Origin of the sequence: Streptomyces sulfonofaciens, assembly GCF_014656295.1 — a bacterium.
GTDB lineage: Bacteria > Actinomycetota > Actinomycetes > Streptomycetales > Streptomycetaceae > Streptomyces > Streptomyces sulfonofaciens.
The window spans coordinates 1-41,942 of sequence record NZ_BNCD01000036.1 but is presented as its reverse complement, the minus strand read 5'-3'; the positions used below and the strand labels follow the sequence as shown (position 1 = coordinate 41,942).

Here is a 41,942-nt window from a genome sequence, read left to right as displayed (position 1 = left end):
GGCCCTGCGCCGACTCCTCGACGACATCCCCGCCGAGCACCCCCTCACCGCAGTCATCCACACCGCGGGCGTACTCGGCGACGGCACCGTGCTGACGCTCACCGCGGACCGCATCGACGCCGTGGCGCGCGCCAAGTCCGACGCCGCCTGGAACCTGCACAGGACCACCGCAGAACTCGGGCTGCCGCTCACGGCCTTCGTGCTCTTCTCGTCCGCCGCGGCCACCTTCGGCACCGCGGGCCAGGCCGGGTACGCGGCCGCCAACGCCTACCTGGACGCACTCGCCCACCTGCGGCGGGCCGAGGGGCTGCCGGGGGTCTCCGTGGCCTGGGGCCTGTGGGCGGGCGCGGACGGCATGGCGGGCACCCTGGAGGACACCGACCGGGCCAGGCTGGCCCGTGCCGGGCTCGCGCCGCTCGCCCCGGCCGAGGGCCTGGCAGCCTTCGACGCCGCCCTGGGGGCCGGCCGCGCCGCGGTGCTCGCGGCCCGGCTCGCCATGCCCCAGCTCCAGGCACAGGCCGCGGCGGGCACCCTGTCCGCGTTCCTGAGCGGCCTGGTGCGCACCCCGGCCGGACGGCCCCCCGCGGGCGGCCCCGCGGACCTGGCAGAGCTGCGCCGCAGGCTGGCAGGCCGGCCCGAGCACGAACAGCACAAGCTGCTGCTGGAGTTCGTCCGCGGCCAGGTCGCGGACGTCCTCGGGCACCGCTCCCCGGAGCGCATCGACGCCGACCGGGGCTTCCTCGACATGGGATTCGACTCGCTCACCTCGATCGAGCTGCGCAACAGGCTCACCGCCGCCACCGGCCTGCGCCTGCCGTCGACCCTCGTCTTCAACTACCCGGCGCCCGCCGCGCTCGCCGAGTTCCTCCAGACCAGACTCGACCCCCGGCAGGCGGCGGGGCCCGATCCGGTGTTCATGGCGATGGACGGCCTGGAGTCCGTCCTCGGGGCGGTCACGCCCGACATGCGCACCAGGATCGTGACCCGGATGCAGAACTTCCTGCTCAGGCTGGGCGAGAACCAGGAAGCGGCGGCGGACGGCGCGGGGGGGCCGGCGGTGGCGAAGGACATCGAGTCGGCGACCGACGACGAGGTCTTCGACTTCATCGACAAAGAGCTTGGCATTTCCTGAACTGAGGAGTCGACCATGTCAACCGAGCAGGCCATCGACGGGTACCCGGTGACCCGGCAGTGCCCCTTCCACCCGCCCGCCGAACTCACCGGCATCCGAGAGGAGTCGCCCGTCACCCGGATGACCTATCCGGACGGCACGATCGGCTGGCTCGTCACCGGGTACGCACTGGGCCGGGAGGTCTTCGGCAGCCCCGCCTTCAGCTCCCGGCACGACCTGCGGAGCTTCCCGGTGCCGATGCCGCTGCCGCCTGGCAAGGCCGTGCCCGGCATGTTCATCGGCATGGACCCGCCGGACCACACCCGCTACCGCAGGCCGCTGAGCAAGGCGTTCACGGTGCGCCGGGTGCGGGACCTGGAGCCGCGGATCGAGCGGGTGGTCGACGAGTGCCTGGACGCCATGGAGGCGAAGGGGGGACCGGTCGACCTCATGCAGGAGTTCGCCGTGCCGGTCCCGGTGCGGGTCATCTCCGAACTGCTGGGCGCGGCCCCGGACGTCGCGGAGGAGCTCAAGAAGCTGCGCGTCGACGTCCTGGACCCCGACGCCCCCAGGGAGCGGGCGGCGGCCGCGAGCAGGGCGACCAGCGAGTTGATGCTCGCGCTGGTGCGCAGCAAGCGCACCGCCCCCGGCGACGACCTGCTCAGCGCGCTCGTCGAGGACGGCGAGCTGACCGACGCGGAACTCGCCGGGATGATGATGCTGATGCTCATCGCCGGGCACGAGACCACGGCCCAACTGTTCGGCCTCAGCGCCTACCTGGTGCTGGAGCGCGAGCCGCTGCGCAAGGCCGTCGTGGACGGCCCGGTCACCGACGCGACGGCCAACGAGTTCCTGCGGTACCTGTCCGTCGCGCCGTTCATCGTGCGGGTCGCGCTCAAGGACACCGAGGTGGGCGGGGCGAGGATCGCCGCGGGCGAGTCGGTCACCATCTCCCTTACCGCCGCCAACCGCGACCCGGAGCGCTTCGCCGACCCGGACACGTTCGAGGTGGAGGGCCCCGACAGCACCAGCCTGGCCTTCGGCCACGGCCTGCACCAGTGCATCGGCCAGAACCTCGCCCGCACCGAGCTGCGCATCGGACTGCCGGCCCTGCTGCGCAGGTTCCCGGCCCTGCGCCTCGCGGCGCCCCGCGAGGAGATCAGAACCCGCGACGCCATGCACGTCTACGGCGTCCACAGGCTGCCGGTGACCTGGTGACCTGGTGACCTGCTGACCTGGTGAGACCTGGTGACCTGCGGGGCCTGTGAGCCGGTGACCGGGGTGCGGTGCCGCTGACCGCCGCCCGGCCGTGCGCCCCACGGCCGCGACGGCCGCCGGGGGCGCCAGGGTCCCCGCGGCCACCGCGCCGTCAGGTCCCCGCGCCCGCCCGCGAGCCCGCCTCCGCGGACGGCGGCCCACCGGCGGCCGCGTCACCGGCGGCCGCGGGGACCGGCACCCGCACGGTGAGCCTGAAGCCCCGTCCGCCGCGCGCGGCGGGACCGGTCGTGACGGTGCCGTGCGCCGCCGCCACCCGCTCGGCGAGCCCCGCGAGACCGTTGCCGTCACCGTCCCGCTCCAGGGGGCCGGGGCCACGGCCGTCGTCGACGACGTCCAGGCGCGCCGAGCGCGCGTCGCCCCGCACGGTGATCTCGCACCGGCTCGCCGACGCATGCCGTATCACGTTGGTGACCCCCTCGCGCACCGCCCAGCCGAAGAGCTGGTCGATCTCACCGGGCAGCGGGGCACCGGGCGGCCGCAGCACCGCGGCCACCTCGGCCGCGGCCAGCGCGGAGCGCGCGTCGTCCAACTCCTCGACGAGACTGCGCTGGCGGTAACCGGTGACCGCGTCCCTGACCTCCACCAGGGACTGCCGGGCGACCGACTCCACATCGGCGATCTCCCGGGCGGCGGCGGGCAGGTCGGCCTCGGCCAGCCGCCCGGCCAGCTCGCTCTTGACGACGATCAGGGACAGGCTGTGGCCCACCAGGTCGTGCAGGTCGCGGGCGATGCGCAGGCGCTCCTCCACCGCCGCGAGCCGTGCCACCTCGCCCTGCGCGTCGTGCAGCCTGCGCACCAGCACCCGGCTCCTGCGCAGCCCCAGCATCGTCATGCTGAGCCCGAAGACGGTCAGCGCGGTGCCCAGCGTCTCCTGGGTGACGTTGCCGCGCGCCATGCTCTGCACCGCGGCCAGCACCACGCTCGCGGCGATGCCCCGTGCGACGTGCTGCAACGGCAGGACGAACGCCAGGGTGACGGCGCAGTAGACCTGGAGGCAGGTCCACTCGACGTCGCGGCGCAGCAGCGGCATCAGCACCGTCAGGACCGTGATCACCACCGTGCACAGCCAGGTGGTCCTGGTGGGCGCGGCGCTGTCCGCACTGCTCATGGTGGTCGCGACCCACAGGAACGCGGTGCCGAACGCGGCGAGGGCGGCCAGCGACAGCACCCGCGGCACGCCGGTGTCGGAGCCGATGATGTCCGTCGCGGGCAGCAGCAGCCAGAGCAGGGCCACCCAGGGCAGCCAGCGCCGGGAACGCGGCACCGCGCCGCCCTCCCGGGCCGCCGCGTCACGGGCGGTGCCCTCGTGGGCCGGCGCGGGTGCGGGGGCGTCAGTCACGGCCTCACCGTAGTCCCCGAGGCCCGCCGGGCGCGTCCCACGCCGTCCCGGCGGCCGCGGGCGGCGGCCCGCACGGGGCCGCCGGGCGGCCCTGCTGCCGCCATGACCAGCTTTGATGGTGCGTTGTCCAAACTTTAGTGCGCCCTGGTGGACTCGTGCACGGCCGATCGTGGGCCACGGGCGGCGACCACGGGGCGACCCGGTCCTGCCGCCGGGCGCCCGGTCGAGGCGCCCGATGTCAGGAGGCAACGCGCCACCATGAGCTTCCCGGCGTCTGTGCCGACGCCGCGCCGACGTGCGGTCGGCGCCCCGGCGGGACGGGGGAGAGGACGTGCTGATGAGTGACCCCGGCCCGGTGGTCGTGCTGGGCGGCTCGGGCTTCATCGGACGGTACGTCTGCGCCGCGTTCGCCGCGTCGGGCCGGCGGGTGGTGGCCGTCTCCCGCAGTCCGGTGCCCGAGCAGCCGCACGTCCACTGGGTCCCGATGGACCTCGGTACGCAGACGGAGCGGCTGGCCGAGCTGCTGGCGGCGGAGCGCCCCGGGGTGCTCGTCAACGCCATGGGCGCGGTCTGGACGGCCAGCGAGCGCGTGATGCTCGACGTGAACGCCACGATGGCCGGCCAGATCGTCGGCATCGTCGCCGCGCTGGCGCACCGCCCGCGCCTCGTCCACCTCGGCACCGTCTACGAGTACGCGCCCACCCCCGTCGGCGGCGTCATCGACGCCAGCACGCCGCAGTACCCGCGCGGTGTGTACGGCTGGACGAAGCTCATCGGCAGCAGGGCCGTGCTGGCGGCGACCGCGGAGGGCCGGATCGACGGAGTGGTGCTCCGGCTGGCCACCGTCATCGGGCCAGGTGCGCCGCGCGACAGCCTGGTGGGCGGCGTGGCGGACCGGCTGGCGCTGATGCGTGCCGCCGGGGGCTCCGGAACGCTGACGTTCGGCGCCCTCGTCGGCGAGGTGGACTTCCTCGACGTGCGCGACGCGGCCGCGGCGGTGGTGGCCGCCGCGGACCGTCCGGTGACCGGTGAGGTCGTCAACATCGGGCGCGGCCGGGCGGTCGGGGTGCGCCGGCTGGTCGAGATGCTCATCGCCGTCAGCGGTCTGCCCGTGGTCGTCGAGGAGACGGACCGGCGCGGGGCGGCCCGCAGCCGCCACTCCGGCACCGACTGGCTCCAGGTGGACATCGTGGCGGCCGGGCAGCGGCTCGGCTGGCGCCCGCGGGTGAGCCTGCCCGAATCGCTGCGTGCCCTCTGGGAGGAGCGCACCGCCTCCGTGCCCGCACCCGCCTCCGCACCCGCCCCCGCGTCGGCCCCCAAACCCGCACAGGTCCCGCGGCCCGCCCCCGCGTCCGCGCACTCGCCGGGGCCGGTGCAGGGGCCCGCACCCGAGCCGGCACCGGGGCACCGGACCCCGCCCGCGCCCGCCGAACCGCACAGCACCCGCCCCCCGCGGTCACCGCGATGACCCCGCGGGGGGCCGCGGCCCGTGGCACCGCCACGGCCGACCCGGACCGCCGCACCCTCGCACCCGCCGCACCGCCCGCTCCCAGCCAGCCCTGGTCACAACGCCGTCACAACGCCGAACAGGACGAGATCATGCGAACAGTCGAAATCGTGAGTGGAGCCGACAAGGACACCATTCTCGACAGCGTCCGCACCTACCACCAGCAGTTCGAGCAGAAGCCCTTCATCCCCGGCAGCACGCCGATCCTCGTCTCCGGGGCGGTGCTGAACGAGGACGACCGGGTGGCGCTCGTCGAGGCCGCCCTCGACCTGCGGATCGCGGCGGGCACCTTCGCCAGGAGGTTCGAGTCCGCGTTCGGGAAGGCCGTCGGCGTCCGCAAGGTGCACCTGACGAACTCCGGCTCGTCGGCGAACCTGCTCGCGCTGACCGCGCTGACCTCGCCGCTCCTGGAGGACCGGCGGCTGCGGCCCGGCGACGAGGTCATCACGGTCGCCGCCGGCTTCCCCACCACCGTCAACCCGATCCTGCAGAACGGCCTGGTGCCGGTCTTCGTCGACATCGACCTGACCACCCACAACACCACCCTCGACCGGATCGAGGCGGCCATCGGCCCGAAGACCAGGGCCGTCATGATCGCGCACGCCCTCGGCAACCCCTATCCGATCGCCGAGGTCAGACAGCTCTGCGACGAGCACGAGCTGTTCCTCGTCGAGGACAACTGCGACGCGGTCGGCACCACGTACCAGGGCAGGAACACCGGCACCTTCGGCGACCTGGCCACCGTCAGCTTCTACCCGGCGCACCACATCACGATGGGCGAGGGCGGCTGTGTGATGACGGACAACGTGGTGCTCGCGAGGATCGTCGAGTCACTGCGCGACTGGGGCCGCGACTGCTGGTGCGAGCCGGGCGAGGACGACCGGTGCCACCTGCGCTTCCAGCAGAGCATGGGCACGCTGCCCCAAGGCTACGACCACAAGTACATCTTCTCGCACGTCGGCTACAACCTGAAGGCGACGGACAGCCAGGCCGCCCTGGGCCTGAGCCAGTTGAAGCGGCTGCCCGAGTTCACCGCCACGCGCAGGCACAACTGGCGGCGGCTGCGGGACGGCCTGGCGGGCACCGAGGGCCTGATGCTGCCGGAGCCGGCGCCCGGCTCCGACCCGAGCTGGTTCGGCTTCCCGATCACCGTCGGGCAGGACGCTCCGTTCAGCCGTCGCGACCTCGTCAACTTCCTCGAACTGCGAAGGATCGGCACCCGGCTGCTGTTCGCCGGGAACCTCACCCGGCACCCCGCCTATGCGGACCGCGAGTACCGCGTGGCCGGCGACCTCAAGAACAGTGACATCGTCACCGAGCGCACCTTCTGGGTCGGCGTGTATCCCGGAATAACCGACGAGATGACCGATTACGTCGTGTCTTCCATTCGTGAATTCGTCAAGGGGGCCGCGGGCTGAGGGCCCACCGGCACGGCGGGGTCGTGCGGGTGGGCCGTGCGGGTGGGTTCCGACACGGGCCGGGGACGGCGCTAAGGTGGTCATCCGCCTGTCCGTTCCCGGCCTTCCGCACGCCGCCGACCTGCTGGGACACGCTCTGCACAGGCGCTCGCCGCCGGCCGCGCGCCCCCGCGGGCGCCCTCTGACAAATGTCATAGCCGACCTATGACTCGCCGCACTAACGCTCCGTCGCGCACGGCTGGATAGTGGAGATCAGAAACACCGCGCCTGGATCGGTGTCCCGGCCGTCACCGCCGTGCTGAGAATACCCAGGAGCCCCAGGCCGGCAAGGACGGACAAGGCAGAAAAGCAGAGGGAAGAGATGAACAACGTCACCACCAGGTTCCTCATTGGTCTGATCGCCGGTGTCCTCCTCCTCGTCCTGGGGATCGTGCGCAGCAGCTTCCCCATGGAGGCCGTCGGCGGACTCCTCATCGTCGTGTGCGGCGCCCGGATGCTGATGCTGTCCCGGAAGTCGGGCTGATGGGCGGGGATGTCGAATTCGCTCGTCGGACGAAGGAGTACGACCGCATGACACCCGAGCGCCCCCAACCGCCGGGCACCCCCGGGCAGCAGACCGGCGGCCCCGAGCGGCCCAGCCTGAAGAAGCTGCTCATCAGTTGCCTCATCAACCTGATCGTCCCCATCGGCGGCTACTTCGTGGTCCGCCCGCAGGTGTCCGGCGACACCCTCGCCCTGGGCATCGTGCTGGCGATCCCGGTCCTGCGGACCCTGTGGGTGGCCATCGCCAAGCGCCGTATGGACCCCGTCGGCGTACTGGCCGTGGTCGGCTTCGGCGCGGCGGTGCTGCTCTCGCTCTTCATGGGAGGCGACTCCCTGCCCATCAAGTTCAACGAAGCCATGATCACCGGTGTACTCGGCCTGGCCTGCCTCGTCTCGGTGGCCTTCAAGAAGCCGCTGCACCTGATGCTGGTCAACGCCGGAGGCAAGCAGCAACAGCAGCAGATCCCGCCGGAGGCGGTGCGCACCTCGCTGATCATCACCACCCTGATCGGCATCACCTGCCTGGCGCACGCCGCGGTGCACGTGGTCTTCGCCCTCACCATGTCCACCGGAGACTTCCTGATCTGGTCGCGCACCGTCGGCTGGGCCGTCATCCTGCTGGGCGGCGGCGTGGTCTACTGGTACGTGCACGGCAAGCAGAAGTCCCCCGCGGCCTCCGAGCCCCGGGAAGCCGGTGGGGCAGGAGCCGCGACACACGGCGGCTGACCGCCCCGCCCGCCCGGCCCGCGCCCCCCGCGACCGTGCGCACCCGCCCCCGGTCCCGGAAGCGGTGGCCGGGACCCGCGCCGCCCCCCACGACCGTCTGGACTCGCCGACATGATTCGCGTACTGCTCGCCGAGGACCAGGCCATGCTGCGCGGCGCCCTCGCCACACTGCTCGGCCTTCAGGAGGACATCGAGATCGTGGGGGAGGCCGCCAACGGCGAAGAGGCCCTGGCCGTCGCGGTGAAGAACCGTCCGGACGTCGCCCTGCTCGACATCGAGATGCCCGGCAAGGACGGCATCGCCACCGCCGCAGAGCTGGCCGAGGTGCTCCCCGAGTGCCGGGTTGTCATCCTGACCACCTTCGGCCGGCCGCAGTACCTGCGCCGCGCGATGGAGGCAGGGGCCTCGGCCTTCCTGGTCAAGGACTCCCCGGCGCAGGAACTGGCGGCCGCCATCCGCAAGGTCCTGGCCGGCGAGCGGGTCGTCGACCCGGCTCTGGCCGCCGCCGCCCTGAGCGCGGGCCCCAGCCCGCTCTCGCCCCGCGAGCACGACGCCCTGATCGCCGCCTCGCACTGCTCCACCGTCGCCGACATCGCCGCCCGGCTGCACCTGACCGAAGGCACCGTGCGGAACTACCTCTCCGCCGCCATCCGCAAGACGGGGGCCCGCAACCGCATCGAAGCAGTCCAGATCGCGGAACGGCGCGGCTGGCTGTAACTCCCGTCAGGGGGCCGGTCCTTGAGCCGGCGCCCGCCCACCGCGGTCGGCCCCGCCACCGCCCCGGACCGCCCCCTACCTTCTCCTCCCCCGGTAGGGGGCGCACTCCCATCCCCCTGCATGCGGGGGCGGCGCCCCAACGCCGCCCCCGCCTTCGGTTTTCCCCACCCCCGTACCCTGCCGAGCCGGCCCGCGCGGACCACCCCTACCGGCAGCGTGAGCGGTCCCGGAGCGGCCCCCAGCAGCGGCACCGAGCCGCGGACGCACGCGAAGCCCCTGCTCCATAGGGGTTGAGGGGCCGGGAGTTAGGGGGCCTCCAGGGGTTTCCCCACACCATCGCGGCTTTTTACGATCCGCATGCCGCCCGGTTCACGACGGCGTTCGCCGCCGGCCGACGGCACTCGGGGGGTTGCCGCATGACGCGGAGGGGATTGCGGTTCCAGAACGAAGGGACGGCGATGATGTCGGCACGGAACAGGGAGGAAGACCGGTGGATACGCTGTTTTCATATCCGCCAGGAGAGCGATGTAAGGCTCTTCTGCTTTCCGCACGCGGGGGGATCGGCGAGCTACTACTTCCCGTACTCGAAGGAGCTGGCACCGGGGGTTGAACTGTCCGCGGTGCAGTACCCGGGCAGGCAGGACCGGCGGCTCGAACCGCTCGTCGACGACATCGCCGAGCTTGCCGACCGGGTCCACGAGGCGCTGCGGGGGACGCTCGCCGACGGGGACGGGCGCCCGTTCGCGTTCCTCGGGCACAGCATGGGGGCGGTCGTGGCGTTCGAGGTGGCGCAGCGGCTGAAGCAGCGGGACGGCACCGTGCCGGCGCACCTGTTCGCGTCGGGGCGCCGTGCGCCCTCGCGCCGCCGGGATCTCGCCGACGCCGTCCACAAGCGCGACGACGCCGGTGTCGTCAGGGAACTGCGCACGGTCGGCGCCACCGATCCGCGCTTCCTCGGCGATCCCGAACTGCTCGCGGCCATCCTGCCGGTGACGCGCAACGACTACCGCGCGATCGAGACCTACGCCTGGACGGCGGGTCCCGCGCTGGACTGCCCGATCACCGCACTCGTCGGCGACCGCGACCCGCAGACCACGACCGACGAGGCATCGGCCTGGGCCGAGCACACCACGGGGGAATTCGACCTGCGGGTCTTCCCGGGAGGCCACTTCTTCCTCGACGCGCACCGCGCCGAGGTGGCCGAGCTGATTTCAGGGGCCCTGACGGGGGAGCCCCGTACCTCTTCACTCAAGGGAAGCGCAGCGTGAGATACGAGATTCTGGGGCCCCTGCGGGTACGGGACGGCGACGAGTGCACCTCGATCTCCGCGCGGAAGATCGAGACGGTCCTCGCCGTGCTGCTGATCCGTTCCGACCAGGTGGTGGCGCCCGACCAGCTCATGACCGAGATATGGGCGGACTGCCCGCCGCGCCGGGCGAGCGCGGGACTGCACGTGTACATCTCACAGGTGCGCAAGTTCCTGGCCCGGCCCGGCCAGGACCGGAACCCGGTCGTCACCCAGCCGCCCGGCTACCTGCTGCGCAAGGGGCGCGACGAGATCGACTTCCACGAGTTCCTGCAGCTCATGAACCAGGGCCGCACCCATATGAAGGAGCGCCACTACGAGGCCGCCTCCCGCTGCCTGGAGCGGGCGCTCGGCCTCTGGTACGGCCCGGTCCTGGGCGACCTGCGGAACGGCCCGATCATCGACGGCTTCGTCACCTGGATGATGGAGTCGCGCATGGAGTGCCAGGAGATGCTGGGCGACGCCCACCTCCAGCTCGGTCGGCACCGTGAACTCGTCGGCCGCCTCTACCCGCTGACGGCGGAGAACCCGCTGCGCGAGTCGTTCTACCGGCAACTGATGCTGGCCCTGTACCGCTCGGAGCGGCAGGCCGACGCGCTGAAGGTGTACCAGTGCGCGCGCAGCATCCTCAACGACGAGCTGGGCCTCGAACCCTGCCGTGCACTGCGCGACCTGCACCAGGCCATCCTCGTCGACGACGACCAACTGGAGTTGCGCGCGTCCTAGTAGTGCTAGGTCAGGTCTTGTTGTCGGTGGCGTGTCCGGTTGAGGGGAGTGTCGTTAGCCGGGTGTGCCACCTGAGGAGTTGGACGAGGTCCGGTGCCGCCTGGAGGACTTCGCGGCGGACGTGTTCGAGTCGTTCGGGTGGGCGGATCAGTGTCGGTGGGGTGGGGGGTATCCGCGCCGTCTGCTGATGGACGGGCAGCGCTGGGCCGTGTCCAGTGAGTCGGCAGGATCCCCTTGCCTGCCTTCCAGGCCGGCGCTGTGAACAACGGGCTCGCTCACGAGGAAAGCGCCTTCATCAACTTTCGACGCCACGTCCCGGATCCGGGAGAGCACGGATTTCGGTGGGCTGACGTCGAACAGCCCCGCTTCTCTGCGGAGTCGGTGGCCCGATGGAGGGCTGGTTGCCGCACCGATCGGGCACGAGCGGTTCCGGGACTCGGTCCGATCGCGTTCGCGGGTGACCGCAGGCCGGACGAGGGACTCACTGGCGTATGTTCCTGCCCAAGAGCTGGGACCCCTCCGCGTCGCAGGCTGATTCCGTCAAGGTGGCCCGCCGGGAACGGTGCGGCATCCCGCCGGGCGTGGGCCATGTCGGAAAGTGGCAACCGGCCCTGAACATGATCCAGAAGAGTCGGTCCCGGGGTGTCGATGTCCCCCTGGCCGTCGCCGGGGGAGGCTACGGAGACACCCCAGCCTTCCGGCCGGGATTGCGAAAAGTTTCGAACGGGATGTAGAAATTCTTTCGACGAGAGTATTGACGATCCCTCTTCGGCACCTCAATCATCTCTGTCTGAGAAGCCGACCATAGTTCGAGGATTCGAACGACATCGGCCCGGGGCAATCGGTACTGCACGGCAGATCCACGCACCACAGCACCTGCGCCACTCCGTTTCGTTCCGGTGAGGTTCGCACCAGCGCATCCTGGCTCTTCGCACAAGGGGAGAGGTACGCGATGCCGCGTGGCGGTCCCCCGGCTGAGCCGCGATGGAGTACCCCCATGTCTGTGTCGAAACACGGCCGCCGCCGTACGCCGCCCGACGGCCGACCGGGTGCGGCTCGTGCCGGTTGAGACCGTCCCGGTCCCATGGCCGCGGTGTCCGCTGATTCCGTGCTGCCCGGGCTTCGGCCCACCCCGTCCGTCTGCCGAGTGGGAGCGGACGATGCAATCCCTTGCGCTTCGGTCCTTTCGTGATTCCTACCTTGGAGGCAAGTCATGGGCTCGTATGCCCTTCTCAGACCCACGACCCGGCGGAAGGCCCGCGGCCTGCTGCTGACGTCGTTCGTCGCCCTCGGTGCGGTCGCCGCACTGGTCACGCCGCCGAGAGCACAGGCCGCCGAGAGCACGCTCGGCGCCGCAGCGGCGCAGAGCGGCCGTTACTTCGGCACCGCCATCGCCTCGGGCAGGCTGAGCGACTCGGCGTACACGTCAATCGCGGCCCGCGAGTTCAACATGGTGACGGCCGAGAACGAGATGAAGATCGACGCCACCGAGCCCAACCGGGGTCAGTTCAACTTCTCCGCCGGTGACCGCGTCTACAACTGGGCGGTGCAGAACGGAAAGCAGGTGCGCGGCCACACACTGGCCTGGCACTCCCAGCAGCCCGGCTGGATGCAGAGCCTCAGCGGCAGCACGCTGCGCCAGGCGATGATCGACCACATCAACGGCGTCATGTCCCACTACAAGGGCAAGATCGCCCAGTGGGACGTCGTGAACGAGGCCTTCGCCGACGGCAGTTCGGGAGGCCGGCGCGACTCCAACCTGCAGCGCACCGGCAATGACTGGATCGAGGTCGCCTTCCGCACCGCGCGCTCCGCCGACCCGAACGCCAAGCTCTGCTACAACGACTACAACATCGAGAACTGGACCTGGGCCAAGACCCAGGGCGTGTACGCCATGGTCAAGGACTTCAAGCAGCGCGGCGTACCCATCGACTGCGTCGGCTTCCAGTCGCACTTCAACAGCGGCAGCCCCTACAACAGCAACTTCCGCACCACCCTGCAGAGCTTCGCCGACCTCGGCGTCGACGTGGCCATCACCGAACTCGACATCCAGGGTGCCTCGCCCACCACCTACGCCAACGTGACCAACGACTGCCTGGCCGTCTCGCGCTGCCTGGGCATCACCGTCTGGGGTGTGCGCGACAGCGACTCCTGGCGGTCACAGGACACGCCGCTGCTGTTCAACAACGACGGCAGCAAGAAGCCTGCCTACACCGCCGTCCTCGACGCGCTCAACGGCGGCTCCACCACCACGCCCCCCGGGGATTCCGGAGGGATCAGGGGCGCCGGTTCAGGCCGCTGCCTGGACGTGCCGAACTCCAGTACCACCGACGGCACCCAGGTCCAACTGTGGGACTGCAACGGCGGCACCAACCAGCAGTGGGAGCAGACCTCCGACGGCGAACTCAGGGTCTACGGCAACAAGTGCCTGGACGCCGCCGGAACGGGCAACGGCACCAAAGTCCAGATCTACGGCTGCTGGGGCGGCGACAACCAGAAATGGCGCCTCAACTCCGACGGATCCATCGTCGGCGTCCAGTCCGGCCTCTGCCTCGACGCCGTCGGAAACGGCACCGCCAATGGCACCCTGATCCAGCTCTACTCCTGCTCGAACGGCAGCAACCAACGCTGGACCCTCACCTGATCGGACCTGCCGCAAACGAAGGGGGGCATCGATGAGGGCTCACGGTGAGGCTCCTCCCGCCCCTCCTCGAAGACAACGTTGATCGTCCAGGGTCGCCGCCGTGGTGGCGGCCCTGGCGGTCGGCATGCTCGCCGCGGTGCATCCGGCACCCGCCGAGGCGGCGACGTCGGACACCAATGCCTGGTTCCTCCTGGTCAATCGCAACAGCGGCAAGGCTCTCGGCGTGCCGGCCGGAAGTCCCCGTACCGGGTGTACGTGGGCTTTCGGCCGGTGCGGCGAGTGGAGCCCACGGTCCGAGGAGTGCGGGGGAGCGTGCCGGGTGTCGCGGCGGGGCGAACGCTGCCTGCCGCACTGCCCACGCGCCGCGTCCCGTCCGGCCCCCGACCGCTCCGGCCGGGGCCCGGGCCGTATCGGCCCCGGCCCGGGCCCAGCTCCCCGGCCGGAGCGGTGAGCCCGTCGTCCTGCCGGCCCTCAGGCGGACGGGCGGCCTCTGCGGCGTTGCAGCCTGAGCAGCAGGTTGATCACCGCGCTCTGGAGGTTGCGCAGGTCGCGGTCCCTCATCAGCGAGGCCACCGTCCACAACTGGGTTTCCCGGGTGTGGTCGGGCGAGCCGTGCACGTCGTCGTACTCGACCAGGTCGAGACGGCGGACGTGCTCCTTGAGCAGGCTGATGTCCGCGGCGGGGATGATCTCGTCGCGCCCGCTGGCCACGTAGTGCACCGGGATGTCCAGTGCGGCCAGTTGCTCACCCGTCAGCGCCCGGTCCGCGAGCGCGCCGCCGGTCAGCTCGGCGGCCGGGATTGCGGTGAGGTGCGCGAGCGTGTCGACGGTGATCCGAGGCAGACCCGCGGCCCAGCCGGTGTCGGTGAAGAACGGGCCGACGGGCGCGCCGACCGTGATGACGTCCCGGATGCGCGGGTCGTCCAGCGCGCAGCGCAGCGCCATGTGGCCGCTGAAGCTCAGCGCGATGGTGTGGGTGCGCGTGACGTCCGCACGGTCCGCGAGCGCGTCCAGCAGGTCGGCGAGCATCCGGTGGCTGTCGGCCCCGTAGCGCAGGGTGTTCTCGCCGACCCCGGGCATCTCGGTGACGACGCCGGCCATACCGAGCCGCCGTACGTTGGTGAGGATCGGCGCCCACTGCTCCTTGACGGTGACGATGCCGCCCATCACGATCAGCAGCGGCTTCCGGTCGGTGCCGGACAGACCGCTGGTCCAGCACCGCACCCGGCCGCCCCCCAGCTCCAGCTCCAGCGGCTCGATGCCGCGGCCGGAGCGCCAGCGGTCGAGGGCGGCGACACCGCGGGCGCCGGCCTCCGCACGGGCCCGCCCGTCCGGGTACGGGAAGCGGGCCAGGGCGTAGCGGCGGGCCGCCTCCAGGTGCCGGCCGCGCCGCTCCTGCTCCTCGGCGGCCCGGCACCACTCGGCCACCCAGGACCCGGGCGCGTCGGACTCGTCGGTGCGGACGCGGTCCAGCACGTCCTGGTACCCGGTGATGCGCTGGCCCCGGGCGTGCACCCGGACGTACTCCTTCAGCTCGGCGAGGTCGTTCACCGGGCGGCCCCCTCCGGCTCGGCGGCCGCCTGCGACGCCGAGCCGGCGGACCCGGCCCCCGCGGCCCCCGTGACCGCTGTGGCTCCCGCCGGCTCCACGGCCGCCCGGAACCCCTCCAGGCCGTCCCTGATCCCGGCGAGTACGTCCGCGGCCTCCGCGCCGTCGATGACCCGGTGGTCGAAGGTGAGGTTGAGCCGCATCACCGGTGCCACCACCACCTCGCCGTCCCGCGCCACGGGCCGGTCCGCGGTCCTGCCGAGGCCCAGGGTGACGGTGGCGCCGCCGACCGAGTGGAAGCCGTCGACCGGGCGGTGGCCCAGCGAGGTCACCGCGAAGGTGCCCATGGTGTCGGCGCGCCGGGTGAGCGAGCGGGACGCCTGGCGGTACGCCAGCGAGCCCAGCAGCCACGGGAGCTTCTGCAGCAGCCGGGCCCCGGCGAACTCCGGCATGACGGCGGGGTCGCCGGTGCGCAGGCCGTCGATGCGGGCCTGGATGTCGTCCAGCGATGCCTGTTCCAGCTCCCTGAGCACGGTGGAGAGCACGATGCGCTCGCCGTTGACCGTCCTGTCCAGGGTGATCTTGCCGTTGGCGTGCGGATAGGCCGCCACCCTGGCCCTGACGCGGCCGCGGATCGCGGAGTTCGCCCGCGGATGCGCAGCCAGCACACGGGCCGCGGTGTGCAGGACGTACGTCAGCGTGGAGTAGCGCGGGCCGTCGTCGCGGGCGGCCGCCCTGTGCTCCCGCACCCGTGTCATGTCGACGTCCGTGTCCAGGAAGACCGGTGCGAAGGAGCGGATGCCGTCCAGGAAGTGCAGGGTGTGGCGGCGCTCGCGGGCGATCGGCCGCTGGGCGGGGGCGGCGCTCACTCGGCCACCGCCAGGGCGTGGATGTCCTTCAGGCTGCCGGCCTCCAGGACGTCCGCGAGCGGCAGGCTGCGCCCGGTGCGGCGCTCCAGGAGCGTCAGCAGGGACAGCAGGTGCACCGAGTCCCAGCCCGGCACCTGGTCGAGGCTGAGGCCGGTGTCCTCGGCCGTGACCGGCAGTCCCATGTCCTCGCGCAGCAGCGCGACGAAGTCGTCAGTGGTGATCACGAGGTGCTCTCCCCGAAGCTCGCGGTCAGGTGGATGTGGTCCGGCGGTGCGGCGATGCCGGCCAGGTCGTGCCGGAAGACGGCCGTACCGTCCTCGGCGCGGGCGTCCGGGGCCTGGGCGAAGCCGCCGCGCGGGTAGAAGTCCTTGACCTTGTGGTTCTTCGGCGTGGGCCGGTAGCTGCCGAGGACCTCGGTGGCGCCCGTGTCCCGGGCGTGCCGCAGCACGGCCGCCAGGCACGCCTGCTCGATGCCGCGTGAGAAGACCCGGCAGCTCAGCAGGAAGTTGTCGATGTGCAGCGCCTTCCCCGCGCGGTGCCCCAGCACCGCGCCGACCAGGCCGTTGTCGCCGAAGCGGTCCGAGGAGCGGATGGCCAGGGCGAGCCCGCCGCGGTCTGCCGCGAGGGCGCGCACGTCCGCCGGTGTCAGGCGCCGGGTGGTGAGGTTGAACTGGTTGGTGCGCTGGGTGAGCTGGGCGACGCGGGCCACGTCGGCCTCGGCCACCGCCGCGAGCGCCACCCGTACGTCGAGTTGGCGCAGGTAGTCGTCGAGCGAGTCGAAGCTGTCCAGGAAGTCCTTGCGGACCAGCTCGTCGCGGTACTTCGCCACCCGGCTGCGGTCCTCGGCCGTCAGCTCCCGGGTGTCGAACCAGCCGTCGGCGAGGAGCGCGTCGATGTGCCGTGCGGGCTCCTGGCCGACCTGCACCACCGCCACGTCCGGCAGCGCGTGCCTGACGAGGCCGCACTCGTAGGGGCTGTCGTCGACGAAGACGAAGCTGTCGATGCCCAGGTTGAGCGCTTCGGCCAGCTCGGCGAGGTTGTCGTGCTTGGGACGCCAGTTGGCGGTGATCCGCACGAGGTCGTCCTCGCGCAGGGTCATGCCCGGGTGGTCGCGGAAGACCTCGCCGACCGGTTCGATGTCGTTCTTGCTCACCGCGGCGAGCAGCACGCCCTGTGAGCCGAGCTGCTTGACCACCTGCTGGAAGGCGGTGAAGGCGGCGCCGCGGTAGCCGTCGGCGACCTCGATGCCCTCCGCCCCGTCGTCGCCGAGCACGCCGCCCCACAGCGTCCCGTCCAGGTCGACGGCGAGGGTCTTCCTGGTGCGCCCGGTGAGGTGCCTGGCCAGGTGGCCGACCTCACGGGCGTAGCGGGCCAGCAGGCCGGGCGCCAGGTGCGCCTTGGCGTACAGGCTCAGCCGCGTGTCGACGGCCTCGATGCCCTCGGCGAGGAGCGGGTCGAGGTCGATCGTGACGAGGCCGGGGTGCGCGTCGGCGAGCCGCAGCAGACGGGCGTTGAACTCCCGCCAGAGGGCCCCGAGCCGGGCCCGGGAGCGGTGGTCGACGAGCTGGGCGGTGAAGCGGTGCGGCAGCGGCAGGGTGTTGAGTACCAGCGTGCCGCGGCTGGCGGCCTCGAAGCGGGCGACGAGGCCCGCCACGATCGCGTACTTCTCGGCGGCGACCCGTTCGACGTCCTCCGGCCGCCAGGGCACCGGCACCTCGTCGAAGACCGCCATCGGGTCCAGCACGCACAGGACGAGGTCGGGCTCCGCCCCGTACAGATCGCTCCGCGCGTCCGAGAGGTCGAAGACGTAGGAGTCGAAGTCGGACACGGCGATGCGGGCCAGCAGTCCGTGCCGGGCGAGTTCGGCGGTGAGCGGCGCGGTGAGCTGCGAGAGCGTGCCGTGCCCGGTGACCGCCACGGTGACCTGCGGCACGGCCGGGTGGGCCGCGCGGACCTCGTCGGGGTCCAGCCTGCTCAGCAGTTGGCCGGCGGTGAGCAGCTCGGGCCCGCCGAGCGGGGCGAGCAGGGCGCGCACCTTCGGGTACTGCGCGAGGAGCTGTCCGGCGCGGTGCAGGTCGGCCACGGAGCGGGGCTCCGCGGGGGCGGTGGCCGCCGGGGCGGTGGCCGCCGGGGCGGTGGCCACCGGGACGGTCGCTGCGGTGCCGTCCGCGGTGTCGGGGGTCGTCGGCATCTCGATCAGACCTTCTCCAGTCCGAGGCCCGCCTTGATCCACTTGCTCGACTCGACGGAGATCCCCACCGCGCGGTCACCCGCGATCATGCGGGGCAGGGCGCGTTCGAGCTGGAAGAAGGGCAGGGCGTTGCCGGTGTTGCCGGTCTCGGTGACACAGGAGACCTCGTGCGCGTTCGGGACGTCGAGGCGGGCGGTGATCCTGGCGGTCATCACGCCGGAGAGCTGCGGCGGAAGCAGGTAGTCGATCTCGTCCTCCTTCCAGTCCAGGTGGTCGAGCAGCTCCGCGAGGACGTCGGCGGCGAGGCCCGGCACGGACTCCTCGATCGCCTTGTAGTCCTCGACCACCGGCGGCCGCTGCGAGTGGCGGTCGGCCCTGCCGAACCACTCGACGATCTGCCCGGGCGGCCGGCCGAGGCCGACGAGGGTGCAGAACACGTGCCGCAGCACCACCGGGTCGGGTCCCGGCTCCGTGCTCAGCACCGCGGCCCCCGCGCCGTCCCCGAACAGCACACCGTTGATCTGCTCGGCGGGCGGCAGGGCGGCGACGTCGGCGGTGACGTCGAAGTGCTTGGCGCAGGACTCGGTGCCGAGCACCAGTGCGGTGCGGTGCCGGCCGGTGCTCAGCATCTGGTGGGCGACGTCGAGGGCCTGGAACGCGCCGGTGCAGCCGGACTGCAACTGGTAGGCCGGGATGCCGTCGATGCCGAGCCGGTCGGCGATCACGTTCACGGTCGCGGGCATCAGCATCTCGGGAGAGGAGGTGCCCATCACCATGAGGTCCACGTCACCAGGGCCGATCCCGGCGGCCTCAAGGGCGCGGCGGCCGGCCTGCTCGCCGAGGTCGGCCGGGGTGTGCCGGATCTCGCCGGTGTCCAGATCGATCGCGAAGTGCCGCCTGCGGGTGCCCACGAAGGCGTCGATCCACTGCTCCCAGGCGCTGGGCATGCGGAACCGCCTGGCGAGTGCGGCGTTGTCGACGGCGGGGCCCGGCAGGGCGGTCCCGACCGAGCGGACATGGATGTCGGGAGAGTGCATCCTGCGCCTTTCTTTCCTCGCGGCCACTCCCGGTCATCCTGGGTCAACCGGCTAAAGCCGTTCTAGTCCGAAAGCGGGCGCACAGCCCCTCCGAACCGCTTTTCCGCCGCTGCGAACAGAAAGCCGGAAGTCCCGGCTTAGCTGCGCTTTAGCCGCACGGTGGACGGTGAACACAAGGCATGCAGGAATCCGGAGCAGCACACGGGAATTCCGGGACCGCGATCACGTCTGGAGCTGAAATGACGACGGCCGACAACGGCGCGCAGGCCAAGAACACCGCGGGCATCGACGAGCGGGCGGTCAACTCCGGTGCCGCGTTCCAGCAGGCGGAGCCCGATCCCGGCCCGGTGGACATCAGGGCCCTCGCGGTCGCGGCGGCCACCAGGGCCGGTCGCTACGTGGCGGGCCGCGACACCGTCGACGACGCGGTCGCCGCGTGCGTCGCCCGGGACGGCCTCACCGAGAAGATCCTCAAGCTCCGGATCAACGACGGCGGCCAGGAGGGCCTCGGCACCACCGTCGACTACGAGGACGCCATCCTCGACGCCGGGGGCACCGAGATCGGCAAGTCCACCAGCAGCGCGGTGGTGCTCTCCATGACCCCGCACATGTGGCAGATCCACCGGAGCACCGTCGAGCTGGCCGACGGCAGCTACGAGAGCAGCGGCCTGCTCGACGTGCACGCGATGATGCGCGGCATGACCCAGATCCTCCAGGTCACCGGCGTCAGCGGGCGCTACGAGGGCAAGTCGGGATACGCCACCATCACCATCGGCGACCCGACCCAGAAGCCGCCGAGCTACGCCATCTCCTTCGCGGTCTGCTGAACGCGCGCGACACGGGTACACGTACGCGTACGGGTGCGGGGGTGCCCGTGCGCGTACCGGCCGCCGCCGGCTCGCCGGGTGGTCGCGGCCGGTTCCCGCCGCAGCGGCGGGAACGAAACGGAAGGGCCACGCGGCGCCGCGTGGCCCTTTCCGGTGTTCCGGTGAGCCGTCAGGAGGCGGTGGGCGCCCCGAACCAGGTGCGCAGGGCCGTCGCCGGTGAGGCGTCCGCTGCCGCGTCCGCCACCGCCCAGGCCACCCGGCCGTCCGGACGCAGCAGCAGGGCGGCCGCCCCGATCTCGTCGGTCGGCTCGGCGACGGCCACCGCCACCCGGTCGCTCCAGCCGGCCGCCGCCTCGGCCCGGCGGCGCACGCCGGGCCCCGAGGGCGCCGGGGGAGCGCCCGCCCCGGACAGGTCGAGGAGCACCCCGCGGCCGCTGTGCAGCAGCCGGTACACCGATGTCGCCCCGTCCCCGGTGACCAGCGGCGCATCGGGCAGCCGGGTGCCCAGCAGCGGGTGCGGCTCGGCCCCGGCGGCCCCGTCGGGGCAGGCGAACGGGTAGCGGACGTCGAGGCCGCCGGCCATCTCCACCAGGTACGCGTTGACCTCGTCCAGTCGCACCAGTTCGGTGAACACGTCCCGCAGCGGCCCGACCCGGTCCATCGGGTGCATCAGCGCCATCTGGGCGCGGGTGGTGCGGCAGGCGCGGGCGCCGACCGGGTGCCGCTCGGCGTGGTAGGTGTCGAGCAGCCCCTCCGGGGCGCGGCCCCGGACCTCCGCGGCCAGCTTCCAGCCCAGGTTCACCGCGTCCTCCAGACCGGTGCTCAGGGCCTGGCCGCCGAGCGGGAAGTGCACGTGCGCGGCGTCACCGGCCACCAGCACCCGTCCCGCGCGGTACCGCTCGGCCTGCCGGGTGGGCGCGTACCAGTGCGCCAGCCACCGCGCGGTGCCGGTGTCCAGGCCGATGCCCGTGATCCGCTCCAGCGCCGCGTAGAGGTCGTCGCGGGTGAGCGGGGTGTCGGGCGCGACCTCGCGGTCGAACTCGCCGGTCGTCACCCTCAGCAGGTCGGGGCCCGCGGGCGCCACGGTGAAGAAGCCGGCGTCGTGCTGGTGGAAGCCGAGCAGCTCGAAGAGCTTGTCACCGCCTTCGACCGCGATGTCGCCGGTGATCCCGTGGAAGGCGCTGTCGACGCCGGGGAAGCCGATGCCCGCCAGACGGCGCACCGCGCTGTCACCGCCGTCGCAGCCCACCAGGTACGACCCGCCGACGCGCTCCTCGGTGCCGTCCGCCGCCCGGACGACGGCCGTGACGCCCCGCGCGTCCTGGTCGAGGCTGACGAGTTCGGCGTCCCGCCGGATCGTCACGCCCAGCGCCTCGGCCCGCTGCGCCAGGCGCAGCTCGACCTTGGAGTGCGGCACGGCGAAGGTGTACGGGTGGCGGGTGCCGAGGCGCTCCGGGTCCAGGAAGATGTGGGCGAAGTGCGCCCGCGGGAACTCGAAGCCGTCGCCCGCGAGCGACTCCATCAGACCGCGCTGGGCGAGGAGTTCCACCACCGCCGAGTTCACGGCCATGCCCCGCGACCGCTCGTTCGGCGCCGCCAGCCGCTCCAGGACGAGGACCGGCACGCCCGCCAGGCCCAGTTCGCAGGCCAGCATCATGCCGACGGGTCCGCCACCGGCGATGAGTACGGGTTCGGTCATGAGGAGACTCCTTGTCGGTACGGGGTGTCGGAGGCCGCGGTGTCGGAGGTCGCGGCGTCGCGGGCCGCGCCGCCGGTGGCACCGTCGGCGCCGGCCAGCTCGGCGTGCAGCAGGCGCGCGAGCGCGGCGGGGGTCGGGTGGTCGAAGGGCGCGGTGGGTTTGACGTCCACCCCGGCGGTGCGCATCCGGGTGGTCAGCTCCAGCGCGGTGAACGAGGAGAACCCCATGCCCAGGAAGTCGTCGTCGGGGCCGATGGACTCGGGGCCCGGACGGCCGAGCACGGCCGCGGCCTGCGCCCTGATCAGGTCGAGCAGCGCCTGGAGGAGTTCGCCGGGCGGCAGTTCGAGAAGCCGCGGCGCGGTCGGCGCGGGGGCGGCTTCGACGGCGTCCAGCACCCGGCGGGCCGCCGGGACGCCGCGCAGCAGTGCCGGTGCCGGGTCGGTGCCGAGCTGCGGCACCAGGCGCTCCCAGTCGATGTCGGCGACGACCAGCGACCGGCCGGCCAGCGCGGGCGCCCGCCCGATGAGCGCGGTCACGGCAGCCGCCGGTGCCGGGCGGACCGCGGACGGGAACGGGGTCGCGGTGTGCCGCTCGGTGAAAGGTGCCACCCGCAGTGACAGCGCCGGTGCCCCGGCGGCGGCCCGGTGCGCCATGACGGCGTCGAGCGCCGCGTGCCCGGGTGCCGGGTTGCCGAGACCGGGGAGCCCGAGGGCACCGGACAGCAGGGAGACGGTGACGAACAGCGGCACGCCGCCGGCGCCGGACGGTGCACGGGTCAGGGCGTCCAGATGGGCGCCCGCGGCCTGTTCGGTCAGGCCCCGCCCGATCCCGCCGGCGGTCACGGGACGTGCGGGGCCGGCGTCCGCGGTGACGTGGAGGACCGCGGTCAGCGGCCGGTCGGCGGGCACCACGGCCAGCAGGTCCGCCACCGCGCGGCGGTCTGTCAGGTCGCAGGTGACGGCGCGCACCCGGTCGCCGAGGTCCGTGCGGAGCCGGGCGACCTCCGGGTGCCCGGCGTCCTCGGCGGCTAGGGGCAGCAGGACGTGCGCCCCGTCGTGTCCGGCGACCCAGCGCGCGGTGCCGGCGCCCAGTTCGGTGGCCGCACCGGTGACCAGCACCGTGCCGTGCGGCCGCCAGTCGTCGGCCGCGCCGGGGTCCCGCGGCAGCGCGGCGGGCACCAGGCGGCGCGCGAAGAGGCCGGCGGGGCGCAGGGCGACCTGGCGCTCCGTGCCGTCCGCCGCCAGCAGGGCGGCCAGCCACCGCGCGGTGCCGTCCGCGGGCCGGTGCGGAAGGTCGAGCAGGCCGAGGCGGAGCCCCGGGAGGTCGGCGGCGAGCGCCTGGCCCAGGCCCCACAGGGCCGCCTGGGGGATGTCGTCGGGAGCGTCCTGGGGCAGGACCGCGCGGGCGCCGCTGGTGGCGATCCACAGCGGCGCCGTCACACCCGCCTCGCCCAGGGCCTTGACGAGGGCGAGGGTGGCGGTGAGACGGGGAGCGGGATCCTGGCGAATGCCGCCGGTGCCCTCGGGCGCTGCCGCGGCGGTGCCGTGACCGGCGGCCGGGCGAGCGCCGGACAGGGCCAGCAGGGACAGCACGCCGTCGACGGGCGGCTCCGCGGCGAGCCGCTCCCGCAGCCGCCGCCCCAACTCGGTACCGCCGTCCGCACCGGCACCCGCACCGCCGTCCGCACCGGCACCCGCACCGTCCCGGCCCGCCACCGGTACCTCGAACGGCACGATGCGCAGGCCCTGGGCGGCCAGCGCGCCCAGCAGTTCGCCGACCTGTCCGCCGGTCGGTGCCCCGGCCGCGTCATCGGCCGTTCGCCCGGTCGGTCCGCCGGTCGTGTCGCCGGTCGTGTCGTCGCCCGGTCCGGCCTCCGGCGCCGGGACCGGTACCAGCCAGGTGCCCTCGGGGCGTCCGGTCGGGGCGGCCAGCGGCTCCCAGACGGTGCGGTAGTGCCGCCGGCCACTGCGCCGGTGGGCGGCGAGGGCCGGGAGGAGCGTCTTCAGTGCCGCGCGGCCCTCGCCGCCGACCTCCAGAGCGGCGGCGAGGCCCTCCAGGTCCTCCTGCTCCACGGCGCTCCAGAACTCCGCCCCGTCCGCCCGGGCCCCGTCCGCCCTGGCCCCGGCCGCGGCCGTCCCGGCGGGCGGTGCGTCGATCCAGTAGCGGCGGTGCCGGAAGGCGTAGGTGGGCAGCTCGACGGTGCGGGCACCGCGCTCGGCGAAGAACGCGGCCCAGTCGACCGGACGGCCCCGGGTGTGGGCGTGGGCCAGCGCGCCCAGGAACGTCTGGGTCTCAGGACGGCGGGCGCGCAGCGCGGGCACCGGTACCGCCGCGGTGTCCGCGTCCGCGTCTGCGTTCGCGTCCGTGTTCGAGCCGCCGTCCGGTCCCGCGGTGAGGCAGGCCGCGGCCATCGGGGTCAGGACGGCGTCCGGGCCCAGTTCGAGGCAGGTGGCCACGCCCTCGGCGCGCAGCGCGGCCACCCCGTCGGCGAAGCGGACCGCGTCCCGTGCGTGCGCCACCCAGTACCCGGGGTCGCCGATCTCCTCGGCGGTGGCCACCCTGCCGGTGAGGTTGGACACCACGGGGATGCGCGGCGGGTGGTGCACGAGGCTCTCGGCCACCGCCGCGAACTCCGCGAGCATGGGCGCCATCCGCGGCGAGTGGAAGGCGTGGCTGACCCGCAGCCGCCGGGTCTTGCAGCCGCGCTGCGCGAAGGCGGCGGCGAGCGCGAGGACGGCGTCCTCGTCGCCGGAGACGACGGTGGAGGCGGGCCCGTTGACGGCGGCCACCGCCATCCCGGGCGCCGCGGCCCCCTCCTTCCCGCAGGCGTCGAGGGCGGCCCGTACGTCCGCCTCGGGTGCCTGCACGGAGACCATCGCGCCGCCCTCGGGCAGCCGCTGCATCAGCCTGCCGCGCGCGGCGACCAGGGTGCAGGCGTCGGCGAGGGTGAGCACGCCGGCCGCGTGCGCGGCGGCCAGCTCGCCGATGGAGTGGCCCATCACGTAGTCGGGCGTGAGGCCGTAGTGCTCGAAGAGCCGGAAGAGGGCGACCTCCACGGCGAACAGGGCGGCCTGCGTGTAGGCGGTCTCGTCGAGCAGTGCGGCGTCCCGGGTGCCGCGGGTGGGCCACATCACGGCCTTCAGGGGCCGTTCGAGGTGCGGGTCCAGCAGCGCGCACACCTCGTCGAGCGCGCGGGCGAAGGCGGGGAACGCGGCGTACAGGCCCTGGCCCATGCCGTGGTGCTGCGAGCCCTGCCCGGAGAACAGGAACGCCAGCCGGCCGGCGGACGCGGTGCCCCGGACGACGTTGCCCGCCGGCTGGTCCCCGGCGAGGAAGCCGAGGCGCTGGAGGAACTCGTCGCGGTGCCCGGCGATGACGACCGCGCGGTGCGTGAGTGCGGCGCGGGTGGTGGCCAGCGAGCGGCCGATGTCGTCGGCGGACAGCTCGGGGCGGTCCACCACGAAGGCGCGCAGCCGCTCGGCCTGGGCGCGCAGCGCGCCCGCGCTCGCGGCGGAGACCACCCAGGGCGCCGGTACGTCGGCACCCTGCGCGGCTCCCGCCGCGTACTCCGCTCCCGCCGCGCTCCCGGTGGCCGCCGGTGCCGCCGCGGCCGCCTCCGGCGCCGCCTCCAGGATGAGGTGGGCGTTGGTGCCGCTGATGCCGAACGACGACACGGCGGCCCGCCGCGGCCGGTCAGCGGCCGGCCAGGGCGCCTCCTCGGTGAGCAGCGAGACGGCACCCGTACTCCAGTCGACGTGCGGCGAGGGGCGCTCGGCGTGCAGGGTCCTCGGCAGCACGCCGTGCCGCATCGCCTGCACCATCTTGATGACCCCCGCGACGCCCGCGGCGGCCTGGGTGTGGCCGATGTTGGACTTGATCGAGCCGAGCCGAAGCGGCCGGTCCGCGGGCCGGTTCCTGCCGTAGACGGCGAGCAGGGCCTGCGCCTCGATGGGGTCGCCGAGGCTGGTGCCCGTGCCGTGTGCCTCCACCACGTCGACGTCCGCCGGGGACAGCCGCGCCGCCCGCAGGGCCTGGTGGATCAGCCGTTGCTGGGAAGGGCCGTTGGGCGCCGTCAGGCCGTTGCTCGCGCCGTCCTGGTTGACCGCCGAGCCCGTGACGAGGGCGAGCACCCGGTGCCCGTGCCGCCGGGCGTCCGCAAGACGCTCCAGCGCGACCAGGCCGACGCCCTCGGACCAGCCCGCGCCGTCCGCGTCCGCAGAGAACGACTTGCAGCGGCCGTCCGGTGCCATGCCGCGCTGCCTGCTGAACTCGACGAACAGCGTCGGAGTGGCCATCACGGTCACCCCGCCCGCGAGCGCCGTGTCGCACTCGCCGGCGCGCAGCGCCTGGCAGGCCAGGTGCAGTGCCACCAGCGACGACGAGCACGCCGTGTCGACGGTGACCGCGGGGCCTTCGAGGCCGAGCGCGTAGGAGACGCGTCCCGAGGCGATGCTGCCCGCGCTGCCGTTGCCGAGCAGGCCCTCGTACGCGCCGCCGCCGGAGCCCATCAGCCGTGCGCCGTAGTCCCCGTACATCACGCCCGCGAACACACCCGTCGGCGTGCCGCGCAGCGCATGGGCGTCGATGCCGGCGCGCTCCAGGGCCTCCCAGGCGACTTCGAGCAGCAGCCGCTGCTGCGGGTCCATCGCCATGGCCTCGCGCGGGCTGATCCCGAAGAACTCCGCGTCGAAGTCGGCGGCGTCGTAGAGGAAGCCGCCTTCGCGCGCGTAGGACGTGCCGGGGTGCTCCGGGTCGGGGTGGTGCAGGCCCGGGTCCCAGCCGCGGTCGCCGGGGAAGGCCGAGACCGCGTCGGTGCCCTCCGACACCAGCCGCCACAGGTCCTCGGGGTCCCGCACCCCGCCCGGGTAGCGGCAGGCCATGCCGACGATCGCGATCGGCTCGCGGCGCACCGCCTCGGCCTGGGCCAGCCGCTGCCGGGTCTCGTGCAGTTCGGCGGTGACCCGCTTGAGGTAGTCGACGAGTTTCTTCTCGTTCGTCTGGTCGGTCATCTCTCTCAGTCCCTGTGAGCCGGTGCGTACGGGCCGGTGCGGTGTTCCCGCGGGCGGTCAGCCGTCGCCCAGCTCCCTGTCGATGAAGTCGAAGATCTCCTCGGCGGATGCCGCCTCGATCTGCTCGCGGACGCTTCCCGCGCCGTCGTCCGCGGCCTCCTCGGGCCCGGCGAAGCGCTCCGTCAGCGACCTGAGCCTGCGGGTGACCTGCGCGCTCCCGTCGCCGTCGGGCGCGAGCGCCGCCAGTGCCGCCTCGATACGGTCGAGGTCGGCCAGCACCGCGGCGGACGCGGACACCTCGCCCGGTGCGATCTCGCCCCGCACGTATCCGGCCAGCGCATCGGCCGTCGGGTGGTCGAAGACGAGCGTGGCGGGCAGCCGCAGGCCGGTGACGGCGCCGAGGCGGTTGCGCAGCTCCACCGCCATCAGCGAGTCGAAGCCCATCTCCTTGAAGGCGCGTTCCGGTTCGATGCCGGCCGGTGTGTCGTGGCCGAGGACCGCGGCGATCTGGGCGCGGACCGCGTCCAGCACGATGCGGTGCTGCTCGGCCCCGGTGCGGCCGGCCAGGCGCTGCGGCAGGGCGGCGCCGCCGGACTCGGCGCGCCGGGCCGGGGTGCGCACCAGGCCGCGCAGGACCGGCGGCAGCACCCCGGCGGCCGCCTGCCGGTGCAGGGCCGCGGTGTCCAGCCGCGCGGGCAGCACCAGCGGGTCCCCGCCGGCCAGTGCGGCGTCCAGCAGCGCGAGCGCGTCGTCGGTCGCCAGCGGTGCGAGGCCGCCGCGGTTCATCCGGCCGCTGTCGGCGTCCTTCAGATGGCCCGTCATGCCGGAACCCTCCGCCCACAGGCCCCAGGCGAGCGAGGTGGCGGGCAGCCCCTGCGCGCGGCGGTGGGTGGCGAGGGCGTCCAGGAAGGTGTTGGCGGCGGCGTAGTTGGCCTGCCCCGGGGCGCCGAGGGTGCCGGCGAGGGACGAGAAGAGGACGAACGCCGCGAGTCCGCTGCCGGCGGTGGCCTCGTGCAGGTTCCAGGCGGCGTCGGCCTTGGGCCGCAGGACGGTGTCCAGGCGGTCCGGGGTGAGGGCCCCCACGGTGGCGTCGTCCAGGACGCCCGCGGCGTGGACGACGGCGGTCAGCGGGCGCTCCGGCGGGAGTTGCGCGAGCAGCTTCCCGACGTCCCCGGCGTCCGCGGTGTCGCAGGCGGTGACGGTGACCTGGGCGCCTCGGCCGGTCAGTTCGGCGGCCAGCTCCCGCGCGCCGGGCGCGTCCGGGCCGCGGCGGCTGGTCAGCAGCAGGTGCCGCACGCCGTGCCGGGTGACCAGGTGGCGCGCCACGAGGGCGCCGAGGGTGCCGGTGCCGCCGGTGACGAGGACGGTGCGCTCCGGGTCGAGCACCCCGCCCTGTCCCGTCCGGGCGTCCTCGGGCGCCGGCTTGGCGAGCCGGGGGACGAACGCCTGACCGGCCCTGACCGCGATCTGCGGCTCGTCCGTCGCCAGCGCCCCGGCGACCACGGCCGACACGTCGGTGGTGCCGGTGAGTGCGGTGATTGCGGTGGTGCGGGTGGTGCCGGGCGCGGCTGCCGCTGACGTGGTGGCGGCCGTGTCGGAGGTGTTCTCGGCATCCAGCAGCACGAACCGGCCGGGGTTCTCCGACTGGGCGCTGCGCACCAGGCCCCATACCGAGGCGCCGGCCAGGTCCGCCGCGCCGGAGCCGTCGCCCGCGGCGACCGCGCCCCGGGTGACGACGACCAGCCGGGCGGCGGCGAGCCGCTCGTCGGCCAGCCAGCCCTGGACCAGGGCGAGGACCTGCGAGGCCGCGGCCCGTGCCGCCGCGGCGGGCGACGGGCCCGGCTCCACGGCGGGCGCCGCGAGGACCAGCTCGGGGGCCGGATCGCCCGCTTCGACCGCCTTGCGCAGCGCGGCCAGATCGGGGTAGCCGTCCACCGCGGTGCCGTCCGGGAGGAGTGCGGCGGGCAGCTCGCCGAGGACGGCCCACGCGCCGCGCCCCGGTGCCTGCGGCACCGTCAGCGGCACCCAGTCCAACCGGTAGAGCGCTCCCGAGCGGCCGGCGGGCGCGAGCTGCGCCGCGTCGACGGGCCGCAGTCGCAGCGCCGCCACGGAGGCGACCGGCGCGCCCGTGCCGTCCGCCGCCTCCAGCGCGACCGCGCCCTCGCCCGCGGGCGCGATCCGCACCCGCAGCGTCCTTGCGCCGGTGGCGTGCAGCGTGACACCGCTCCACGAGAACGGCAGCAGCGCCCCGCCCCCCGCCCCCGGCCCGGCCGCCGGCAGGTCCTTGGAACCGGCCACCGACAGGGCCACGGTGTGCAGTGCGGCGTCCAGCAGCGCGGGGTGCAGGCCGAAGCCCGTCACCTCGGTGTCCTCGGGCAGGTCGACCTCCGCGAAGTACTGCCCGTCCTGCTGCCACGCGGCCCGCAGGCCCTGGAAGACGGGGCCGTAGCCCAGTCCGATCCCGGCGAACCGCTGGTATAGGTCACCGGTGTCGACCGGGGTGGCGCCCGGCGGCGGCCAGGCGGTCGGGCCGGACGGCTGGGGGGCGGCGGGCGCGGTCCCGGCGAGCAGACCGGTGGCGTGCCGGGTCCAGGCGATGTCGGCGGTGGCGCCCTGTGGCCGGGAGTGCACGGCGAGCGTCCGCCGGCCCGCCCCGTCGGGCGCGTCGACGACGACCTGGAGCTGGACGGCGTCCTCGGCCGCCAGCACCAGCGGCGCCTGGAGCGTCAGGTCCTCCAGCGTGCACCCGCCGGCCCCGGCCTGCTCGGCGGCGCCCAGGGCGAGTTCGACGAAGGCGGTGCCGGGGAGGACGACCGTGTCCAGGACGGTGTGGTCGGCCAGCCACGGGTGGCTGCGCAGCGAAAGACGTCCGGTCAGGACGTGTCCGGCACCGTCGGCGAGCGCGAGCGCCGCGCCCAGCAGCGGGTGCCCGGTGCCGTCGAGGCCCGCCGACCCGACGTCCCCGGCGGCACCGGACGGCTCCAGCCAGTACCTGCGCCGCTGGAAGGGGTAGGTGGGCAGCGGGACGCCGGCTGCGGGGGTCCGCGGTGCCGGGAGGGTGCTCGGCCAGTCCACGGCGGTGCCGTGCACGTGAGCCTGCGCCAGTGCGGCGAGGAACTCCGCCGGGCCCTCCCTGTCACGCCTGAGCGTGCCGATCGCGACGGCCGCCGCGGCCCCGACGGCCGCGACTTGGCGGTCCCCGCCGCGGGAGCCGTCCGCGCCGCCGGAACCGTCCGCGCCGCGGGCGCCGCCCTGGCTTCCGGTGCCCGCGCCACCCGTGAAGTTCTGTTCCAGGCCGAAGGTGAGCACCGGGTGCGGGCTCGCCTCGACGAACAGCCGGTGGCCGCCCTCCAGCAGTGCCGCGGTGGCCTGCGCGAGCTGCACCCGCTGCCGCAGGTTGGTGTACCAGTACGCGGCGTCGAGCCCGGCCGTGTCCAGCTCCGCGCCGGTGACCGTCGAGTAGAACGGCACGCTGCCGGTGCGGGGGCGGACGGGGGCCAGCAGCCGCAGCAGTTCGTCGCGGATGGGCTCGATGTGGGCGCAGTGCGAGGCGTAGTCCACGGGGATCATCCGGGCGCGCACGTCCCCGGCCCGGTAGGCGTCGACGAGGTCCCGTACGGCGTCCGGGTCGCCTGAGACGACGGTGGCCGCCGGGCCGTTGACGGCCGCGACGCTGATCCGCCCGCCCCATCCGGCCAGTTCCTCCTCGACCTCGGCGGCGGACGCGGGCACGGACGCCATGGCGCCGGTACCGGCGAGCGCCGTCAGCGCCCTGCTGCGCAGTGCCACCACGCGGGCCGCGTCGTCCAGGGAGAGGCCGCCGGCGACGTAGGCGGCGGCGATCTCGCCCTGGGAGTGCCCGATCACCGCGTCGGGCCGTACGCCGTGCGCCATCCACAGGTGGGCGAGCGAGGTCATCACGGCGAACAGCGCGGGCTGCACCACGTCGACCCGCTGGAGGTCGGCCGCGCCCGGTGCGCCGCGCAGTACGTCGACGAGGTCCCAGTCGGTGTACCGCCCGAGCGCCTCGGCGCAGGCGCCCAGGTGCTCCGCGAACGCGGGGAAGCGCTCGGCGGCGTCCAGCAGGTCCACCGCCATGCCCGCCCACTGCGAGCCCTGCCCGGGGAAGACGAAGACGGTACGGCCGGGTGCGGGGGCCGCCACGCCCCGCACCAGGAGCGAGCCGGGTTCGCCGGCGGCGAGCGCGTGCAGCCCGGTCAGGAACTCCTCGCGGTCGTGGCCGATGACGACGGCGCGGTGCGCGAACGTCTCGCGGGTGGTCGCCAGCGCGTGCGCCACCTGTTCCGGCGTGGCCCCGGGGTGTGCGCGCACGTGCGCGGCGAGCCGTCCGGCCTGCTCGTGCAGCGCCTCCTCGGTGCGGGCGGAGACCGCCCAGGGCAGCACGGCCGCCGTCCGCGGCGCCCCGTCGCCGTCCGCGGCGGCGTTGCCGTGCGCGGCGTCGCGGTCGTCCGCGGCCTGCGCCTGTTCCAGGATGACGTGGGCGTTGGTGCCGCTGATGCCGAACGCGGACACGGCGGCGCGGCGCGGGCGGCCGGTGTCGGGCCAGGCGACGGCTTCGTCGAGCAGCCGCACGGCGCCGGACTCCCAGTCGACGTGCGGGCTGGGTTCCTCGGAGCCGAGCGACCTGGGCAGCACCCCGTGCCGCATCGCCTGGACCATCTTGATGACGCCCGCGATGCCGGCGGCGGCCTGGGTGTGGCCGATGTTGGACTTGATCGAGCCGAGCCACAGCGGCCGATCGGCGCTCCGCTTGCTGCCGTAGGTGGCGAGCAGGGCCTGTGCCTCGATGGGGTCGCCGAGGCTGGTGCCGGTGCCGTGCGCCTCCACCGCGTCGATGTCGGACGGTGCCAGACCGGCGCCGGCCAGGGCCTTGGTGATGACCCGCTGCTGGGAGGGGCCGTTGGGGGCGGTGAGTCCGTTGCTCGCGCCGTCCTGGTTGACGGCGGAGTCCCGCACCACGGCGAGCACCCGGTGGCCGAGGCGCTCGGCGTCCGAGAGCCGCTCGACGAGCACGAGACCGACGCCCTCGCCCCAGCCAGTGCCGTCCGCGCCGGCCCCGAACGGCTTGCACCGCCCGTCGGGGGCGAGGCCGCGCTGCTTGCTGAACTCGATGAAGATGCCCGGAGCGGCCATCACGGCGACGCCGCCCGCCAGCGCCATGTCGCACTCGCCGCCGCGCAGTGCCCGGCAGGCCGAGTGCAGGGCGACCAGCGACGAGGAGCACGCCGTGTCCACGGTGATGGCGGGGCCCTCCAGACCGAGCGTGTAGGCGATGCGGCCTGAGGCGACGCTGCTGGTGGTGCCCGTCAGCAGGAAGCCCTCCACCGCGGACGGGGTGCCCGCCGCGCCGGCCGCGTAGTGCTGGCCGGACATCCCGACGAACACGCCGGTCTGGCTGCCGCGCAGGGTGCCGGGAGCGATGCCGGCGTCCTCCAGGGTCTCCCACGCGGTCTCCAGGAGGAGCCGCTGCTGCGGGTCGGTGGCCAGCGCCTCACGGGGGCTCATGCCGAAGAACTCGGCGTCGAAGAGGGCCGCGTCGTGCAGGAATCCGCCCTCCTTGACGTAGGTGGTGCCGGGCCGGTCCGGGTCCGGGTCGAAGAGCCCCTCCAGGGGCCAGCCGCGGTCGGTGGGGAAGGCGGTGATGCCGTCGCGGCCCTCGGCGACGAGGTCCCACAGGTCGTCGGGGGAGTGCACGCCGCCGGGGTAGTGGCAGGCCATGCCGACGATCGCGATCGGCTCCCCGGCGTCCGGGGCGAGCGCGCGGGGTGCGGGCCCGGCGGTGGCGTCCGCCGTGCCCCCACCGACCAGCTCGGCCAGGTGGGCGGCGAGCGCGGTCGCGGTCGGGTGGTCGAAGACGAGGGTGGCGGGCAGTTGGAGACCGGTCGCGTTGCCGAGCCGGTTGCGCAGTTCGACGGCGGTCAGCGAGTCGAAGCCGAGGTCCTTGAAGGGGCGGTCCTGCGGTACCGCGTCCGCGGTGCTGTGGCCGAGCGCGTCCGCGATGTTCTCCCGCACCAGCCGGAGCAGCAGATGGTCGCGGTCGGCGGCGCCGAGCCCGGCCAGTCGCTGCTTCAGCGCCGAGGGGGTGCCGCGCCGGGCGGCCTGTGCGCGGGGTGCGGTGCCTGTCCGGCCGTCCAGCAGAGCGCGCAGCGCGGGCGGGAGGGTACCGGCGTCCGCGGCGGAGGCGAGCGTCGCCGCGTCGAGAGCGGCCGGCACCAGCACCGGCCGCGGGTCGGCCAGCGCCGCGTCGAAGAGCGCCAGCGCCTCGGGCGTCGGCAGCGGCACCAGGCCGGTGCGGCCGAGGCGGCCGCGGATCGCGTCGTCCTGGCCGCCGGCCATGCCGCCGGCCTGAGCCCACAGGCCCCAGGCGAGCGAGGTGGCGGGCAGTCCCCGGGCGCGGCGGTGGGTGGCGAGGGCGTCAAGGAAGGTGTTGGCGGCGGCGTAGTTGGCCTGCCCCGGGGCGCCGAGGGTGCCGGCGACGGACGAGTAGACGACGAAGGCGGCGAGGTCGAGGCCCCGGGTGAGCCGGTGCAGGTGCCAGGCCGCGTCGGCCTTGGGCCGTAGCACCGTGTGGATCCGCTCCGGGGTGAGGGCCCCCACGGTGGTGTCGTCCAGGACGCCCGCGGTGTGGATGACGGCGGTCAGCGGGCGGTCGTCCGGGACGGCCGCGAGCAGGTCGCCCACGGCGCCGGGGTCGGCGGCGTCGCAGGCGGCCACGGTCACCTCGGCGCCGAGCGCCGTGAGTTCCGCCCTCAGCTCGCCCGCCCCGGCGGCGTCGGCGCCGCGGCGGCTGGTGAGCAGCAGGTGCCGGACGCCGTGCCGGGTGACGAGGTGCCGGGCGAGCACCGAGCCGAGCGCGCCGGTGCCGCCGGTCACCAGGACGGTGCCCTCGGGGTCGAGGGCGGGCGGCAGTGTCAGCGCCAGCTTGCCGGTGTGCCGGGCCTGGCTCATGAACTTGAACGCCTCGGGTGCCTGGCCCATGTCGAAGGCCAGTACGGGCAGCGGCCGCAGCACCCCGGCGTCGAACAGCTCCAGCAGCGCCGTGAACATCTCGTGCATCCGGTCGGGCCCGGCCTCGATCAGGTCGAACGCACGGTAGGCGACGCCGGGACGGGCACCCGCGACCTGCTCGGCGTCGCGGATGTCGGACTTGCCCATCTCCAGGAACCGGCCGCCGCGCGGCAGCAACCGCAGCGAGGCGTCGACGAACTCGTGGGCGAGCGAGTCCAGCACCAGGTCGACGCCTTCGCCGCCGGTGGCGGCCATGACCTGCCGCTCGAAGTCGAGTGTCCGCGAGTTCGCGATGTGCGCGTCGTCCAGGCCCGCCCCGCGCAGGACGTCCCACTTCGGAGGACTCGCGGTGCCGAACACCTCGGCGCCCAGGTGCCGGGCGAGCTGGGTCGCGGCCATGCCGACGCCGCCGGCCGCCGAGTGGATCAGGATCCGCTGCCCCGGCCGGAGCCCGCCCAGGTCGACCAGGCCGTAGTACGCGGTCAGGAACGCGATCGGCGTGGTGGCGGCCTGGGCGAACGACCAGCCGTCCGGGATCCGGACCAGCATCCGGTGGTCGGTGACCGCCGTGTCGGCCATGCAGCCGCTGAACAGCCCCATCACCCGGTCGCCCGGCACCAGACCGGTCACCCCGGGGCCGACGCCGGTGACCACGCCCGCGGCCTCGCTGCCGACGAGAGCCCTGCCCGGGTACATGCCGAGCGCGATGAGCACGTCGCGGAAGTTCAGCCCCGCGGCACGCACCGCGATGCGCACCTGGCCCTCGGCCGGCTCCCCGGCCACGTCCTCGGCGGGCACCACCGCCAGGTCGTCGACGGTGCCCGGCGCGGCGACGTCGATCCGCCAGGGACCGCCGTCCCGCGGCACGGCCAGCGCGGGCGCGCCCGCCCTCACGAGCCTGGCCACCCACGGCTTCCCGTCGCGCACCGCGATCTGCGGCTCGCCGGCCGCCAGCGCGGCGGGCAGCACGTCGACGGCGGCACGGCCCGCCGCACCGGCCTCCAGGTCCACCAGGACGAAGCGGCCCGGGTTCTCCGTCTGCGCGGAGCGCAGCAGCCCCCACACCGAGGCGGCGGCGAGGTCGGCGACCGGCTCGCCGGCCCGTGTGCCGACGGCGCCGCGGGTCAGCACGGCCAGCCGCGCCCCGGCGGGCGCCCCGCCGCCCAGCCACTCCTGCACGAGGCCCAGCGCCCGGACGGCGGCGAGGTGGGCCCCGGCAGCCGGATCGGCGCCGCCGGCGGGCGGGCAGGCGGCCAGCACGACATCGGGCACCGGGGCGCCCGAGCCGATCGCCGCCCGCAGCGCCACCAGGTCCGGATAGCCCTCGGCGTCGACCCCGGCCGGCACCGGGGTGTCGTCGCCGAGCACCGCCCAGCGCCCCGCGGCGGGCCCGGTGCCGGTGTCCGGCGCGGGCACCCAGTCGAGCCGGAGCAGCCAGTCGTGGCCGGTGCGCGCCGACGCGAGCTGTTCGGCGCTGACCGGCCGCGCGGTGAGCGAGCCGACCGAGGCGACCGGTGTGCCGTCGGCGTCGGCGACCGTCAGCGCCACCTCGTCCCGGCCGGTGGCCGAGACGCGTACCCGCAGCCGGTCGGCGCCCGCCGAGTGCAGCGACACGCCTGCCCAGGCGAACGGCAGCTTCGGCCGCCGCGGCGCGCCGGCCGGGTCGTCGTGCAGGACGGCCGCCTGGAGCGCGGCGTCCAGCAGCGCCGGGTGCAGCCCGTAGCGGCCGGTGTCGGCGTCCGCACCCTCGTCGAGGGCGACCTCCGCGTAGACGTCGTCGCCGAGCCGCCATGCGCCGCGCAGACCGCGGAAGTGCGGGCCGTAGGACAGGCCGGCGGCCTCGAAGCGTGCGTAGAGCCCTTCGACGTCCAGTGCGCGGGCGCCGGGCGGTGGCCAGGCACCGGCGGCGAAGGCGGTGTCCGCCGCGGCGGGCGCGCCCGCCGCGAGCAGACCGGTGGCGTGGCACGTCCACGCGCCGCTCTCCGCGGCCGTGTCGCCGGCGGGGTGCGGGCGCGAGTGGATGGCGACCGGGCGGCGGCCCGACTCGTCCGGGGCGTCCACCTGCACCTGGAGCTGCACCGCGGCCCGCGGCGCGAGCACCAGCGGCGCCCGCAGCGTGAGCTCGGCGACCTCCTGGCAGCCGACGTGCCGGGCGCCCTGGAGGGCGAGTTCGACGAAGGCGGTGCCGGGCAGCAGGACACTGCCGAGGACCACGTGGTCGGCCAGCATCGGATGGGTGGCGTCCGAGATCCGGCCGGTCAGCAGGTGGACGTCGGTGGCGGCCAGCGACATCGTCGCGCTCAGCAGCGGATGGCCCGCCGGGCCAGGGCCCACCGCCGACACGTCGCCGAGGACGGCGGAGACGTCCGGCCAGAACCTGCGCCGCTGGAAGGCGTAGGTGGGCAGCTCGACGCGCCGCGCCCCGCCGAGCAGCGCGGCCCAGCGGACGCCGTGGCCCTGCACGTGCAGGCCCGCCACGGCGGCCATGAGCGTGCGCGTCTCGGGGCGGCCGCGGCGGCAGCCGGCGAGCAGGACGGTGTCCGCCTGCGCGGCGGCGCCGCCCGTGTCCTGGCCGGCGGCGAGGCAGGCGGCGGCCATGGCCGTCAGGGTGGCGTCGGGGCCGAGTTCCAGGCAGGTCGCCACGCCCAGATCGGCCAGGTAGCGCACGCCCTGGTGGAAGAGGACGGCGCCGCGGACGTGGTCGACCCAGTAGTCGGCGGCGCGCAGCCGCTCCGGGTCGGCGAGCGTGCCGGTGAGGTTGGAGACGACGGGGATCTCGGGCCGCCGGAAGTCGAGCCCGGCGGCGACGCGGCGGAACTCGGCCAGCATCGGCTCCATGCGCGCCGAGTGGAAGGCGTGGCTGACGGCCAGCCGCTTCGTCCTGCGGCCCCGCGCGGCCCAGTCCGCGGCGAGCGCGAGAACGGCGCCCTCGTCACCGGAGACCACGGTGGCGGCGGGCCCGTTCACGGCGGCGACGTCGACCCCGGCGTGGTCGCCGAGTGAGGCACGCACCTCGTCCTCGGCGGCCTCCAGCGCCACCATGGCGCCGCCCGCGGGCAGTTCCTGCATCAGCCGGCCGCGGGCGGCGACCAGCGTGCAGGCGTCCGCCAGCGACAGCACCCCGGCGACGTGCGCCGCCGTCAGCTCCCCGACGGAGTGCCCGATGAGCACGTCGGGCGTCACGCCCCAGTGCGCCAGCAGCCGGAACAGCGCCGTCTCGAACGCGAACAGCGCGGCCTGGGTGTACACGGTCAGATCGAGAAGCGCCGCCTCCGCGCTGTCCGCGGCGGCGAACATGACCTGCTTCAGCGGCCGGTCGAGCCGCGGGTCGAGCAGGGCGCACACCTCGTCGAGCGCGGCCGCGAACACCGGGAACGCCTCGTACAGGTCACGGCCCATGCCCGGCCGCTGGCTGCCCTGCCCCGAGAACAGGAACGCGACCCGGCGCCCCTTCGCGGCCCCGCCCCCGGCGCCGGGCACCTCGCCCCGCACCAGGTGGCCCGTGCTCTCACCGGCGGCCAGCGCGTCGAGGCCGGAGCGCAGCGCCGCGCCGTCCGCGGCGAGCACGGCCGCCCGGTGGGCGAAGTGGGTGCGGGTGGTGGCCAGCGAGAACGCCAGGTCCGCCGGCTCGGCCCCGGTGCCGGCGGAACCGACGAGGTCCCGCAGCCGGGCCGCCTGCCCGCGCAGCGCCTCCTCGGTGCGTGCCGACACCACCAGCGGCAGCGGCACGCCGGGGGGCACCCCGAGGTCGGGCCCGTCCGCGGCCTGCCCCGTGCCGCCGTCCTCGGGCGCGGCGGCCGGCACAGGCGCGGGCGGCGCCTCCTGGAGGATGACGTGGGCGTTGGTGCCGCTGATGCCGAACGACGACACGGCAGCGCACCGCGGGTGGTCACTCGCCGGCCACGGCGTCGCCTCGGTCAGCAGCCGGACCCCGCCCGCGCTCCAGTCGACGTGCGGGGTCGGTTCGTCGACGTGCAGGGTCCTCGGCAGCACGCCGTGCCGCATGGCCTGCACCATCTTGATGATGCCCGCGACACCCGCGGCGGCCTGGGTGTGGCCGATGTTGGACTTGATCGAGCCGAGCCACAGCGGCCGGTCCGCGGGCCGGTCCCTGCCGTACGTGGCGAGCAGGGCCTGTGCCTCGATCGGATCACCGAGGGTCGTGCCGGTGCCATGGCCCTCCACGGCGTCCACGTCCTCGGGGCCCAGGCCCGCCGCCGCCAGGGCGGCACGGATCACCCGCTGCTGGGAGGGGCCGTTGGGGGCGGTGAGGCCGTTGCTCGCGCCGTCCTGGTTGACGGCGGTGCCGCGGATCACCGCGAGCACCGGATGCCCGTTCCTGCGCGCCTCCGACAGCCGCTCCAGCAGCAGCACGCCGGCGCCCTCGCCCCAGCCGGTGCCGTCCGCGGCGGCCGCGAACGCCTTGCAGCGGCCGTCCGGGGCCAGCCCGCGCTGCCTGCTGAACTCGGTGAAGACGGTCGGCGTCGCCATCACCGTCGCACCGCCCGCGAGCACCATTTCGCACTCGCCGCTGCGCAGTGCCTGGCAGGCCAGGTGGATCGCGACCAGTGACGCGGAGCAGGCCGTGTCCAGTGTGACGGCGGGCCCCTCGAAACCGAGCGCGTACGACACCCGGCCGGACACCACGCTCGCCGAGTTGCCCGTCGCGAGATACCCCTCGACGGCCTCCAGGTGGCCCAGCAGCAGCCGCGCGTAGTCCTGGCCGTTGGTGCCGGTGAACACGCCCACCGGGCGGCCCCTGAGATCGGCGGGTACGATGCCGGCCCGCTCAAGCACCTCCCACGACGCCTCGAGCAGCAGCCGCTGCTGGGGGTCCATCGCCAGCGCCTCGCGCGGGTTGACGCCGAAGAACTCGGCGTCGAACGCGTCCGCGTCCCCGACGAAGGCGCCCTCACGCGCATACGTCCTGCCGGTGCTGTCCGGGTCGGCCGCGTACAGCGCCTCCGTGTCCCAGCCGCGCGCCGCGGGGAACTCCCCCATGGTGTCGGCGCCGTCGGCCAGCAGCCGCCACAACTCCTCCGGGGAGCCGGCGCCGCCCGGGAAGCGGCAGCTCATCGACACGATCGCGATGGGCTCGTGCTCCCTGGCCTCGGCGTCACGCAGCCGGCGGTTCGCCCTCTTGAGGTCCGCGGTCGCACGCCTGAGGTAGTCGCGCAGCCTCGCCTCGTTCACGGTGGCGGCCTGCCCGCCCGAAACAGCATTCATCGGACCTCATCAACTCCGGAGATACCGAGCTCGTTGTCGAGGACGTCAAAGAGCTCTTCGTCGGTCACCGACGCCATGTCGTCGGCGTGGTCGGCGTGGTCGGCGTGGTCGGCGTCGGTGGGGAACGCGTCGCCCGCGTCGGACGGCGTCGCCTCGACGGCGCCGGTCAGCCTCCTGAGCACCAGACGCAGGCGCGCGGTGGCCCTCGCGTGCGCCTCCTTGCCGGGCGGGATCGCCAGCAGGGCGCCCTCCAGACGCTCCAGGTCCGCCAGCACCTGCGCGTGCGCGCCGTCCGCCCCTGCAACCAGCTCGCCGCGCAGGTACTCCGCCAGCGCGGCCGGGGTCGGGTAGTCGAACGCCAGCGTGGCGGGCAGCCGGTGCCCGGTGGCGGTGCCCAGCCTGTTGCGCAACTGCACCGCGATCAGCGAGTCGAACCCCAGGTCCCTGAAGGCCCTCTCCGGGTCGACGGCATCCGCCGACGCGTGCCCCAGCACGGCCGCGACCTGAGCACACACCAGGTCGAGCAGCACGGCCCGCTGCTCGTCGGGGGAGAGGCCGGCCAGCCGCCCGGCCAGCGGCGGACCCGCCGCGCCGGCCCGCCGCGCCGGCACCCGCACCAGTGCCCGCAGCACCGGCGGCACGGGCGCCGCGCCGGCCTGCGCGTGCAGCGCCGCCACGTCCAGCCGCACCGGCAGCAGCAGCGGACGGCCCTCGGCCAGTGCCGTACTGAACAGCGCGAGACCCTCGTCGGCGGTGAGCGGCACGATGCCGCCGCGCGCCAGCCGGTCCCGCGCCGCCCCGTCCAGTTCCTCGGACATGCCGCCCGCCGCGTCCCACAGCCCCCAGGCCAGTGATGTCGCGGGCAGCCCCAGCGCGTGCCGGTGCTGGGCGAGCGCGTCCAGGAACGTGTTGGCGGCCGCGTAGTTGGCCTGTCCCGGGTTGCCCAGTGTGCCGGTCGCCGAGGAGAACAGCACGAACGCCTTCAGGTCCAGTCCCCGGGTGAGGTGGTGGAGGTGCCAGGCCGCGTCGGCCTTCGGCCGCAGCACCGCGTCCAACCGCCCCGGGTCCAGCGAGGTGACCACCGCGTCGTCGAGGACACCGGCGGAGTGCACCACCGCCGTCAGGGGATGCGCCGCGGGCACCGACGCCAGCAGCCCGGCCAGCGCCGTGCGGTCCGCGGCGTCGCAGGCGGCGACGGTGACCTCGGCGCCCATGCCGGCCAGCTCGGCCTCCAGCTTCCGCGCCGCCTCGCTGTCCGGTCCCCGCCTGCTGGTCAACAGCAGGTGCCGCACCCCGTGCTCGGCGACCAGGTGCCGGGCCACCAGACCACCCAGCAGCCCCGTACCACCGGTGATCAGCACCGTCCCGTCCGGATCGAGGCCCACCGGCTCCCCGTGCTCCGCCGCGGCCCGGGCCCGCGTGAGGCGCGGTGCGAGCAGCGCCCCGGCGCGCACCGCCACCTGCGGCTCACCGCAGGCCAGCGCCGCGGACAGGACACCGCGCGAGGCGGCCCGGCCGTCCGTGTCGAGGAGCAGGAAACGGTCCGGGTGCTCCGCCTGCGCGGACCGCAGCAGACCCCACGCCGCCGCACCGGCCAGGTCGGCCACCTCCTCGCCGTCCCGCACCGCCACCGCGTTCCCGGTGAGCACCGCGAGCCGCGCCCCGGCCAGCCGGTCGTCGGCGAGCCAGTCCTGAACCTCCTTCAGGATCCGGTGCGTCGTGCGGTGCGCCGCCGCCGCCGGATCCGCAGCGCCGGACGCGTCGTGCGGCAGCACCACCCACTCGGGCACCGGAGCACCGGCGTCCAGGGCGGCGCTCAGCGCCGCCACGTCCGCGTGGACCGGCACCTCCTCGCCGACCCCGTCCCCACCGTCGCCGAGCACCGCCCAGTCCGGGGCCACGGCCCGGCCGGACGCCACCACCGGCAGCCACTCCAGCCCGAACCACGCGTCCTGCCGCTCCCGGCCGCTGCGCACCTGCTCCGGCGACACGGGCCGCAACGCCACCGAGTCCACCGTCACCACCGGCGCGCCCCCGGTGTCCGTGCACCACACGCTCACGGCGTCCGGCCCGGCCGGCCGCACCCGGGCCAGCAGCTTCGAGGCACCCGTGGCGTACACGGTGACTCCCGTCAGCGTCCCGGGCAGGCGCAGCCGCGGCCGGTCTCCGCCCGCCCCCGGCACGCCGAGCAGCACCGGGTGCAGCACGGCGTCCAGCAGTGCCGGATGCACGCCGAAACCGTCCGTGCCGGTGTCCTCGGGCAACTCGGCCGCCACGAACAGCTCGCCGTCCCGCTCCCACACCGAGTCGAGTCCCTGGAAGACGGGGCCGTGCCCGAGACCGGCCGCCACCAGCCTCTCGTACAGGCCCTGTACGTCCACGGACCTCGCGCCGGCCGGCGGCGTGCCCGGCACCTCGCCCCCGTCCGCGGCCCCGGCCGCCACCGGAGCGAGCGTTCCGGTGGCGTAGCGCTGCCACGACGCGTCGTCCACGCCTTCCGGCCGTGCGTGCACCGCCACCGGCAACCGCCCGTCACCACCGCTCCCGACGGTCACCCGCACCTGCACCGCGCCCTGCTCGGGCACGACGAGCGGCGCGTCCAGCTCCAGCCGCTCCAGGCGGTCACAGCCGACCCGGCCACCGGCGTGCAGCGCCAGGTCCGCCAGCACACCCGCGGACAGCACCACCGTGCCGAGCACCGCATGGTCACCCAGCCACGGCTGTGCGGTCAGCGACAACCGGCCCGTGAAGACCACGCCCTGACCGTCCGGGAGGTCCACCGCGGCCCCCAGCAGCGGGTGCCCGGCGTCGTCGAGCCCCGCGGAGAGCGCGTCCCCGGCCGGCGGCGCCGCATCGATCCAGTACCGCCGCCGCTGGAAGGCGTAGGTCGGCAGGTCGACCGTGCGTGCCGTCCCGCCGCCGCCCAGGAACTCCGGCCAGCTCGGCGCGGCCCCGTGCACGTGCGCTGTGACGACGGCCTGCACGAGCGTCGCCACCTGCGGCCGGTCGTGGCGTTGGGTGGGGATGACGGTGGGGACGAGGGCGGTGGTGTCGGGGTGTGGGCTGGGGTTCGCCTGGGTGTGGGTGTGGGTTTCGGTGATGAGGCTGGTGAGGGCGGGGTGGGGGGCGAGTTCGAGGTAGGTGGTGGTGTGGTGTTGGTGGTGGAGGGTGGTGATGCCTTGGTGGAAGTGG

At 74.6% G+C, this 41,942-nt stretch carries 21 protein-coding genes and 1 pseudogene; 12 read left to right on the top strand and 10 right to left on the bottom strand.

The window, feature by feature from the left end; translation table 11 throughout:
* The coding region (locus IE313_RS33120) for a beta-ketoacyl reductase (RefSeq protein ID WP_189938837.1) at positions 1–1,132 on the top strand (1,132 nt) is incomplete at its 5' end.
* Positions 1,133–1,147: 15 nt separating this feature from the next.
* A complete protein-coding gene (locus IE313_RS33115; RefSeq protein WP_189938836.1) occupies positions 1,148–2,329 on the top strand; it encodes a cytochrome P450 in 1,182 nt (393 codons plus the stop codon).
* Between the two features lie 151 nt (positions 2,330–2,480).
* Here the strand turns inward: IE313_RS33115 and IE313_RS33110 are convergent, their stop codons facing one another.
* Positions 2,481–3,728 (bottom strand): sensor histidine kinase, encoded by a 1,248-nt coding sequence (locus IE313_RS33110; protein ID WP_189938835.1) that lies wholly within the window; start codon positions 3,726–3,728, stop codon positions 2,481–2,483.
* Positions 3,729–4,065: 337 nt separating this feature from the next.
* Here IE313_RS33110 and IE313_RS33105 point away from each other — a divergent pair, with 337 nt between their 5' ends.
* The 9 genes and pseudogenes from IE313_RS33105 (at position 4,066) to IE313_RS33065 (ending at position 13,315) form a co-directional block, all read left to right on the top strand.
* Complete coding sequence (locus tag IE313_RS33105; RefSeq protein WP_189938833.1) at positions 4,066–5,196, top strand: NAD-dependent epimerase/dehydratase family protein; 1,131 nt, start codon at positions 4,066–4,068, stop codon at positions 5,194–5,196.
* A 131-nt stretch (positions 5,197–5,327) separates the two neighbouring features.
* Positions 5,328–6,653, top strand: a complete 1,326-nt coding sequence (rfbH, locus tag IE313_RS33100; RefSeq protein ID WP_189938831.1) for a lipopolysaccharide biosynthesis protein RfbH — start codon at positions 5,328–5,330, stop codon at positions 6,651–6,653.
* Positions 6,654–7,014: 361 nt separating this feature from the next.
* Positions 7,015–7,176 (top strand): hypothetical protein, encoded by a 162-nt coding sequence (locus IE313_RS33095; protein ID WP_189938830.1) that lies wholly within the window; start codon positions 7,015–7,017, stop codon positions 7,174–7,176.
* Between the two features lie 47 nt (positions 7,177–7,223).
* Positions 7,224–7,922, top strand: coding sequence for a VC0807 family protein (locus tag IE313_RS33090; protein ID WP_189938829.1), 699 nt, complete (start codon positions 7,224–7,226; stop codon positions 7,920–7,922).
* Between the two features lie 111 nt (positions 7,923–8,033).
* On the top strand, positions 8,034–8,639 hold the full coding sequence (locus IE313_RS33085; RefSeq protein WP_189938828.1) for a response regulator transcription factor: 606 nt from the start codon (positions 8,034–8,036) through the stop codon (positions 8,637–8,639).
* A 458-nt stretch (positions 8,640–9,097) separates the two neighbouring features.
* Positions 9,098–9,907 (top strand): thioesterase II family protein, encoded by an 810-nt coding sequence (locus IE313_RS33080; protein WP_308439247.1) that lies wholly within the window; start codon positions 9,098–9,100, stop codon positions 9,905–9,907.
* Positions 9,904–10,671, top strand: a complete 768-nt coding sequence (locus IE313_RS33075) for an AfsR/SARP family transcriptional regulator (protein WP_189938827.1) — start codon at positions 9,904–9,906, stop codon at positions 10,669–10,671. The genes IE313_RS33080 and IE313_RS33075 overlap by 4 nt, the downstream gene beginning before the upstream one ends.
* A gap of 485 nt (positions 10,672–11,156) precedes the next feature.
* Positions 11,157–11,387 (top strand): annotated as a pseudogene (locus IE313_RS33070) (transposase); the annotation flags it as partial.
* Positions 11,388–11,884: 497 nt separating this feature from the next.
* Positions 11,885–13,315 (top strand): endo-1,4-beta-xylanase, encoded by a 1,431-nt coding sequence (locus tag IE313_RS33065; protein ID WP_189938825.1) that lies wholly within the window; start codon positions 11,885–11,887, stop codon positions 13,313–13,315.
* A gap of 471 nt (positions 13,316–13,786) precedes the next feature.
* On the opposite strand, the gene IE313_RS33060 is transcribed toward IE313_RS33065, so the two are convergent.
* From IE313_RS33060 to IE313_RS33040, 5 genes are read right to left on the bottom strand one after another with little or no spacing between them, the layout of a single operon-like run.
* Complete coding sequence (locus IE313_RS33060) at positions 13,787–14,866, bottom strand: alpha/beta hydrolase (protein WP_189938823.1); 1,080 nt, start codon at positions 14,864–14,866, stop codon at positions 13,787–13,789.
* On the bottom strand, positions 14,863–15,732 hold the full coding sequence (locus IE313_RS33055) for a 2-oxo acid dehydrogenase subunit E2 (protein ID WP_229925156.1): 870 nt from the start codon (positions 15,730–15,732) through the stop codon (positions 14,863–14,865). Before IE313_RS33055 ends, IE313_RS33060 begins: the two co-directional genes overlap by 4 nt.
* Positions 15,729–15,956, bottom strand: a complete 228-nt coding sequence (locus IE313_RS33050; protein WP_189938820.1) for a phosphopantetheine-binding protein — start codon at positions 15,954–15,956, stop codon at positions 15,729–15,731. Before IE313_RS33050 ends, IE313_RS33055 begins: the two co-directional genes overlap by 4 nt.
* Positions 15,953–17,923, bottom strand: coding sequence for an HAD-IIIC family phosphatase (locus IE313_RS33045; protein WP_189938818.1), 1,971 nt, complete (start codon positions 17,921–17,923; stop codon positions 15,953–15,955). The genes IE313_RS33050 and IE313_RS33045 overlap by 4 nt, the downstream gene beginning before the upstream one ends.
* Before the next feature lie 5 nt (positions 17,924–17,928).
* Entirely contained in the window at positions 17,929–18,960 is a 1,032-nt protein-coding gene (locus IE313_RS33040; protein ID WP_189938816.1) for a 3-oxoacyl-ACP synthase III family protein, read from the bottom strand.
* Positions 18,961–19,199: 239 nt separating this feature from the next.
* On the opposite strand from IE313_RS33040, the gene IE313_RS33035 reads away from it, so the two are divergent.
* Positions 19,200–19,787 carry an allene oxide cyclase barrel-like domain-containing protein gene (locus tag IE313_RS33035; protein WP_189938814.1) on the top strand — a complete coding sequence of 196 codons (588 nt, stop codon included), beginning with the start codon at positions 19,200–19,202 and terminating at the stop codon, positions 19,785–19,787.
* Positions 19,788–19,956: 169 nt separating this feature from the next.
* Here the strand turns inward: IE313_RS33035 and IE313_RS33030 are convergent, their stop codons facing one another.
* The 4 genes from IE313_RS33030 to IE313_RS33015 all read right to left on the bottom strand — a co-directional run.
* Entirely contained in the window at positions 19,957–21,486 is a 1,530-nt protein-coding gene (locus IE313_RS33030; protein WP_189938812.1) for an FAD-dependent monooxygenase, read from the bottom strand.
* Positions 21,483–26,504 (bottom strand): type I polyketide synthase, encoded by a 5,022-nt coding sequence (locus tag IE313_RS36270; protein ID WP_444546259.1) that lies wholly within the window; start codon positions 26,502–26,504, stop codon positions 21,483–21,485. The genes IE313_RS33030 and IE313_RS36270 overlap by 4 nt, the downstream gene beginning before the upstream one ends.
* Positions 26,505–26,552: 48 nt before the next feature.
* Positions 26,553–38,750 (bottom strand): type I polyketide synthase, encoded by a 12,198-nt coding sequence (locus tag IE313_RS33020; protein ID WP_189938808.1) that lies wholly within the window; start codon positions 38,748–38,750, stop codon positions 26,553–26,555.
* A partial coding sequence (locus tag IE313_RS33015; protein ID WP_189938806.1) for a type I polyketide synthase occupies positions 38,747–41,942 on the bottom strand: 3,196 nt, incomplete at its 5' end. The genes IE313_RS33020 and IE313_RS33015, both read right to left, overlap by 4 nt.

What these genes read in the sequence shown, in the direction of transcription:
- IE313_RS33065 (WP_189938825.1), top strand. Translation starts at nt 11,885, where the DNA reads ATGGGCTCGTATGCCCTTCTCAGACCCACGACCCGGCGGAAGGCCCGC.
- IE313_RS33085 (WP_189938828.1), top strand. Translation starts at nt 8,034, where the DNA reads ATGATTCGCGTACTGCTCGCCGAGGACCAGGCCATGCTGCGCGGCGCC.
- IE313_RS33030 (WP_189938812.1), bottom strand. Translation starts at nt 21,486, where the DNA reads ATGACCGAACCCGTACTCATCGCCGGTGGCGGACCCGTCGGCATGATG.
- rfbH (WP_189938831.1), top strand. Translation starts at nt 5,328, where the DNA reads ATGCGAACAGTCGAAATCGTGAGTGGAGCCGACAAGGACACCATTCTC.
- IE313_RS33095 (WP_189938830.1), top strand. Translation starts at nt 7,015, where the DNA reads ATGAACAACGTCACCACCAGGTTCCTCATTGGTCTGATCGCCGGTGTC.
- IE313_RS33105 (WP_189938833.1), top strand. Translation starts at nt 4,066, where the DNA reads ATGAGTGACCCCGGCCCGGTGGTCGTGCTGGGCGGCTCGGGCTTCATC.
- IE313_RS33045 (WP_189938818.1), bottom strand. Translation starts at nt 17,923, where the DNA reads ATGCCGACGACCCCCGACACCGCGGACGGCACCGCAGCGACCGTCCCG.
- IE313_RS33040 (WP_189938816.1), bottom strand. Translation starts at nt 18,960, where the DNA reads ATGCACTCTCCCGACATCCATGTCCGCTCGGTCGGGACCGCCCTGCCG.
- IE313_RS33090 (WP_189938829.1), top strand. Translation starts at nt 7,224, where the DNA reads ATGACACCCGAGCGCCCCCAACCGCCGGGCACCCCCGGGCAGCAGACC.
- IE313_RS33115 (WP_189938836.1), top strand. Translation starts at nt 1,148, where the DNA reads ATGTCAACCGAGCAGGCCATCGACGGGTACCCGGTGACCCGGCAGTGC.
- IE313_RS33020 (WP_189938808.1), bottom strand. Translation starts at nt 38,750, where the DNA reads ATGAATGCTGTTTCGGGCGGGCAGGCCGCCACCGTGAACGAGGCGAGG.
- IE313_RS33035 (WP_189938814.1), top strand. Translation starts at nt 19,200, where the DNA reads ATGACGACGGCCGACAACGGCGCGCAGGCCAAGAACACCGCGGGCATC.
- IE313_RS33080 (WP_308439247.1), top strand. Translation starts at nt 9,098, where the DNA reads ATGATGTCGGCACGGAACAGGGAGGAAGACCGGTGGATACGCTGTTTT.